Source organism: Saccharibacillus qingshengii (assembly GCF_013185195.1).
Classification (GTDB): Bacteria; Bacillota; Bacilli; order Paenibacillales; family Paenibacillaceae; genus Saccharibacillus; species Saccharibacillus qingshengii.
Window position 1 is genome coordinate 1 of sequence record NZ_JAAZWC010000013.1, and the last position, 56111, is coordinate 56111.

60 protein-coding genes and 1 riboswitch (1 of these 61 running past the window's edge) are annotated in these 56111 nt (G+C 55.6%); of the genes, 48 read left to right on the forward strand and 12 right to left on the reverse strand.

The annotated features are described in order from the left end of the window. Positions 1 to 577: 577 nt before the first annotated feature. A complete protein-coding gene (locus HRQ60_RS12590; RefSeq protein ID WP_172196180.1) occupies positions 578 to 1498 on the forward strand; it encodes a hypothetical protein in 921 nt (306 codons plus the stop codon). A gap of 177 nt (positions 1499 to 1675) precedes the next feature. Beyond that, positions 1676 to 1816, forward strand: a complete 141-nt coding sequence (locus tag HRQ60_RS12595) for a hypothetical protein (protein ID WP_172196181.1) — start codon at positions 1676 to 1678, stop codon at positions 1814 to 1816. A 116-nt stretch (positions 1817 to 1932) separates the two neighbouring features. Here HRQ60_RS12595 and HRQ60_RS12600 read toward each other — a convergent pair whose 3' ends face one another. From HRQ60_RS12600 to HRQ60_RS12640, 9 genes are all read right to left on the reverse strand, one after another. Further along, a complete protein-coding gene (locus HRQ60_RS12600) occupies positions 1933 to 3063 on the reverse strand; it encodes a DNA alkylation repair protein (protein WP_172196182.1) in 1131 nt (376 codons plus the stop codon). A 150-nt stretch (positions 3064 to 3213) separates the two neighbouring features. Next, positions 3214 to 3813, reverse strand: coding sequence for an adenylyl-sulfate kinase (gene cysC, locus HRQ60_RS12605; protein ID WP_172196183.1), 600 nt, complete (start codon positions 3811 to 3813; stop codon positions 3214 to 3216). Next, positions 3810 to 4700, reverse strand: coding sequence for an STM4011 family radical SAM protein (locus HRQ60_RS12610; protein WP_172196184.1), 891 nt, complete (start codon positions 4698 to 4700; stop codon positions 3810 to 3812). Before HRQ60_RS12610 ends, cysC begins: the two co-directional genes overlap by 4 nt. Then, positions 4697 to 6061, reverse strand: coding sequence for an STM4012 family radical SAM protein (locus HRQ60_RS12615; protein ID WP_172196185.1), 1365 nt, complete (start codon positions 6059 to 6061; stop codon positions 4697 to 4699). The genes HRQ60_RS12610 and HRQ60_RS12615 overlap by 4 nt, the downstream gene beginning before the upstream one ends. Before the next feature lie 40 nt (positions 6062 to 6101). Then, positions 6102 to 6929, reverse strand: a complete 828-nt coding sequence (locus HRQ60_RS12620; RefSeq protein WP_172196186.1) for an STM4013/SEN3800 family hydrolase — start codon at positions 6927 to 6929, stop codon at positions 6102 to 6104. A gap of 5 nt (positions 6930 to 6934) precedes the next feature. Then, positions 6935 to 8245 (reverse strand): STM4014 family protein, encoded by a 1311-nt coding sequence (locus tag HRQ60_RS12625; RefSeq protein ID WP_172196187.1) that lies wholly within the window; start codon positions 8243 to 8245, stop codon positions 6935 to 6937. 41 nt (positions 8246 to 8286) lie between these two features. Next, positions 8287 to 9138: an STM4015 family protein gene (locus tag HRQ60_RS12630; protein ID WP_172196188.1), complete on the reverse strand. Its 852-nt coding sequence runs from the start codon at positions 9136 to 9138 to the stop codon at positions 8287 to 8289. A gap of 171 nt (positions 9139 to 9309) precedes the next feature. Continuing rightward, complete coding sequence (locus tag HRQ60_RS12635; protein ID WP_172196189.1) at positions 9310 to 10410, reverse strand: DUF1648 domain-containing protein; 1101 nt, start codon at positions 10408 to 10410, stop codon at positions 9310 to 9312. After that, complete coding sequence (locus tag HRQ60_RS12640; RefSeq protein WP_172196190.1) at positions 10407 to 10814, reverse strand: GntR family transcriptional regulator; 408 nt, start codon at positions 10812 to 10814, stop codon at positions 10407 to 10409. The genes HRQ60_RS12635 and HRQ60_RS12640 overlap by 4 nt, the downstream gene beginning before the upstream one ends. Before the next feature lie 210 nt (positions 10815 to 11024). Here HRQ60_RS12640 and HRQ60_RS12645 point away from each other — a divergent pair, with 210 nt between their 5' ends. The 5 genes from HRQ60_RS12645 (at position 11025) to HRQ60_RS12665 (ending at position 16581) form a co-directional block, all read left to right on the forward strand. Next, entirely contained in the window at positions 11025 to 11237 is a 213-nt protein-coding gene (locus tag HRQ60_RS12645; RefSeq protein ID WP_172196191.1) for a hypothetical protein, read from the forward strand. Between the two features lie 68 nt (positions 11238 to 11305). Beyond that, entirely contained in the window at positions 11306 to 12727 is a 1422-nt protein-coding gene (gene lpdA / locus HRQ60_RS12650; protein ID WP_172196192.1) for a dihydrolipoyl dehydrogenase, read from the forward strand. Positions 12728 to 13082: 355 nt separating this feature from the next. Then, complete coding sequence (locus HRQ60_RS12655; protein WP_172196193.1) at positions 13083 to 14120, forward strand: thiamine pyrophosphate-dependent dehydrogenase E1 component subunit alpha; 1038 nt, start codon at positions 13083 to 13085, stop codon at positions 14118 to 14120. Position 14121: 1 nt separating this feature from the next. Further along, positions 14122 to 15105, forward strand: coding sequence for an alpha-ketoacid dehydrogenase subunit beta (locus tag HRQ60_RS12660; RefSeq protein ID WP_172196194.1), 984 nt, complete (start codon positions 14122 to 14124; stop codon positions 15103 to 15105). Positions 15106 to 15132: 27 nt separating this feature from the next. Further along, positions 15133 to 16581 carry a dihydrolipoamide acetyltransferase family protein gene (locus HRQ60_RS12665; RefSeq protein ID WP_172196195.1) on the forward strand — a complete coding sequence of 483 codons (1449 nt, stop codon included), beginning with the start codon at positions 15133 to 15135 and terminating at the stop codon, positions 16579 to 16581. A 151-nt stretch (positions 16582 to 16732) separates the two neighbouring features. Here HRQ60_RS12665 and prli42 read toward each other — a convergent pair whose 3' ends face one another. Continuing rightward, entirely contained in the window at positions 16733 to 16828 is a 96-nt protein-coding gene (prli42, locus tag HRQ60_RS12670) for a stressosome-associated protein Prli42 (protein WP_172196196.1), read from the reverse strand. A 169-nt stretch (positions 16829 to 16997) separates the two neighbouring features. Between prli42 and HRQ60_RS12675 the strand changes: the two genes are divergently transcribed. The 19 genes from HRQ60_RS12675 (at position 16998) to glpK (ending at position 35150) form a co-directional block, all read left to right on the forward strand. After that, positions 16998 to 18125, forward strand: coding sequence for a M20/M25/M40 family metallo-hydrolase (locus HRQ60_RS12675; protein ID WP_172196197.1), 1128 nt, complete (start codon positions 16998 to 17000; stop codon positions 18123 to 18125). 29 nt (positions 18126 to 18154) lie between these two features. Then, positions 18155 to 18718, forward strand: coding sequence for an NUDIX domain-containing protein (locus tag HRQ60_RS12680; protein WP_172196198.1), 564 nt, complete (start codon positions 18155 to 18157; stop codon positions 18716 to 18718). Between the two features lie 109 nt (positions 18719 to 18827). Then, complete coding sequence (fur, locus tag HRQ60_RS12685; RefSeq protein WP_172196199.1) at positions 18828 to 19283, forward strand: ferric iron uptake transcriptional regulator; 456 nt, start codon at positions 18828 to 18830, stop codon at positions 19281 to 19283. Positions 19284 to 19397: 114 nt separating this feature from the next. Beyond that, complete coding sequence (locus HRQ60_RS12690) at positions 19398 to 19991, forward strand: hypothetical protein (protein WP_172196200.1); 594 nt, start codon at positions 19398 to 19400, stop codon at positions 19989 to 19991. Beyond that, on the forward strand, positions 19988 to 20872 hold the full coding sequence (xerD, locus tag HRQ60_RS12695; protein WP_172196201.1) for a site-specific tyrosine recombinase XerD: 885 nt from the start codon (positions 19988 to 19990) through the stop codon (positions 20870 to 20872). The genes HRQ60_RS12690 and xerD overlap by 4 nt, the downstream gene beginning before the upstream one ends. 54 nt (positions 20873 to 20926) lie before the next feature. Continuing rightward, positions 20927 to 21757, forward strand: coding sequence for a purine-nucleoside phosphorylase (locus tag HRQ60_RS12700; protein WP_172196202.1), 831 nt, complete (start codon positions 20927 to 20929; stop codon positions 21755 to 21757). 152 nt (positions 21758 to 21909) lie between these two features. Next, a complete protein-coding gene (gene lysA / locus HRQ60_RS12705; RefSeq protein WP_172196203.1) occupies positions 21910 to 23244 on the forward strand; it encodes a diaminopimelate decarboxylase in 1335 nt (444 codons plus the stop codon). 168 nt (positions 23245 to 23412) lie between these two features. After that, positions 23413 to 23847 carry a peptidylprolyl isomerase gene (locus HRQ60_RS12710; protein ID WP_172196293.1) on the forward strand — a complete coding sequence of 145 codons (435 nt, stop codon included), beginning with the start codon at positions 23413 to 23415 and terminating at the stop codon, positions 23845 to 23847. Between the two features lie 185 nt (positions 23848 to 24032). Beyond that, a complete protein-coding gene (locus tag HRQ60_RS12715) occupies positions 24033 to 25145 on the forward strand; it encodes a hypothetical protein (RefSeq protein ID WP_172196204.1) in 1113 nt (370 codons plus the stop codon). Between the two features lie 169 nt (positions 25146 to 25314). Beyond that, a complete protein-coding gene (locus HRQ60_RS12720) occupies positions 25315 to 25578 on the forward strand; it encodes a hypothetical protein (RefSeq protein ID WP_172196205.1) in 264 nt (87 codons plus the stop codon). Between the two features lie 126 nt (positions 25579 to 25704). Beyond that, positions 25705 to 25871: riboswitch (FMN riboswitch) on the forward strand. Between the two features lie 410 nt (positions 25872 to 26281). Next, positions 26282 to 26947 carry a riboflavin synthase gene (gene ribE / locus HRQ60_RS12725; RefSeq protein WP_172196206.1) on the forward strand — a complete coding sequence of 222 codons (666 nt, stop codon included), beginning with the start codon at positions 26282 to 26284 and terminating at the stop codon, positions 26945 to 26947. Between the two features lie 53 nt (positions 26948 to 27000). Continuing rightward, positions 27001 to 28305 carry a bifunctional 3,4-dihydroxy-2-butanone-4-phosphate synthase/GTP cyclohydrolase II gene (locus HRQ60_RS12730; RefSeq protein ID WP_172196207.1) on the forward strand — a complete coding sequence of 435 codons (1305 nt, stop codon included), beginning with the start codon at positions 27001 to 27003 and terminating at the stop codon, positions 28303 to 28305. Between the two features lie 112 nt (positions 28306 to 28417). Next, positions 28418 to 28888, forward strand: a complete 471-nt coding sequence (gene ribH, locus HRQ60_RS12735; RefSeq protein WP_172196208.1) for a 6,7-dimethyl-8-ribityllumazine synthase — start codon at positions 28418 to 28420, stop codon at positions 28886 to 28888. Positions 28889 to 28919: 31 nt separating this feature from the next. Next, positions 28920 to 29711, forward strand: a complete 792-nt coding sequence (locus HRQ60_RS12740; RefSeq protein WP_172196209.1) for a segregation and condensation protein A — start codon at positions 28920 to 28922, stop codon at positions 29709 to 29711. Next, on the forward strand, positions 29680 to 30276 hold the full coding sequence (gene scpB, locus HRQ60_RS12745) for an SMC-Scp complex subunit ScpB (RefSeq protein WP_172196210.1): 597 nt from the start codon (positions 29680 to 29682) through the stop codon (positions 30274 to 30276). Before HRQ60_RS12740 ends, scpB begins: the two co-directional genes overlap by 32 nt. Positions 30277 to 30540: 264 nt before the next feature. Then, on the forward strand, positions 30541 to 31290 hold the full coding sequence (locus tag HRQ60_RS12750; protein WP_172196211.1) for a pseudouridine synthase: 750 nt from the start codon (positions 30541 to 30543) through the stop codon (positions 31288 to 31290). 40 nt (positions 31291 to 31330) lie between these two features. After that, positions 31331 to 32047 (forward strand): response regulator, encoded by a 717-nt coding sequence (locus HRQ60_RS12755; protein ID WP_172196212.1) that lies wholly within the window; start codon positions 31331 to 31333, stop codon positions 32045 to 32047. 1 nt (position 32048) lies between these two features. Then, on the forward strand, positions 32049 to 33506 hold the full coding sequence (locus HRQ60_RS12760; RefSeq protein WP_172196213.1) for a HAMP domain-containing sensor histidine kinase: 1458 nt from the start codon (positions 32049 to 32051) through the stop codon (positions 33504 to 33506). 141 nt (positions 33507 to 33647) lie between these two features. Beyond that, the gene (gene glpK / locus HRQ60_RS12765; RefSeq protein WP_172196214.1) at positions 33648 to 35150 is read left to right on the forward strand and encodes a glycerol kinase GlpK; all 1503 of its coding nucleotides are present in this window, start codon (positions 33648 to 33650) and stop codon (positions 35148 to 35150) included. Between the two features lie 135 nt (positions 35151 to 35285). Here the strand turns inward: glpK and serA are convergent, their stop codons facing one another. Continuing rightward, a complete protein-coding gene (gene serA, locus HRQ60_RS12770; RefSeq protein WP_172196215.1) occupies positions 35286 to 36872 on the reverse strand; it encodes a phosphoglycerate dehydrogenase in 1587 nt (528 codons plus the stop codon). Between the two features lie 831 nt (positions 36873 to 37703). Here serA and HRQ60_RS12775 point away from each other — a divergent pair. The 3 genes from HRQ60_RS12775 to HRQ60_RS12785 are packed head-to-tail and all read left to right on the forward strand — an operon-like array spanning position 37704 to position 39567. Then, entirely contained in the window at positions 37704 to 38294 is a 591-nt protein-coding gene (locus HRQ60_RS12775; RefSeq protein WP_172196216.1) for a CPBP family intramembrane glutamic endopeptidase, read from the forward strand. Then, a complete protein-coding gene (locus HRQ60_RS12780; RefSeq protein WP_172196217.1) occupies positions 38291 to 38740 on the forward strand; it encodes a hypothetical protein in 450 nt (149 codons plus the stop codon). Before HRQ60_RS12775 ends, HRQ60_RS12780 begins: the two co-directional genes overlap by 4 nt. After that, the gene (locus HRQ60_RS12785) at positions 38731 to 39567 is read left to right on the forward strand and encodes a metallophosphoesterase (protein WP_172196218.1); all 837 of its coding nucleotides are present in this window, start codon (positions 38731 to 38733) and stop codon (positions 39565 to 39567) included. Before HRQ60_RS12780 ends, HRQ60_RS12785 begins: the two co-directional genes overlap by 10 nt. 108 nt (positions 39568 to 39675) lie before the next feature. Here the strand turns inward: HRQ60_RS12785 and HRQ60_RS12790 are convergent, their stop codons facing one another. Next, positions 39676 to 40662, reverse strand: a complete 987-nt coding sequence (locus HRQ60_RS12790; protein WP_172196219.1) for a polysaccharide deacetylase family protein — start codon at positions 40660 to 40662, stop codon at positions 39676 to 39678. 387 nt (positions 40663 to 41049) lie between these two features. On the opposite strand from HRQ60_RS12790, the gene HRQ60_RS12795 reads away from it, so the two are divergent. The 19 genes from HRQ60_RS12795 to HRQ60_RS12885 form a co-directional block, all read left to right on the forward strand. Continuing rightward, positions 41050 to 41661, forward strand: coding sequence for a genetic competence negative regulator (locus HRQ60_RS12795; RefSeq protein WP_172196220.1), 612 nt, complete (start codon positions 41050 to 41052; stop codon positions 41659 to 41661). 108 nt (positions 41662 to 41769) lie between these two features. Continuing rightward, positions 41770 to 42519: a glutamic-type intramembrane protease PrsW gene (gene prsW, locus HRQ60_RS12800; RefSeq protein ID WP_172196221.1), complete on the forward strand. Its 750-nt coding sequence runs from the start codon at positions 41770 to 41772 to the stop codon at positions 42517 to 42519. A gap of 216 nt (positions 42520 to 42735) precedes the next feature. Beyond that, complete coding sequence (locus HRQ60_RS12805; RefSeq protein WP_172196222.1) at positions 42736 to 43377, forward strand: flagellar brake protein; 642 nt, start codon at positions 42736 to 42738, stop codon at positions 43375 to 43377. A 191-nt stretch (positions 43378 to 43568) separates the two neighbouring features. Further along, complete coding sequence (gene cmk / locus HRQ60_RS12810) at positions 43569 to 44273, forward strand: (d)CMP kinase (protein WP_172196223.1); 705 nt, start codon at positions 43569 to 43571, stop codon at positions 44271 to 44273. An 86-nt stretch (positions 44274 to 44359) separates the two neighbouring features. Beyond that, positions 44360 to 45649: a 30S ribosomal protein S1 gene (gene rpsA / locus HRQ60_RS12815; RefSeq protein ID WP_172196224.1), complete on the forward strand. Its 1290-nt coding sequence runs from the start codon at positions 44360 to 44362 to the stop codon at positions 45647 to 45649. Positions 45650 to 45903: 254 nt separating this feature from the next. Further along, a complete protein-coding gene (gene der, locus HRQ60_RS12820) occupies positions 45904 to 47226 on the forward strand; it encodes a ribosome biogenesis GTPase Der (RefSeq protein ID WP_172196225.1) in 1323 nt (440 codons plus the stop codon). Between the two features lie 303 nt (positions 47227 to 47529). Further along, entirely contained in the window at positions 47530 to 48168 is a 639-nt protein-coding gene (plsY, locus tag HRQ60_RS12825; RefSeq protein WP_172196226.1) for a glycerol-3-phosphate 1-O-acyltransferase PlsY, read from the forward strand. Continuing rightward, positions 48161 to 49201, forward strand: coding sequence for an NAD(P)H-dependent glycerol-3-phosphate dehydrogenase (locus tag HRQ60_RS12830; RefSeq protein ID WP_172196227.1), 1041 nt, complete (start codon positions 48161 to 48163; stop codon positions 49199 to 49201). The genes plsY and HRQ60_RS12830 overlap by 8 nt, the downstream gene beginning before the upstream one ends. Positions 49202 to 49275: 74 nt before the next feature. Continuing rightward, positions 49276 to 49635 carry a 2Fe-2S iron-sulfur cluster-binding protein gene (locus tag HRQ60_RS12835; RefSeq protein ID WP_172196228.1) on the forward strand — a complete coding sequence of 120 codons (360 nt, stop codon included), beginning with the start codon at positions 49276 to 49278 and terminating at the stop codon, positions 49633 to 49635. 235 nt (positions 49636 to 49870) lie between these two features. Beyond that, positions 49871 to 50143: an HU family DNA-binding protein gene (locus tag HRQ60_RS12840; RefSeq protein ID WP_172196229.1), complete on the forward strand. Its 273-nt coding sequence runs from the start codon at positions 49871 to 49873 to the stop codon at positions 50141 to 50143. 188 nt (positions 50144 to 50331) lie between these two features. Next, positions 50332 to 50556 (forward strand): trp RNA-binding attenuation protein MtrB, encoded by a 225-nt coding sequence (gene mtrB / locus HRQ60_RS12845; RefSeq protein WP_172196230.1) that lies wholly within the window; start codon positions 50332 to 50334, stop codon positions 50554 to 50556. Positions 50557 to 50651: 95 nt separating this feature from the next. Next, on the forward strand, positions 50652 to 51437 hold the full coding sequence (locus HRQ60_RS12850) for a heptaprenyl diphosphate synthase component 1 (RefSeq protein WP_172196231.1): 786 nt from the start codon (positions 50652 to 50654) through the stop codon (positions 51435 to 51437). Then, entirely contained in the window at positions 51437 to 52153 is a 717-nt protein-coding gene (locus tag HRQ60_RS12855) for a demethylmenaquinone methyltransferase (protein WP_172196232.1), read from the forward strand. The genes HRQ60_RS12850 and HRQ60_RS12855 overlap by 1 nt, the downstream gene beginning before the upstream one ends. Position 52154: 1 nt before the next feature. Further along, positions 52155 to 53027 carry a UbiA-like polyprenyltransferase gene (locus HRQ60_RS12860; RefSeq protein ID WP_172196233.1) on the forward strand — a complete coding sequence of 291 codons (873 nt, stop codon included), beginning with the start codon at positions 52155 to 52157 and terminating at the stop codon, positions 53025 to 53027. Then, positions 53021 to 53638, forward strand: a complete 618-nt coding sequence (locus HRQ60_RS12865; protein WP_172196234.1) for a UbiX family flavin prenyltransferase — start codon at positions 53021 to 53023, stop codon at positions 53636 to 53638. Before HRQ60_RS12860 ends, HRQ60_RS12865 begins: the two co-directional genes overlap by 7 nt. Continuing rightward, positions 53620 to 54495, forward strand: coding sequence for a menaquinone biosynthetic enzyme MqnA/MqnD family protein (locus tag HRQ60_RS12870; protein ID WP_172196235.1), 876 nt, complete (start codon positions 53620 to 53622; stop codon positions 54493 to 54495). The genes HRQ60_RS12865 and HRQ60_RS12870 overlap by 19 nt, the downstream gene beginning before the upstream one ends. After that, positions 54492 to 55466 (forward strand): polyprenyl synthetase family protein, encoded by a 975-nt coding sequence (locus HRQ60_RS12875; RefSeq protein WP_172196236.1) that lies wholly within the window; start codon positions 54492 to 54494, stop codon positions 55464 to 55466. The genes HRQ60_RS12870 and HRQ60_RS12875 overlap by 4 nt, the downstream gene beginning before the upstream one ends. A 154-nt stretch (positions 55467 to 55620) precedes the next feature. Then, the gene (ndk, locus tag HRQ60_RS12880) at positions 55621 to 56064 is read left to right on the forward strand and encodes a nucleoside-diphosphate kinase (RefSeq protein WP_172196237.1); all 444 of its coding nucleotides are present in this window, start codon (positions 55621 to 55623) and stop codon (positions 56062 to 56064) included. After that, positions 56055 to 56111, forward strand: partial view of a CheR family methyltransferase gene (locus HRQ60_RS12885; RefSeq protein WP_216671575.1) — the beginning only. Its footprint extends 771 nt past the window's final position; 57 of the gene's 828 nt are visible here — the first part of the coding sequence; it begins with the start codon at positions 56055 to 56057; its stop codon lies off the right edge, out of view. The genes ndk and HRQ60_RS12885 overlap by 10 nt, the downstream gene beginning before the upstream one ends.

Below are 56111 nucleotides of genomic sequence, written 5' to 3' on the forward strand. Positions count from 1 at the left end.
CTGCAACATACAGGCAGCAGCTTCTTCACGTGTCCTAACCTTTTTTTCAATGTGTCCTTTACAAGGGGTACAGTTTAGAATGCGGACCACCTTTTTTTTGCGATTTTATGCCAGAATCGGTGCGGAAGCGGCTTACAGCACCCCGAGGACTTTCCCTTTCAGGAAAGCGACGGCCTGCCAGGTAAGCCCGCCTCTCATGTAGACCCAGACTTCGACCGGACCTTTGGCGCTGCTCTGCGCTGCGACTTCGGTCGGTTCGCCCCATGACAGCAGCTAACGCTTCGTCACAACCCTGCTCCAGGCGTTCCGCTCTAAGCATTCGACCCGGCATTCCCGAAATCCTTTTTTACCCTCAAAAAGGATGTAGACATCCTTTATGGGAAAAGCCGGATAAGTTGAAACGCCGACGTCAAAACCGTTACAATGAAAAGAATGCGACGGGAGTCCAAAAAGACAAAATCGGGCCGTAACCACGGCAGATTCGGACGGCGGTTATCGCGTTCCAGGTCGAACGGGATCTCCGCGAACGCGGTCAGGACGGTGCGGCTTACGTTTTGGTAAGGAAGGAGGAATCTCGATGATGCATAAGGATGAACGCTCCAAGCCCGATATGGGAGTGGAGGGGATCGAAGAAACCGTTAATTCCGATTGGCGGCCTTCGTCGCTCACGGAAGCGCCCGAACATGCCGGTTCCGTCCGCGACGAGACGCTTGGCTATATGCACGAATTGATCGAAATCGCACGCGACTACGCGGAAACGGAAGAAGATTTCTATGAGGGTGCGCTGCTTCAGCGAATCGCAAATTCTTTGTCGGCGGCCGTTCTGCTGCGCGAAGGAGGTTTGGTCGTCGAAGCGCCGGTACAAATCCGGGTCGCTTTCGAACATTCGGCACGTCTGTTTCAATACCGGACGGCTCCCGAAACGATCGATCCCGACGCGGCGCAAGAAGTGATGGGCAGCAACTTGGGCGTCATGAAGTACGCTTACGAACAAATTTCGTTCGAGCTGACGGATGTATACGGATTTCTGAACATTTTTACCCATCCGGACCGCGCTTCGCTGGAGTGGACAAGTCGGGTCAGCGCGGACTCGGTCGATCTGGCGGATATGCTGGCCCTTTACGGAGTCGGCGGTATTTTTCTTATTTTTTCCCATACGTATCCCGAAGACGAGCGGCTGGACGAAGAGCGGATGCAGCAGCAGGCGGAGAGGATCGCTTCACGGATTCTCCGGGTCCTGTCGGATTTTGATACGTTAAAAAAGACCGGAGATCCGCATCGGCTGCTCGAAACGTTCCTGCGCGAGAACGGCCGTGTGTTCGGCAAAGACAAATATAATGAACATTTGAAGAAATTTATGCGCTTTGCGTCGGAACATCCGGAAAATACGATGGAACTGTACTTGAAAAGGGAAATGGAATTGGAACAAAGACGCCAGCTTCGGGCCGCAGCCAAGCAAAAAGAGAAAAAAACCCGCCCAAAAAGAAAAAAGAAATAAAAGGATATTATGGAACGACCGCTCAAAACCGATATTTATAAAGGCGGCTCTTCCAAACTTCAGAAACGTATCCGGAACCGCTTCTCCGAAAGCTTAAAAACGGTTTCAGCTTTTGGCGAAAGGTTTAATAATAAAATGGATACGTTATATTAGACTGAAGTAAGGTGAGGAAGAATCATGCAAAATAATCAAATGCTCCCGCAATTTTCCGACGTGCTGGAAGAAGTCAATTTCATCCTGTACGGTTCGAAGTCCGGCAAGCCCGAAGAAGAGAACGGGGCCGAACGCGAAGAACAAGCGGAAATCTCCATGAGATAACGACAATTGTCCTTGATCCGAATTCCATAGATTTCCGTTTGCATACAAAGCCGCCTCCGATTCTCGGGGCGGCTTTGTTCGTGGGTCTCATTCTTTTTCTTTGTCTATCCTTTTGCTTATGAATCGGAAACCGGCGAGGGGGCATGCAGAGTCAGCGAAGTCTGTGCATATTCGGCGCCGTTCACGATCAGCGAGATCCGGTGCACACCGGGATAATGACGGCGGGTTGTCAGATCGGCGAAACGATGTCTGCGAACGATAGAGAACCTTTCTCCTCCGGCAATCGTTTTGTCGCTCAGCCGAAACAGTTTGCGCGAAGTCCGTCCGGAAGCTTTGACGAAGTCGATCGCATATTCAAGCCGGATCCGGTACGGTCCGCCGAGACGCATCTGTCCTTCGATACGGAGTTCGACGCTGCCGCCTACCGCGATCGAATCCGGCGAGACGGAGATCGAGGCCGTTTCGATCAGCGGGACCGCTTCTTCGCTGCCTGCGGCGGTGTAACCGAACAGCGAGAGAACAGCCGGATCGGCTGCGCGCAGCAGGCCCCGACAGCCATGCCGGACGATCCAGTCGGTTCGCGGATCGCTGCCGTACCAGCGCAGAGCCGTTTCTTTGATCCGGTCGGGGTGATCTTTGGCTATATCGTTGAGGTTATTGGCCACGCTCTTGCGAACGTAGAGCGACGGATCGGCTTTGAGCGTCTCCAGCAGTTCAAGGACCGGATCCGGATTGCGTTTGAATACCGGAAGGGCCTGTCCCCAGGGCAGACGCGGCCGGCAGCCTTCGCTGGCCAGACGGCGGACATGCTCGCTGTCGCTGCAAGCCCACAGATGCATGCGCTGAAGCGTCCGCTCCGGTTCCCGCAGCAGGAAGAAGCGGATAGCGAATTCGGACGACGATCTGGAAGTGAACCGTTCCAGGGCATCCAGTGCAAGTTCGAAGTCGTCCTCCGAAGTGCCATACACTTCGACGAAGTCGGGGAAAAAAAGATAGGGGAAACCTGTGCACGCCTCGTCGATGCGATAAAGAATATCCAGGGCTTCCGCAAAAGGCAGCGGCAGAAAACGCCCGAGTACAGACGAGATCCGCCGGATACGCGCTTTCAGTTCAAGAATCTCCCAGCCTTCGCCCATAACCTCGTCGACAAATCGCCGGCTCTCAAAAAGCGGATAGACGGATTGCAGCTGAGCTGCGAAAGTCTGAAGAAAAGTTTCGGTGTATATCAATTTCAAAGGTTCAGCCATCGGATTTCCTCCTTGAGCCGCCCAAGCGCTGCAGCTCCTGATACGAATGATTGCTTTTCCAGCCTAACACGCCCAACCGGACAGCTGAATGTCCGGTTGGGCGTGTTTTGCGGAGATATTCGATTTTAAACCGGACCCCGCAGACCTTTTTTATGGGGTGGACGGGGCGAATATGTGCATCAGCCGGTTCACGTTTGCCTCGAGCGAGGCCCTATCGGTACGAATGGTGAGCTGGGGAGAGAGTGGAGGTTCATAAAGGTCGGAAACGCCTGTAAAAGCGGCGATTTCGCCCCGCCTTGCCTTCGCGTACATCCCTTTGACATCGCGCCGTTCGCATTCTTCGAGCGGACACTCCACATAAATCTCGGCAAATCCCGGAAGCATGCTGCGCGCATAATCGCGCATCTGTGCATAAGGACTGATCATGGAGACCAACGCCGTTACGCCATGCTTGTTCAGCAGTCCCGCCACATAAACGGCCCGGCGTACATTTTCCATCCGGTCTTCGCGGCTGAAGCCCAGGCCTCCGCCGATCTGTCTGCGCAGCTCGTCGCCGTCCAGCACTTCGACAGGAATCCGCCGCTCCATCATAGCTTCCGCGAGCGCGAGCGCAGTAGTCGTTTTGCCGGAACAGGGGAGACCTGTCAGCCAAAGCGTACGTGCCGGCGGCGTTACGTTCGAAGAAATAGGTGATTCCGGAACAAGCTGAGGCTTCAAGGATGCGAGTTGAACGGGATCGGGAAGATTCATCGGACACCTCCTGCATGGATGGAAGGACGCTGATCCGGCAGTCTCCGTCGTTCCAGCAGGCCTTCGCCGTAATAACGGCCGAGATCGAGCTCCGGCATATGCGCATACCCGATATAGCAGCCGCAGGTCTTCATGCCGCAGGGGCGCACCTGGGCCAGTTCTTCGAGCTCGCTGCGGTACAGATGCCCGATCACGCGCCGGTCGCTGTAACAGCGTTTGATGATTCCGGGTCCCTGTACGAAAAATACCGATTCCCCGGTCCGGCAAGCCCTGCCGAGGCTGGCGTAATCCGGGAGGTTAAGCTCGAACAAAGGGTCTACAGCGCGCAGACGCTCTATTTCGCCGTCGGTATAATAATTTTTGCGGTCTTTGAAAGCATTGATCCACAGGTATACTTCTTCCGGAAGTCCGCGCCGCAGCGATTCGATCGATTCGAAAGCGCTGCGTACGCCGACGCTTCCGACGCTGAACGGAATTCCGCGTTGATAGAGATCCAGGCAGCGCTCAAGAAAACGTTCTTCGCTTGTTTCTCCGGGATGATAAGTCGCCCAGAAAGCGGCTGTGGCGGGGTTCAGCCGTTCCGTCCAGTCAAGCTTGGCCGACAAATTCGTTTGAATCGCGACTTTCTCCACATGACCCATATGCGACAATTCGATCATCGCTTCCCGATACCAGCGGTGAACCAGTCCTTCGCCGTACGGATTGAAGAAAATGGATAGGCGGTGTCCCAACGCTTCCTGGGCGGCGGCCCAGTCGACAAAACGCCGAACCTGAATCCGGTCTTTCTCGAGTGTCTCGGCACTGTCGATCGTCTTGCTGAACGGGCAGTAAGGGCACGAATAATTGCAGGACGACAAGGAACCGCGGAAATACAAGGTCGCTCTCATGGCAGCACGAATTCCTGCATCCGCTCGCGTACCGGTTCCGAAATCAACCAGTCGCCGATCGAATCGGAGTAACCGAGCCCTTCCCGTCCCATGCGCAGTACCCCGTCTTCGACCGCGGCCAGACCCGACTGGGTCAGCAGGTTCAACTGCGGGAGCTCCTCGAAAGCTCCGGCTCCAAAACGCTCGGCATATTCGTCAAGGTGGAGTCCTTCGCTGTGCAGAATACCTTTGAGCACAAAGCGCAGACGCTGCTCGGCCCGGTCCAGCTCGAAACCGTAGTCGGCATGGTCGTATCGTTGTGCGGCCACATAATCGGCGATAATACTTTCCGTTGCCCGGCGGCTGACGCCATAACGCGAGGCATAATGCACATTTCGGGTATAGGAACGGGCTCCGCAGCCGAGGCCCATCATGCCTTCTTCCTGACAGCCGTAAGCGATCGGACTTTTGGACGGCGAATGCCCGACCGTACCTTTGCGGGCAAACCGGCGCATGGAGAACTGCTGATAGCCGCGTTCTTCCAAACGTTCGCAGGCCGTAAGATAGAGATCCATACGGGGATCGTCCGTGCCGGCAGCCGGCATGTCGCCCGGTTTGAGAATCGTATGCTCCCGTGTATAAAGCGGATAGATGAAGATTTCGCCCGGCTCGTAATGAAGGGCTTCGTCAAGCGAATACAGCCAGGATTCCCGCGTTTGTCCGGGCAGGCCGTAGATAAGGTCCAGATTGAGCAGGGGGAAATCGAACTTCTGCAGCAGATTCAGCGCCCGCCGGACTTCGCTTGGATTCTGCGGGCGATAGATCGCAGCCGCCTCGGCTTCGATAAAGCTCTGGATGCCCATGCTCACCCGGTCGACGCCGTGTGCCTGAAGCACGCCAAGCCGCTCGGAATCGATCGTTTCGGGCGATGTTTCTACGGAGATCGAAGCTTGGGCCCGATCCAGCCCCATTATGTTTTCGGCGATATCGAACAAACGCTCGAGCTGATCCGGACGCAGCAGGGTCGGTGTTCCGCCGCCGATCGCAAATCGGGCAAAAGGGCGGTTTGCCAGCTCGGCCCACTGCGTTGCCTGACGCTCCAGAGCGTCGACATAACGTTTGTGCACATCTTCCCGTTTGTCCGGCAGCGTGAACAGATTGCAGAATCCGCAGCGCGCTCCGCAAAACGGGATATGCATATACAGGAAGTAACTTTCCGCAGGCTCGTTTTTCCAGAGTTCGGACAGTCGTTTCGGCTGCTCGAACGTACGGTAAGCGGTCTTATGCGGATACGAATATAAATAGGAACGATAAGGAGCGGCGGCCAATTCCTTTTTCCAGGTCTGGACGTGCTCTTTTGGATAGACAGCCGTTTCGGTCATGGGCAATACACTCCTTTCGGGAGGGATTTGGAGAACTGCGTCAAAGCATGAATTCCCGGTACGGGACGGTCCAGACCGTCTCGTGCGCCAAGCGGTGTCCTTCGTATCCGTCTTCGCCGTAGGCGGTTCCGTGATCCGATAAAGCCATGCAGAATGCCGGATTGCTGCGGCGCCGCACCGCATCGAACAGGCGGCCGAGTTCCGCATCGGCATAACGCAGCGCGGCGCGCTGGCTGTCGACGGAATCGCGTTTGGCACCGGGCAGGAAAATATGGTTCGGACCGTGCATCGCGGAGACGTTGACAAACAGGAAGAACCGTTCATCCGTCGGAATCGTATCGAGAATTTTCAGTGCATGATCCACTTGGTGCTTGGTGGACTGCGGATGGGTCACCCCGAAATTCATCCGCCAGAAGCTCCGCTGGAAGTAGCCGGGCAGCACGCGGGCGAGCGGTACTTTTTTGGTGAAAAAGATAACCCCGCCGATACACAGCGTATGGTAGCCTTCGGCGGCCAGTCCGGATACGAGGTCCGGCGTATCGAACAGCCACGTATGCGGATGCGTCTTCATGCCGGTGTTGCGGGAATGGAACAAGCGCACATGGGAAGATTTGTCCGGATCGGCAGGCGTCGGAAGAAATCCGCCAAAGAACGCATGATGCGCCGCATAGGTGAAACTGCCGGGCGAATGCCGTTTCTCCCACGGGCCGCTGCCGCACAGGTTCGGACAGTTTTCCTGCTCGAGCACGGCGGTATCGTAGCGCAGCGTATCGAGCGTAATCATCAGAATATCGTGCGTACCGACGACTTGGTTCATATCGACGGAGTGTTTGACGGGTATTTGCTCACTTGCGGAGCTGAGGTTCATGGTTCCTATCCTCCTTGAATCATTCCGGCGCCGCGCTTCGAGAGGTCGAGCCAGCGGCGCATCTGCCAGGTATACGGATCGTCTCCGTCTACCTGTACGCGGCGCAGCAGATCGCCGAACGGATTGACATCGACGATATAGGGGCAGCCGGTATTGCGGTCGGTCAGCACATCGATGCCTGCCGAAACCGAACCGGGGAACGTCCGCATGGCTGCGAGCGCTTCGCGGGTCGCCGCGGTCAGCGAGCTTTGCGGCAGTCCCGATTGTGCAAGGGAGAGGCGCCGGCTTCGTAGATGCAGATTGGTAATCGGCGTCTCGCCCGCCCGAATCACGGAGTGCCCGGCTTCGCCGAAAGCGACAAGCTGCCTCAAGTCGAGAGGGCTTCCGTCCAGCGAAGCTTTGGGGATCCAGCGTTCGGCATGGACGCCGTGTCCGCACAGATAGCCGATCAGCGTCCGGATTTTCACGGGATCGTCGAGGGTTCGGACCTGCTTCGAATTGTAGAAAATTCCCGGACGCTGAATATAGACTTCGGCATCCAGCGTGGTGGTCGCCCGTTCGGCGCCGGTGCGGGGATTGATCTGATACGCGATCACGCCGGAAGCCGCCGAGCCGAAAGCCAGCTTCAGAAAGACCCGATGCATCCGCCGATTCAGCATGGCTTCCCGCACGGCTTCGTAGCTGCTTAAGGTTTCCGGTTCGGCCAGCAGATCAGGGACGCGTACGCCCGCTTCGGTCAGCCGGCGATGACAAGCCCGTTTATCGAACATGACGGCGATCTCCGCCGGGTCGTTCCAGAACGATGCCGTCGGCCAAGATTCCGCCGCTTCCGAACGTATTCGCGCCAGCAGCCGGCAGAAGCCGCGGAACCACTGCGATGGATGCATCAGCCGTATCGGCCGCTCTTCGAGCGCCAGTGCCTGCCGCTCCGGCATCCGGTACGGATCGCGGCGTTCGCGCAGCGGCAGCAGCTCGTCGCCGTCGTCCTGTTCGGGAGAGCCGAGCGCGATCAGGGCGCGTTCCGCGCCGAAATGTTCGCCCGGAGCATCAAGCCGGATTACCGGCACGGTTCCTGCCGGAAGTCCGGCTTCCCGTGCCGCTTCGCCGAGCGGCACGCCCGAGAGAAGCCGCGCATACGGAACGACGATCGGCTCGGGCAGCCCCGCTGCACGCCGGGCCAGCCGCATGCCTTCGGTGCGTTCGTTTCCGGGGTGGCCGATCAGAATAAGCGGAGCGGTCGAAGGATCGGGAAGAGGGGGATAACCCTCTAGTCGGTCAGAGCGGGCTCCGACCGGGTTCGCATTAGACTCGCTCATTCGGTCAGAGCGGGCTCCGACCGGGTTCGCATTAGACTCGCTCATTCGGTCAGAGCTGGATAACGATATTCCTCGCCGTTGTACTTATCCGTCTCCTCGCGGTCGCTCACGTCGGCCTGCGGCAGTTGTTCGGCGACTTTGCGCGTCATCGCTTCGGACATGAAATGATGGTGCAGATCGAGCGCCTGGAGTCGGCGGATTTTCTCGCTTGCCAGCAGGGCTTCCGCGCCCGTGTCGGTGAGTGTGCCTTCGGACAAGTCCAGCGTTTCGAGCTGGTCCAGAATGTCGGACTGGGCCAGCGCGGCCGCGATCTCGTCTTGAATTTCGCTGTTCTTGAGGCCCAGATAGACCAGATTCGGGAACAGACCCGGCTTAGCGACCGAGAGGATGTATTCAAGGTTCCCGTTGAAGCCGTAATTTTCCACGCCTATGTAGAGTTCGAGTTTGCGTAGGGAAGGCAGTTTGGCCTGTGCGACCGAAGCCAATACTTCCGAGGGAAGGCCTCCGCAGATAATAATCAGTTCTTCCAGCTTGGCATGTTCGACTTGGCCGAGCGCAAGATCGGTACTGCCTTTGACCGTCAGCGACTGCAGATCCGGAAAAGCCGCAAACAGCGGATTCAGGTCGGACTGCATGATCCAGGACACTTCGCATTCTTCGGAGTCCATATCGCCGATAAACAGACTTCTCAGCGCAGGAAAACGGTCTTTCAAGCGAACGAGCGTTTCGACGATAGGTTCCGACGAGTTCTCGTACGTGCCGCCCCAGTCGCCGATCACCAGCTTCGAGAGCTGCGCCGCTTCAGGCGTATTCGCCAATTCCTCCAACTTTTGATCCATTTGCTGCCCCGCTTCATACTCGTCGTATCCGATGCTTAATTTGATTTCCGTCATGCCGATCCCTCCCGCAAATAAGTAATAGAATCTAGAAACAACCTAACATCAGCAGCATCAGGGAGTCAAGTCAAAAATAAGAACTTATGTTCTTATTCGCTTTCTTTCAAAAAGGGACAAACGAGAAAAAGCTGCCCATCCCGCAAAGGGACGGACAGCACAGGGGAAGTGTCAGCTTCCTGCCGTAAAAGCGATCACGATCGCAGCCGCAGGCAGAAACAAGATAGCGGCCAGAATCAACCAGCTTGCCGGCCGCGCAAAGTTGAAGGTCCAGCCGAAACCGATCCTTTTTTCTACCATAATGGCGGGATCCTGCGGGTTGCAGTAAAAAGCTCCGCCGCGCCAATACCGGTCTTCGCCGTGATGCCGGTTGGTTCCCGTATCGTCGAGGCCCCGTTTTTTCAGATAGATGAAGAATGCGGCAAGCATCACCGTGAGCAGCAGCAGAAAAGCGAGCGCGTATCCGATGGGCAGCGTGCCGCGGAAATCGTAGGTGCTGCGAGCTTGAATCCAGCCGAACATCAGCACGACGACCAGGGACAGCGTATACAGCACGTAAGCGTTAGCCCCGCGAAAAAGGGTTTGTTTGCGCAGGGAGCCCCGCGGATCGGCCGGATCGAGATTCTGGCGCGTCCGCCCTACGGAGAAGTGAATACCGGCAAACAGTCCCGTGATCAGAATCTGAAGCAGGTTCAAAGTAAACACGCTCCCCATCGACTTGGCCGCGTAACGGTCCGGCAGGCCTGCGGCGTCGAAATGCATCGGGACAAGATCGGGAATACGGTCCCAGCTCAGTACAGTCAGCAGGGCGCAGAGCGCGATAATCGCCACATGCAGCAGATAAGCCCAAGCGCGGATACCGGCCGGGTTCTTCTGCGTGTCCGTTCCGATATAAGCGGTCCGTTTGGAAGAATCGGGAGCTTTCCAGCCGCGCTGCGCTTTGAGAGCCAGCGCCTGGCGGCGGGAGAAAGCCCAGGCGGCGATCACGGCGGCGGCTTGGAGAACAAGCAGGCAAGACAGCGTCCAGCCTTCCGAGCCGTCCGACAAGCGGTAAGCGGCGAATGACAGCAGGCCGCCAAGCAAAGCGCCGGACAAGCTGATCATCAGAAAGCGTAGGCGGATAGCCCGGAGCTGCGGCAGACTGCGTTCCTGCGGCGGAACGTACACGCCCATCAGCATGGCATTCATCAAGAAAGGCAGGCCAATCAGCGACAGCAGCCAGATCAGGTCGATCACGACCGTAATCCATACGAAAGCGGTTGTGGAATTCATCGGGAAGTGCCTCCTTCGGACGGGGGATTTTGAATACTGCGGTACAAGGTTTGCATTAATTCGGTCAATTCCTGCTCGTTCATGCCGCGAACCAGAGCTTCGGCCGCCAGCGGACGCAGATCCCGGCGCAGACGGGTTTTGAAAGTCTCATCTGCGGTCGGGAGCGGTCCGGGCTGGACGATTACGCCTTTTTTGCGATGGATTTCGAGAAACCCTTCCTGCTTCAGCGACTGGTAAGCTTTGTTGACCGTATGGAGATTGATACCGAGATCGGCTGCCAGCGTGCGGACGGACGGAAGCGCCTGACCCGGAGCGAGCGTGCCCGAAGCGATCCCTTCCACCAACTGGTCGGCCAACTGCTTGTAGATCGGAACCTCGGACTGCAAATCGAGCTCGACGAACATGTGACCCCTCCTTTATTTTTTTGTTATATTTATAGTATAACAGATAGAACGATCCGTCAACAACTTGGAAAAAGAACAAGCAAACCGTGCCCAGGGGCTGCGGAAGAAAAATGCGCAAACTCGTGGTATGCTAGAAAAGACGAGCCGGAAGCCGGGGAATGAAACCTGCCCGCAGGCGGCTTGAAGCGGGAAACGGAAGGATGAACGGTAATGAAGGAACATATGGAGGACGATTCGGAATATTTGAAGCGTCTATGTGAACGCGGTGTACTGGAAGCCGGCGAAACCGAGTGGATCGAAGGTCTGCTGCGAAGGTTGGAAGAATCGGAAGCGCGAAACAACCGTCTGCGCGAAGCTTTGTTAAAAGTGAGCGGGAACAAGCCGAACATGTCGACCAAGCTGCGGGACGCTTTGTACGAATAAGCAGGAATCGGGCGGCACGAACAGTGGCCGTACGGCCAATACGAATATAAATGGAGGGAAAACAGCGAATGACCATTACATGCGATGTCGCCGTACTCGGCGGAGGAACAGGCGGATATGTGGCCGCAATCAGGGCGGCGCAGCTCGGCAAGGACGTTGTTATTATCGAACGCGGGAAACTGGGAGGCACCTGCCTGCACCGGGGCTGTATCCCGACCAAATCGCTGCTGCGCAGCGCGGAAGTCTATGCGCTGCTCAACCAGGCGGAAACCTACGGCATCGAGACGGACGGAGGACGGCTTGTATTTCCGAAAGTCCAGGCGCGCAAGCGCGAGATCGTCGACAAGCTTCATCAGGGCGTCCAGTATCTGATGCGCAAAAACAAAATCCGCGTGATCGAAGGCAGCGGCCGGATCATCGGTCCTTCGATCTTCTCGCCGCGCAGCGGAGCGGTGGCGGTCGAATTTCCGGACGGCGAGATGGAGACGGTCGTATCGGACAATCTGATTATCGCAACCGGTTCCCGTCCGCGCGTCATTCCGGGCCTGGAACCTGACGGCACACTTATTCTCAGCAGCGACGAAGCGGTGGACCTGGACAAACTGCCGGAATCGATTCTGATCGTCGGAGGCGGCGTGATCGGCGTGGAATGGGCATCGATGCTGTGCGACTTCGGCGTCAAGGTCACGCTGATCGAAATGGCCAAACAGATTCTGCCGGGCGAAGACGAAGAAGCGGCAAGGGAACTTGCCCGTCTGCTCGAAAAACGCGGAGTGAAGATCTTGACGGAAGTCGAACTGAAGCCCGATACGTATGTGCCGGGGGACGGCGGGATCTCGATCTCGGCTGCGCACCGCGGAGAAGAAATCACGCTGGAAGCTTCGCAGATGTTCATATCCATCGGACGCGCAGCGAATGTCGAAGGCATCGGTCTGGAAAATACGGATATACGCGTCGCGAACGGCGTGATCGCGGTCAATCCGCATTTCCAAACCGGAGAATCGCATATTTATGCGGTAGGCGACTGTATCGGCGGCCTGCAGTTGGCGCACGCGGCCAGTCATGAAGGGTTGGCCGCGGTCAATCACCTGGCCGGTCAGGAGAGCCATATTTACGATCCGACTTTTGTTCCGCGCTGCGTGTATACGCATCCGCAGATCGGCAGTATCGGCTTGACCGAGGCTCGGGCCCGTGAAATGGGCCGAAGCGTAAAATCGGCGAAAGTGCCGTTCTCCGCGATCGCCAAAGCGCTTATCGAAGGACATTCCGACGGATTCGCGAAAGTGGTTGTCGATACGGAAACGAACGACCTCGTCGGCGTGCAAATCATCGGTCCGCAGGCAACCGAGCTGATTGCCGAAGCCTCGCTTGCAGCCGTGCTGGACGCGACGCCCTGGGAAGTGGGCAGCGCCGTCCATGCGCATCCGACGCTGGCCGAAGCGCTTGGCGAAGCCATGCTCGCGATCGACGGCAACGCGATCAACGTCTGAGTCCAACCGAATAGGGCGGCGGGCCGTGCAGGTATGCACCCGCTGCCGAATGTTCCGCCGTGTCACTCGCTTCGCTCCGGGCTTCCTGCCGGCGTCGAAGCGGGTTTTCGGCGTACCCGGCCGGCCTTTTGCGTGGATGCGGTAAAGCGGCGCTTTTCTTTTTTGCGGGAAAAGGATTATAATAGGTTCGGGTTCGGAATTAGTACCTGGTTTTAAGACGTTGTGTTAGACAGCGAACGAACAGCCTTTCGACTGAAGAGAAATCCGGCCGGACGGGTAAGTATAGACCGGGGAGAATCCCGAAGAAGGCTGAACAGGCCGAGTATCGTTTACGACTTTTAAGGAGGTTCACACCATGAACCAGAAAGCAACAGCCGCACCGAACAAGCTGCACCGCGAGGTGGGTCTGGACGACAGCCGCGCAGTCGATCTGTATAAATGTATGCTGCTCGCCCGGAAATTCGACGAACGCTGCCATCTGCTGCAGCGGGCGGGCAAGATCAACTTCCACGTCTCGGGGATCGGACAGGAAACGGCGCAGGTCGCCGCGGCATTCGCCCTCGATACGGGTAAAGATTACTTCCTGCCGTATTACCGCGATTACGGTTTTATGCTCGGGGTAGGCATGACGACGCGCGAATTGATGCTGTCGGCTTTTGCCAAAGCGGAAGATCCGAACAGCGGAGGACGCCAAATGCCCGGGCATTTCGGCAGCAAACGGCTGCGCGTTCTGACCGGATCGAGTCCGGTTACGACCCAGGTTCCGCACGCGGTAGGCGCGGCGCTGGCTTCCAAAATGCGCGGCGAAGGCGCGGTATCGTTCGTAACGTTCGGCGAAGGTTCGAGCAACCAGGGCGATTTCCACGAAGGCGCGAACTTTGCCGGGGTACAGAAGCTTCCGGTAATTATGATGTGCGAAAATAACCAGTATGCGATCTCGGTGCCGATTGCCAAACAGCTGGCCGGCAAAGTGAGCGACCGTGCGCTCGGCTACGGTTTCCCGGGACTGCGGGTGGACGGCAACGATGCGCTGGAAATGTTCCGCGCGGTCAGCGAAGCGCGGCAGCGCGGCGTAAACGGCGAAGGGCCGACCCTGATCGAAGCGATGATGTACCGTCTGTCGCCGCATTCCACTTCGGATAACGACCTGGCTTACCGTACCCAGGAAGAAGTCGATGACAACTGGAAAAAGGATGGACTTCCGCGCTACAAACAGTACCTGATCGAAGCGGAACTGTGGAGCGAAGAACAGGAAGCGGAATATGTAAAAGAAATCGCCCAGGAATTGAAAGAAGCGACGGAATATGCGGACAAAGCGCCGTATCCGCGTGCGGAAGACACGCTGCTGCACGTCTATGCGGGCGATGGCGACGGACAGGGAGGACTGAACTGATATGCCGATGATGGAATATATCGCCGCGATTCGCCTCGCGATGAAAGAAGAGATGGAGAACGATCCGTCCGTCTTTATTCTTGGCGAAGACGTAGGCGTCAAAGGCGGCGTCTTCACGACGACCAAAGGACTCCAGGAACAGTTCGGCGAAGACCGGGTCATCGATACGCCGCTTGCGGAATCCGCGATTGCCGGCGTTGCGATCGGCGCGGCCATGGTGGGCATGAAGCCGATTGCGGAGATGCAGTATTCGGACTTTATGCTGCCCGCGACCAACCAGATTATCAGCGAAGCGGCCAAAATCCGCTACCGTTCGAATAACGACTGGGACTGCCCGATTGTCGTGCGCGCGCCGATCGGCGGCGGCATCTTCGGCGGTCTGTATCATTCCCAGTGTCCCGAATCGATCTTTTTCGGAACGCCGGGTCTCAAGATCATCGCGCCTTACTCGGCATACGATGCCAAAGGGCTGCTCAAAGCGGCGATCCGCGATCCCGACCCGGTCCTCTTTTTCGAGAACAAAAAGTGCTATAAACTGATCAAGGAAGATGTGCCGGATGACGATTATATCGTTCCGATCGGCAAAGCGAACCTGCTGCGCGAAGGCGACGATATTACCGTAATCAGCTACAGCCTGCCGCTGCATTTCGCGATGCAGGCCGCCGAAGAGTTGGAGCAGGAAGGCATCACCAGCCATATTCTTGACCTGCGTACGATCCAGCCGCTCGACCGCGAAGCGATCATCGAAGCGGTTCGCCGCACGGGCAAAGTGCTGATCGTGCACGAAGACAACAAGACCGGAGGCGTAGGCGCCGAAGTGGCCGCCATCATCGCCGAGGAATGTCTGTACGACCTGGATGCGCCGATCCGCCGTCTGTGCGGTCCGGACACTCCGGCGATGCCGATCAATCCGCCGCAGGAGAAGTTCTTCATGCTCAGCAAAGACAAACTGCTGACCGCCATGAGAGAACTGGCTCTTTACTAGTCCTGTACGAATAGAGGAGTGAATGCAATGAGCACAACAAATTCCGTGCAAAAAAATATCACGATGCCCCAGCTCGCCGAATCGCTTGTGTCCGCGACGATCTCCAAATGGCTGAAGCGTCCGGGCGATACCGTCGATCTGTACGAGCCGATCTGCGAAGTGATTACCGATAAAGTGAACGCCGAGATTCCGTCGACGGAAGAAGGCGTAATGGGCGAACTGCTGGCTGACGAAGGCCAGGAGATCGCCGTAGGCGAGATCATCTGCCGCATCGTAACCGAAGGCGAAGCGTCCGAGGAAGCTTCCGCGCCGGCGCCGTCCGCACCGGCTGCGCAAAGCCCGGCCGTGCGCCCGGCTTCGCCTACGGGTGCTTCCGCCGCGCCGCAGGCCGCGTCCGGCGGCGAAGCGGGCGGCATGCGCGCCCGCTACTCGCCGGCCGTACAGGCGCTGGCCGCGCAGCACGGCCTCGATCCGGCCGTGATTCCCGGCAGCGGCATGGGCGGCCGGGTCACGCGCAAAGACGTGCTCCGGCATCTGGAGCACGGAGGCGCGTCCCAGGCGGCCGCATCGGCCGCTCCCACGGCGCCTTCCGCGCCGCAGCCCGCCGCGGCCTCGTTCGCCGCGCCGCAGCCCGCCGCGGCCTCGTTCGCCGCGCCGCAGCCGCCGATGTTCGCTTCTTCTTCGCTCTCTTCGCAAAACGAAGTGCGGCATTCGGGTCTTCACCTCAGCGAAAATCCGAAGCTGCCGAAGATCGAGATCGAAGAAGGCGGCCGCGGAGCCAACGAGACGTATATCGATATCACACCGATCCGCAACACGATCGCGAGCCGGATGCGCCAGAGCGTAACGGAGATCCCGCACGGCTGGATGATGATCGAAGTCGATATGACCAATCTGGTCAAACTGCGCAACAAACACAAAGACGAGTTCAAACGAAACGAAGGCGTCAACCTGACGTATCCGGCATTCGTGATCAAAGCGGTCGTCAATGCCATCAAAGACTATCCGATCATGAACTCCGTGTGGGCGGTCGACAAGATTATCGTCAAACGGGATATCAATATCTCGCTGGCGGTCGGAACGGAAGATTCGGTGCTGACCCCGGTCATCAAAAAAGCCGACCAAAAAAATATCGCGGGCCTCGCGATGGAGATCGACGATCTGGCGCGCCGTACGCGCGAGCGCACTTTGAAGATCGACGATATGCAGGGGGGGACGTTTACCGTGAACAACACGGGATCGTTCGGTTCCATCTTGTCCCAGCCGATCATCAATTATCCGCAGGCCGCGCAGCTGACGTTCGAATCGATCGTCAAGCGTCCGGTCGTCATCAACGATATGGTCGGCGTCCGGTCGATGGCGAATTTCTGTCTGTCGCTGGATCACCGGATTCTGGACGGACTGATCTGCGGCCGTTTCCTGCAACGGGTCAAAGAAAATCTGGAAAGCTACTCTCCGGATACGAAGCTGTATTAAGACAGGGCCGGCCGGAATCCGTGATTCCGGTTCGGGCCGCCTATTCGCAAAAAGTTTTTCGGTTCAAATAGATAAAAAGAGCTTCGACCTGCCCGGTTTCCCGGGTACGGTCGAAGCTTTTTTTTGTCAATTCAAAAGTTTCTACGTCCGCTTATACTAAAATCTGCAGCAGACCCAGGAATACCGAACCGACCATTGCGATAATCATCAGCCAGATGAAAATTTTGAACCATCTTTTGTTCTGCATGAAGCCGTCAAACCTCTTTTCGTAAATTGATGAGATGAAGACGCCCGCTGCCGCTTTCTCGGCGTCCTTTTTGGATTTTCGCGCAATTCCTTGTAAGATAGAAAAGGGAAAACGGAATAATCCGTTATCAAGTCTATTTTAGCTTATCGGGAAAGCGGAGGGAAGTTTTATGATCGATACACAACGTTTGGTACATGAATTTCTGGAATTGGTACAGATCGATAGCGAGACCCGAAACGAGCGGCTGATTGCCGATGTGCTTGCGAACAAGTTCAAGCTGCACGGTCTGGAAGTCGCGGAAGACGATTCGGCATCCCGTTCGGGTCACGGAGCAGGCAACTTGATCGCGCTGCTGCCGGCGACCGAAGGAACCAATGCGCCAAAGCTGTTCTTTACCTGCCATATGGATACGGTCGTTCCGGGACGAGGCATCAAGCCGGTGATCGGCGAAGACGGCTGGATCCGCAGCTCGGGCGACACGATCCTCGGCGCCGACGACAAAGCCGGCGTAGCCGCGCTGCTGGAACTGATCCGCGTGCTGCGCGAGCAGGAGATTCCCCATGGACAGATTCAGTTCGTTATTACCGCGGGCGAAGAATCCGGACTGATGGGCGCACGGGCGATGGACGCGTCGCTGCTGGATGCCGATCTCGGGTACGCGGTGGATTCCAACGGGGAAGTCGGAGAAATTGCCGTATCGGCGCCGACCCAGGCCAAGATTACGATGGAAGTCCATGGAAAAGCCGCGCATGCGGGCGTCAACCCGGAAGACGGTATCAGCGCGATTCAAGTTGCGGGCAAAGCGATTTCGCGGATGAAGCTCGGCCGGATCGACAAAGATACGACAGCCAATATCGGCAGCTTCTCGGGCAGCGGCGCAACCAATGTCGTCATCGATTATGCCAAGCTTGAAGCCGAAGCGCGCAGCGTCGTACAGGAGAAAGTCGACGCGCAGATCGCTTCGATGAAGGAAGCGCTCGAATCCGCCTGCGCGGAATTCGGTGCCCGTCCCGTATTCGAGAGCCGAATCGTGTATCCCGCGTTCAGCCATACCGACGACTCCGAAGTGGTTCGGCTGGCCCAAAAAGCGGCCGCGCAGCTTGGACTCAGCGGTCGGACGTTCCAGTCCGGCGGCGGCAGCGACGCCAATGTGTTCAACGGTTTCGGCGTACCGACGGTGAATCTGTCGGTCGGCTACGAAGATATCCATACGACTTCGGAGAAGATCAAAGTCGAAGATCTGGGCAAACTGGCCGGGTTTATCGTCGAAATCGTGCGTCAATCGGTACGTTCTTAACATTCAAAGTACGGGAGGCGGAAACGAATATGGAACCGGGCAAAGAAAAACTGTGGGAAACGACGGTCGGCAGCGAGCCGATTTTTGACGGGAAAATTATCAAGGTGCAGATCGATACGGTGGAGCTGTCCGACGGTACCCAGGCCAAACGCGAGATCGTAAAGCATCCGGGCGCTGTGGCGGTACTTGCGATCAAAGACGGCAAACTGCTTGTTGTCGAGCAGTTCCGTCAGCCGCTTGGCCGTACGGAAATCGAGATCCCGGCAGGGAAGCTTGAGCCGGGCGAAGAACCGCGGGAAGCGGCCGCACGGGAGCTTGAAGAAGAAACGGGTTATCGCGCGCCCGAGCTGCTGCATCTGTCTTCCTTTTATACATCGCCGGGCTTTGCGGATGAGATTATCCATTTCTATGCCGCAGAGAACCTGACCGAAGGCACGCTGCATCCCGACGAAGACGAATTCCTCGAACTGACGGAAATTACGCTGGATGAGGCTTTCGAGCATATCCGCGCCGGCCGGATCAGCGACGCCAAAACGCTCATGGCCGTATACGCGTGGCAGATCCGTACGCTGACGGGAAACTGGCCGATTTGAGTACCTGAAATGTTTGACTTTAAACCCTGGTAACTTCTATAATAGGGAACGTGAGTTTGACTGGAGAACGGCCGGCAAGAACGGGCATGCTCCGAGGGGGAGGAGAAGCATGGAAGCGCGGATCGACAATATCAAACAGCAGCTGCAGTCCAAGGGTTACAAATTGACGCCCCAGCGGGAAGCCACCGTTCGCGTTTTGCTGGAAAACGAAGAAGACCATCTGAGCGCGGAAGATGTGTTCATGCTGGTCAAGGAAAAGGCTCCGGAGATCGGTCTTGCGACCGTCTACCGTACGCTGGAACTGCTCAGCGAAATGCATGTGGTGGAAAAGCTTAACTTCGGCGACGGGGTGTCCCGTTACGACCTTCGGGGCGAGTCGAACAAGCACCACCATCACCATTTGATCTGCGTGCAGTGCGGCAGTATGGACGAGATTCGCGAAGACTGGCTGCTGCCGCTCGAGGAGCGTCTGGAGAAGGAATACCATTTTACCGTATTGGATCACAGACTCGACTTTCAGGGAATCTGTCACCGCTGCAGAGCGAAGGAAGACGACAACGCGTAAGCGGCGAAGCAGGACGGAATTCTTTCTTTTTCTATGGCGTACAGGCAGTTAAATTGCCCGTGCGTCATAGCCCGGCTCCGGCGGATCGAAAGCGATCCTTCCGGAGCTTTTTTGATGGGTGGGAATAACGTTTTTGTACCGGCAAGTTTCCCGATTCTCCGCCTGAGGCTTCGAATACGGAAATTTGCCTTTTTGCCCGGCAAGTTTCCTCATTCTTGCCTGAGGCTTCGAATACGGAAATTTGCCTTTTTGCCCGGCAAGTTTCCTCATTCTCGCCTGTGGCTTCGAATACGGAAATTTGCCTTTTTACCCGGCAAGTTTCCTCATTCTCGCCTGTGGCTTCGAATACGGAAATTTGCCTTTTTGGCCGGCAAGTTCCCTCATTCTCGCCTGCGGCTGCGAATACGGAAATTTGCCTTTTTGGCCGGCAAGTTCCCTCATTCTCGCCTGCGGCTGCGAACACGGAAATTTGCCTTTTTGCCCGGCAAGTTCCCTCATTCTCGCCTGTGGCTTCGAATACGGAAATTTGCCTTTTTTGGCCCGGCAAGTTCCCTCATTCTCGCCTGTGGCTTCGAATACGGAAATTTGCCTTTAAAGAAGGAGTTTGGGAGGGGTTGTGGAATCTTTAGTCAAACGGGATTCGGCGGCCCGCCCGAACGGGCAGTAAGCGGCTTTCCTGAGGAAAGTTGGGAGGGGGTCCACCAGTGAATACGCATTTAGACGCGTTTATCACCTATATGTCGGATGAAAAAGGGCGTACCGCAAGTACGCTCGAATCGTATCGGCGCGATCTGGTCCAATTTCTCGAGTTTGTGGACGGAAGAGGATTGACCGCTGTGGACGAAATCCGCAAATCGCATATCGCCGCGTATCTGAACGAGATGAAGCGTTCGGGCAAGGCGTCCTCCACGGTCATTCGCGCTTCGGTCTCAATCCGTTCCTTTTTCCATTATCTGATCCGGCGTTCGCTGATTATTCAGGACCCGTCCATGGATCTGGAAACGCCGAAACCGGAGAAAAAACTGCCGATCGTGCTGTCGGTAACCGAAGTGGAGCGTCTGCTCGGTGAGGCGGATCCTTCGAACGCGCAGGGCGCAAGAGACAAAGCCATGCTCGAAGTGCTGTATGCGACAGGAATCCGGGTCTCCGAATTGATTGCACTCAATCTGGGCGATATCGATCTGGAACTGAAATTTCTGCGCTGCGGGGCGGCCGGCAAAGAACGGATCGTACCGATCGGCCGAATGACGGCGGAAGCGGTAACGGCTTATCTGGGATCGATGCGCGACCAGCTCGTCAAGCGGACAGAAGAACAGGCGTTGTTCCTGAATCAGCTTGGCACAAGACTGACGCGGCAGGGGTTCTGGAAAATCATCAAAAAGTACGCCGCCGCCGCGCAGATCGAAACGGATATTACGCCGCACACGCTGCGCCATTCGTTTGCCGCGCATCTGCTGGAGAACGGAGCCGATCTGCGTTCGGTCCAGGAGATGCTCGGACATTCGGACATTTCGACCACGCAGATCTATACGCACGTAATGAAACGCAACATGAAAGAAGTCTACGAGCTGCACCATCCCCGTGCTTAACACGCAGGCGGAAGATGGAGCAGCCCGATATTATCCAAACGGAGTGTGCATCCCATGACAACATCGACAACAAACGCAGCCAGCATTCAGGAAGCGGCGGATTATATCCGTTCCCAAACGCAGCTTCAACCCGAAATCGGATTGATTCTTGGTTCGGGTCTCGGCATTTTGGCGAATCTGATCGAAAATCCCGTCTCGATTCCTTATGAAAAAATTCCGCATTTCCCGGTATCGACGGTCGAAGGCCACGAAGGAGAACTGCTGATCGGCACGATTCAGGGGCGCCCGGTCGTCTTAATGAAAGGCCGTTTCCATATGTATGAAGGGTATGGTCCGGAAGTGACGGCGTTCCCTGTTCGCGTCATGAAGAACCTCGGCGTCTCCGGTCTGCTCGTCACCAATGCGGCCGGCGGCGTGAATACGTCGTTTACGCCGGGCGACCTCATGCTGCTGTCGGACCATCTCAACCTGACCGGCAAAAGTCCGCTGATCGGACCGAACGACTCCGCGCTTGGCGTGCGTTTCCCGGATATGTCCGAAGCGTACAGCCGCAGACTGCGCACCGTGGCAAAAGAAGCGGCGGCCGAGCAGAACTTTACGTTCAAAGAAGGCGTATACGCCGGTCTGCTCGGTCCTTCCTACGAGACGCCGGCCGAGATCCGGATGCTGCGTACCCTCGGCGCGGATGCGGTCGGCATGTCGACGGTATCGGAGACGATCGTGGCGCGCCACGCGGGTCTCGAAGTGCTGGGCATTTCCTGTATCACGAACATGGCCGCCGGTATTTTGGATCAGCCGCTGTCGCATGACGAAGTCATGGAAACGGCCGATTTGGTCAAAGAAAAATTCCTCGGACTGGTGCTGGCTATCATTCCGAAGATGTAACGTTGTCCGTCAAGTGACAAAAACACAAATCTCCTGCGCTTTAGTCCATTCAGCGCGTATTCGAGGGTCTGCTATACTGGGTACAAATCCCGGGGCAGGCCCTCTTTGTGCAAGCTGGAGCGGCCGGGCCGGAACCCATCGGAGGAATTCACATGTATCTGCACGGAACCAGCAAGATCAATGCCGCAGGGCATTTGGAAATCGGAGGCTGCGACGTCGTCGAATTGAAACAGACGTACGGCACGCCCCTGTATATCATGGATGAGGAACTGATCCGCCGCCGCGCCCGCGAATACCGCCAGGCGTTCGAAGCATCCGGCCTGACGTTCCAAGTCGCTTATGCAAGCAAAGCGTTCAGTACGCTTGCGATGTGCCGCATTGCGGACGAAGAAGGTCTGTCGCTCGACGTCGTATCGGACGGCGAACTGTACACGGCGCTTCAAGCCGGTTTCCCGGCTCACCGCATCCACTTCCACGGCAACAACAAGACGCCAGACGAGATCGAAATGGCGCTGGACGCCAAAATCGGCTGCTTCGTAGCGGACAATTTCGTCGAACTGCAGATGCTGCAGGCGATCGCGGCGGGCCGCGGCGAGACCGTGAACGTTCTGCTGCGTGTAACGCCGGGCGTTGAAGCGCACACGCACGAATATATTTCGACCGGACAGACGGATTCGAAATTCGGTTTTGATATCCAGAACGGAACAGCGACCGAAGCGGTCCGCACGGCGGCGGAGCTTCCGAACCTGGAACTGCTCGGTGTGCATTCCCATATCGGTTCGCAGATTTTCGAGACGGACGGATTCGAGATGGCGGTCGAGCGCGTTGCCGGGTTTGCCCGCAGCGTCAAAGAGCAGTTGAACGTCGAATTTAAAGTCGTCAATCTCGGCGGTGGCTTCGGTATTCGCTATACGGAAGGTGATACGCCGCTTGCCGTGGCCGAATATGTCCAAGCGATCACCGACGGCGTGAAAAAGCACTTCGAAGGCATTGCCGCGCAGCTGCCCGAAATTTGGGTCGAACCGGGCCGCAGTATCGTCGGGGATGCGGGTACGACGCTGTACACGGTAGGCACGAGCAAAGACATTCCGGGCGTACGCAAATATGTCGCCGTAGACGGCGGCATGACCGACAACCCGCGTCCGGCACTGTACGAATCCAAGTACGAAGCGATGCTGGCGAACCGTGCCGGTGACGGTAACGAAGAGACGGTCTCGATCGCCGGCAAATGCTGCGAGAGCGGCGATATGCTGATCTGGGACGTCGAGCTACCGAAGCCGAATACGGGCGATCTGTTGGCCGTAGCCTGCACCGGCGCGTATAACTATGCCATGGCGAGCAATTACAACCGGATCCGTCGTCCGGCCGTCGTCTTCGTCAAGAACGGCGCAAGCGACCTCGTCGTGCGCCGCGAGAGCCTGGATAATATCACGGGCAACGACGTCATTCCGGCGCGTCTGGCCAAGCAGGGTGTACAGGTAAAATAAATCGGAACTGTAATAGTGGGAAGGGACAGCTTGTGCTGTTCCTTTTTGCTGGGTTTTGCTTTGTTCGCTTTTTTCGGGTACACTGGTTAAGGTTGCCGAGGCGCCCTTCGAGGCGGAGTTCGGCCGAATCATACAGATATTCACAGAAAACCAAGGGAGATGACTATGATGAAAAAAGGATATATCGAGCTTGAAAACGGCGGCAACGTCGAAATCGAATTTTTGCCGGAAGAAGCACCGAACACGGTAGCAAACTTCGAGAAATTGGCAAACTCCGGTTTCTATAACGGCCTGTCTTTCCACCGCGTTATTCCGGGCTTTGTCGCGCAAGGCGGATGCCCGAACGGCACCGGCACAGGCGGCCCGGGCTGGCAGATCGACTGCGAGACTTCGACAAACACGACTAAGCATGCCAAAGGCATTCTGTCGATGGCACACGCGGGCAAGAACACGGGCGGAAGCCAGTTCTTCGTATGCTACGGTCCTCAGCCGCACCTCGACGGCGTTCATACCGTTTTCGGTAAAGTGATCAAAGGCATGGAATTGATCGATGCCGTTAAACCTGGCGACAAAATGAAAGAAGTCAAAGTGGTAACGGAATAGTAAATGAACCCACCCAACAGCGATCGGAGGCTTAGGCCCTCTGATCGCTGTTTTTTGTCGTTTACAATGAAGCCCGCACTACGATAGATCACTGATTTCAAAAATAAAGAATTTATACAAAATATGTAGTATAGTTACTTAGGTCAAAACTCATTATAAATAGAAATAGGGGTTGAATGGAGTTCATGTCAAACGCAAAATCAAAAGGTTTCCTGCTTTTTATTTCGATGCTTGTGTTCCTTTTTGCTTGGAATGCGAAGAGCTATGCATCCAACAACGCATTGGAAGCATCAAAGTATCCGCAAGAAGTAGCCGTATTCGTAAACAACAAAGTAAGTATCGTTACGCCGAAAGCCTATTGGGCAGATAATGACAAAGTTTACGTGCCCATCAAACAAATCACCAAAATGAAAGGTGTCACTCTTTCGACGAATAACGGAATCACCGTCAAATCTTCCAACGGTTCGTTCAAATTGGATAGATCGAATTCGATCGTTTACAAAAATGCGACATACGTTACTTTTGAAAAGTTCCTAAAAATAACGGGGTATTCAGGACGATTTGAATGGCGTGGGTCTTCTATATTTCTCTGGAGCGATTACGCAAATTATGAGGCGACCGTTAAAAAAATAAACGCTTTAAAACCATTGCCGGCCATGATGTATAACTTTATGGGAAGCAAGGTATACCTGTACGAAGGCGATCGCATCGGATGGGTCTCAGGGATAAAGAAAACAGGTTATGGCAGCACGGAGTTTTTGATTCAAATGCAAGACGGAAGCATGGTTGTAGAAGATGTGTTTGACGAAAGTCCGAACGCTTTTTGCGAGTATGCGGATTACCAGGAATTTATGAGCAAGGGCTTTATCAACGACTATGTTTGGGCTAATAAAAACGTATTACCCGAGTCGAACCCTTTATACAATTTAGAAAAGATAAAAATCCTGAGCGTGAAAGTGAAAAACAAAGAAGTTAACTTTACGGTAAAAAGAGCCAGTGGAAAAACGGGATCTTTTAAACTCCCAATTCAATCGTATTTAAACGGAACAGTGTTTAACAATTTTTATACGAACGATCCCAAAAAAGCGTACCCGTCCTGGAAAGCTAAAGCGTGGGAATTGATTGCGGAACAAAGTATATCCAAAGGCATGACCAAAGATATGGTGTTGATGTCGTGGGGTTCTCCAGACGATACCAGCAGTTACAGCGGTACGTACATCTCGACCGATACCTGGACTTACGGAGATACATATTTGTATTTCACGAATGGCATTCTTGATTCTTGGATGGATCTTTAATATAAAAAAAGGCATTCCCGCATTTTTGCGGAAGTGCCCTTTTTTGAATAATGTTTTTCCAATAAAAAGCCGCTTTCTCTCAAAATTAACCGTTTTCGCCGAGCATGGTGTATAGTGAAAGCACTTGAATTTTCGCTGCCGCGATCAATAATCGAAAAGGAGTTTTGATATGCACCGGTTTTTCCAAATCGGCTACGCCGTATTCTTCGTTCTTGTTCTGCTGATGCTGTTGGTTCTGCCTTGGCCGAACGGCACCGCCATGTATCCGTTTATGATTCTCGTGATCTGCGCGTGGGGATTCTGGTATTCGGGGAAAAAGTACAAACGGAGAGCCGATCCCAAATCGCTTCCGAATACGCGGCCTTATGCCGGATCGAAGCCTCAAGTCAAGTCCAATACCAAATCCAAACCGAATTCCAAATCCAGACGTTAGGTTGCCGCTCCCGTAAGAGCGGGCCTGCCGTTTTGTACAAGAAGCACCCCGCCGTTGCATTTCTTTTCCCGCCATGCTACCATCATAACCAATACCGTATTCCGGTCACTTGCCGGGTACACACATATACTCTTTCGGGGCGGGGTGCAATTCCCCACCGGCGGTGACGGCACGCGATTCTTCGGAATCGCCGGCCGAAGTCCGTGACCCGAGCCGTTTCCTATGCGAGACGGCCGGTTGACCCGGTGCAATTCCGGGACCGACAGTTACAGTCTGGATGGGAGAAAGAGAAAACGAACCGTCGTGTTTGCCTTGCATGCGGTTGGAAGTGGTCGGCTGTGCCGGTCGTCTTCGAACATGGCATGCGTATGTGGCATCTGATATTCATCGCAGTCAAAACTGCGGGTCCAAGCTTTTTGCGAAGCGGCTCGTTTGTTTTTTCACAGGTGAAGATCGGTTTCCTTATACTTGGATTCAGGCAGATGCATCCGGCAGGCCGGTGCTGTTTGGCATACCTGTTGGCTGCGTTCCGGAGTTCCGGCAAAGACGCACCTTTTCGCTTTTTAATCCCAAGCCCCGTTTTCGGATCAACATCCGAGTACGGGGCTTTTTTGCATGTGCAGCTTGGACATGTACCGAATAGAGCATACCGGAACGGTAGGCATCTTCAGAAATAGACCAAGAAAGCAAGGAGGCGGCTCTCATGTTTACCGGCTTGATCGAAGAAGTAGGCAGCCTGCGGCGAGCCGAACGCCGCGGAGAAGCGATGGTGCTGACCCTCGGGGCCCAAAAAGTGCTGGAGCATGTGGCGATCGGGGACAGTATCGCCGTGAACGGCGTATGTCTGACCGTCACCGGCTACGAACGCGATTCGTTTACCGTCGACGTGATGCCGCAGACGTACCGCAGCAGCAATCTGAGCACGCTCGGCAGCGGCAGTCCGGTCAATCTGGAGCGGGCGCTGGCGGCAAACGGGCGCTTCGGCGGACATATCGTGCAGGGCCATGTCGACGGAACCGCTTCGATCGTCTCGGTCGAGCAGGATCAGAATGCCGTCGTGTTCACGTTGAAGGCGGACGATCCGCATCTGATGCGCTATGTGATCGGCAAAGGTTCGATCGCGATCGACGGGATCAGCCTGACCGTGACGCACGCGGAGAACAGCCATTTCGGCGTATCGATTATCCCACATACGCTGGGAGAGACCGCGCTGAGCCGGAAAAAGGCAGGCAGTTCCGTCAACGTCGAATGCGATATTTTGGGCAAGTATGTTGAACATCTGCTGGGTTTCGGGCAAAAAGACGGAGCGGGAGCGAAGACGTTCTCCGCAATCGACGAAAGCTTTCTGTCGCGCCACGGATTCGCCTGAACAGAGCGGCGAATCCCAAGCAGAGCGAAGCCGGAAATCAAGGAGGAAATGAAATGGACGAACGATTTGTATTTGACAAGATCGACGATGCGCTGACGGACCTCATATCCGGCAAAATCGTGCTGGTCGTCGACGACGAAGACCGCGAGAACGAAGGCGATTTTATTGCGCTGGCCGACCGTGTTACGCCCGAAGTCATCAATTTCATGATTACGGAAGGCCGTGGGCTGGTCTGCCTGCCGATCACGAGAGAACGGGCAGCGCTGCTGGAGCTTGCACCGATGACCACGCGCAACACCGACTTTCACGGAACGGCGTTTACGGTGTCCGTCGATCATGTGGAGACGACGACCGGCATTTCGGCACATGAGCGCGCGGTAACGGCCCGGGCGATTACGCGTCTGGAGACCCGGGCGGACGACTTCCGTCGTCCCGGCCACATGTTCCCCCTGATCGCCAAAGACGGAGGGGTGCTGCGCCGGGCCGGCCACACGGAAGCGGCGGTCGATCTGGCGCGTCTGAGCGGGGCCGAGCCGGCCGGCGTAATCTGCGAGGTCATCAAGGAAGACGGCACGATGGCGCGTCTGCCCGACCTGATCGAACTCGCCCGCAAATGGAACATGAAGCTGATCAGCATCAAAGACCTGATCCAGTACCGCAGCGAACGCGAACAGTTGGTCCGGCGCGAAGTGGAAGTCCGGATGCCCACGGATTACGGCGAGTTCCGGGTAGTGGCCTACAGCAACAAGGTCGACGACAAAGAACATCTGGCGCTGGTCAAAGGAACGATCGATCCGCAGTCGCCGGTTCTGGTGCGGGTGCACTCCGAATGTCTGACCGGCGACGTGTTCCATTCGCACCGCTGCGACTGCGGGCCCCAGTTCGAAGCGGCGATGCGGCGGATCGAAACGGAAGGCTCCGGCGTGCTGCTGTACATGCGCCAGGAAGGCCGGGGCATCGGGCTGATCAACAAGCTGAAAGCCTATAAGCTGCAGGAAGAAGGCATGGATACGGTCGATGCGAATCTTGCGCTCGGGTTTGCCGCCGATCTGAGGGAATACGGCATCGGAGCCCAGATTCTCGCCGATCTCGGGGTGCGGCAGATCCGTTTGTTGACCAATAACCCGCGCAAAATCAAAGGACTGCAGGGACACGGGCTGGAAGTTGTCGAACGGGTCCCGATCCAGATGGCGGAGAATGCCGACAATACCGGATACCTGCATACCAAACAGAACAAACTTGGACATCTGCTGAGCTTCGGAACGCCGCTGCCGGGTGAACAAATACGGACGGAAGAACTTGAGCCGCTGGAGCAGAACGAGCCGCCGATCACGCCGCGGAACGGGTCAGGGCTGTAAAGGCCGAAGAAGAAGCAGCATGACGGCTGTATGATTCATGAGGAAATTTGTAAAACGAAGGCTACAAACCGGTCAATCTGGTATACAATAGACAAAGGATGGTTGATGACAAATGGCAAATGTATACGAAGGACACTTGGTATCGCAGGGATATAAATTCGGGATCGTCGTCGGCAGATTCAACGAGTTCATCACGTCGAAGCTGCTGTCGGGCGCGCTCGATGCTTTGAAGCGCCACGGTGCGGAAGACGACGATGTGGATGTCGCCTGGGTTCCGGGCGCGTTCGAGATTCCGCTTATCGCGCAGAAAATGGCGGAGAGCGGCAGATACGATGCCGTGATTACGCTTGGAACGGTAATTCGCGGTTCGACGACGCATTACGATTATGTCTGCAACGAAGTGGCGAAGGGCGTATCCGCAATCAATCTGAAAACGGGCGTTCCGACAATCTTCGGCCTCGTCACCACCGAAAATATCGAACAGGCGATCGAGCGTGCGGGAACCAAAGCCGGTAACAAAGGCTGGGATTCGGCGCTTGCGGCGCTTGAAATGGCCAGCCTGAGCCGTCAATTCAAAGGCTGACCGTTCGCAATACGGGCGGAGGGGAAACGGCTTGACTGTATTATACAAACTAGAAGCGTTCGAAGGTCCGCTCGACCTGCTGCTGCACCTGATCGACAAGTCGGAGATCGATATCCAGCAGATTTCCATCAGCACGATCACGGAACAGTACCTGCAGTATCTGCGCACGATGCAGGAACTCGAGCTGGAAGTAACGAGCGAATTCCTCGTGATGGCGGCGACGCTGCTCGCGATCAAGAGCAAACTGCTGCTGCCCAAACCTCCGGTCATGGATATGGACGAGTACGATTTCTACGAAGAGGAAGAACCCGATCCGAGGGAAGACCTGATTCGCAGGCTGACCGAGTATCGGAAGTATAAGAGCATTGCGGGTCTGCTGCACGAGAAAGAGCACGAGCGAGGCCGCATCTATATCCGCGAGCCGGACGATCTGGCACCGTTTCTGCCCGAAGAAGACGACAATCCGCTGGAAGGTCTGCATATGTCCGATCTGGTATCGGCTCTGCAGCGCGCTCTTCTGCGGGCAGATCGCAAGCCTGTTGTCGCCCGGATCCGCCGCGACGAAATTTCTGTCCGGGACCGGATGCGGGAGCTGGAAGATGCGCTTCGCGGTGCGGGTGCCGGAGGCAGAATCCTGTTTTCGAGCGTACTGAACGAACGGATGTACAGACAGGAGATCGTCGTGACGTTCCTCGCCGTACTCGAACTGATGAAGATGAAGCAGGTGAGCTGCTATCAGGATCGGCTGTTCGACGACATCGTAATGGAGTGGAGAGGGGAAACGGCGTCAAATGGATTTGCAGACGTTGAAGTCGATTATTGAAGGCCTCCTGTTTTTGGCGGGAGATGAAGGTGTGACCGTGCGGCAGATTGCCGAGATTACGGAGAGCAAACCGGGCGAAGCCCAAAAAGCGGTGGAAAGCCTGCAGCGCGATCTGCGCAAATCGGGACGCGGTGTACGGGTGACGAAGCTTGCGGGCGCGTACCATCTGGCTACGCTGCCGGAACATTCGGAGTATTTCGAACGGCTGGCGTATTCGCCGTCGCGGGCAACCCTGTCGCAGGCTGCGCTTGAGACGCTGGCGATTGTGGCTTACCGGCAGCCGATTACACGCATCGAGATTGAAGAGATCCGCGGAGTCAAGTCCGAACGGGCGATTCATACGCTCACGAACAAGAGCCTGATCGTCGAGACGGGCCGTGCCGAAGCGATCGGACGTCCGATTCTGTACGGGACGACCAAAGCTTTTCTTGATCATTTTGGGCTGGGCGGTCTGGAAGAGCTGCCGGACGCTTCGGCGTTTGAAGCTCTGATCGTTTCCGAAGAAGAAGAGCCGCTGCTGTTCGGTTCTGCGGCTTCTCCGGCGCCGGGCGAACAAGACGAATAGGGCGAGAGCACCGTTCGGATGACCGCGGGGCCGCTTGTGGAGCGGTTCTCCAGCTTCCGGACGGCGGCTCGGGTTTTCGTTCAGGGCTTTTCCCGGATGGGAAGAGCCCTGTTTTTCGTTCAAGGCGTCGGATGCGGAGCGGCAGGTACGGACTTGGCATCGGAGCGTGCACAAAAGATGGCGGAAGCGTGAAAACAGAGCGCGGTTGCGCTTGTGATTTTACGTGTCTATAGGTATGATGAAAGGTGAGGTGACTGGATGACTATGGAACGATTACAGAAAATTTTGGCCCAGGCAGGTGTGGCTTCGAGACGGAAATGCGAGGAGCTCATTCTGGCGGGCAAGGTCGAAGTGAACGGCGAAGTCGTAACGACGCTGGGAACAAAGGCCGACCCGAACGCGGACGAGATTACCGTCAGCGGCCGGGCGATCAAAGCACAGCAGAAGCTGTACCTGATGTTCAACAAGCCCAAGGGCGTTATTACGAGTGCGACCGATCCCGAAGGACGCAAGGTCGTAACCGATTACATCAAAGGCATCAAAGAACGCGTCTACCCGGTAGGGCGTTTGGATTACGATTCGGAAGGCCTGCTGCTGCTGACCAACGACGGCGATTTGGCCCAGAAGCTTACGCACCCGAGCCATCACGTCCCGAAGACCTATCTGGCGACAGTAGAAGGTATTCCGCACGGCGATTCGCTCGAGAAACTGAGACGGGGCATCCAGCTTGAAGACGGCATGACCGCTCCGGCCCAACTTGAATATTACGATGTGGATCAGCAGAAGAAACAAGCGACGATCCGGATCACCATCTATGAAGGCAAAAACCGCCAGGTTCGGCGGATGTTCGACGCGATCTCGCATCCGGTCAAACGGCTTAAGCGGATCTCGATGGGCAATTTGTATTTGCAAAACCTGAAGCGCGGCCTGCATCGTCCGCTGACGGCGAGCGAAATCAATGAGCTGAAGCAGCTTTCGGAAATTACGCATGAGAGAGAAACGCCGGATAAGTAAGTTCTCCGCGCCATATCGTTGACGAAAGGATTGTTGCATCGTGGCTGATCAAAAAGAGCGAATTCTCGTAGTGGACGACGAAGAACGGATCCGGCGTTTGCTCCGTATGTATTTGGAAAAAGAAGGCTATGAGATCGAAGAAGCGGAGGACGGCGAGAGCGCTCTGCAAAAAGCGACGGAAGGCGATTACACGCTGGTCATTCTCGACGTGATGCTGCCCGGCATCGATGGGGTGGAAGTCTGCGCGCGTCTGCGCCAGGTCAAGTCGACGCCCGTTCTGATGCTGACCGCCAAAGGCGAAGAAGTCAACCGGGTGCAGGGCTTCGAAGTGGGAGCGGACGATTATGTCGTCAAACCGTTCAGCCCGCGCGAAGTGATCTATCGGGTCAAAGCGATTCTTCGCCGTTCTTCGGCGACCGCTTATCTGACCAAGGAGAGCGGAACGAGCAACAATATCGTATTCCCGCACCTGACGATCGAACACGATGCGCACCGCGTCCTGGCCGGAGGGCACGAAGTCAGCCTGACGCCAAAAGAATACGAACTGCTGCATTATTTGGCGACTTCCCCGGACAAGGTATTTTCCCGCGAAGAACTGCTGAAAGACGTATGGAACTACGAATTTTTCGGAGATCTGCGTACGGTGGACACCCATGTGAAGCGTCTGCGCGAGAAGCTCAACAAAGTGTCGCCCGATTCCGCTTCGATGATTACGACCGTATGGGGCGTCGGCTACAAACTCGAGGTCCCGAAGTAAGATGACGGTGTGGAAAGAACGGGTCGGCAAATTGTGGCAGACGCTGGTCGGCAAGCTCTGGCTGACGATTATCGGGCTCGTGGCCTGCGTGCTGCTGACGTTGGGTTTTTTCCTGCTCCCTTATGTCGATATCGCTTTTGCCAATTCGGCGGCCGTCAAGCGGATGCTCATCTATGTGGGGATCATCGGCTTTTCCATGACGACCGTCTTTGCGCTGTTTTTGCTCAAAAAAATCACCCAGCCGATGCGGCAGCTGATCGACGCCGCGGATTCCGTGCGGCAGGGCGATTACGGCACACGCGTCCATCTGGAAGGGCAGGACGAGATCGGCGAGCTGGCCAGTACCTTCAACCTCATGGCGGCCAGACTCGAAGAAAATATCCGGGATCTGAATATTGAAAAAGAACAGCTGGCCGGCGTACTGCGCAGTATGAGCGATGCGATGATCACGTTCGACCGCGAAGGCGCCGTACAGCTTACCAACCCGGGCGGAGAACGTCTGCTGGAGGACTGGAAGGAAATCAGCTGGATGGAAAAGGAACCCGGCGAATCGCCCGATTCCCGTCCCCTGATTCCCGAACCGCTGTATCCGCTGTTCGAAGAAGTTCGCAGAACGCTCGAAGACCGGAGTGCCAATGTGCTGGTCCGTCAGAGCGTATGGGAAGTCAATATGGCCCCGCTTTTTCTGGATAATGAAGTGCGCGGAGCGGTCGCCGTGCTGCGCAATGTGACCGATGCCGTCAACATGGAGAAAATGCGCAAAGATTTCGTCGCGAACGTCTCGCACGAGATCCGTACGCCTCTGTCCATGATGCAGGGATACAGCGAGGCGCTGCTCGACGGATTTGCCGCTTCGCCCGAGGAACAGAGCGAACTGCTCCATGTTATACACGACGAGTCGCTGCGAATGGGACGGCTGGTCAAAGACCTGCTGGATCTGGCGCGCATGGAAGCCGGACATACCGATATTGCACGGTCCCGCGTCGATATCGGGGAGCTGGTCGAACGCGTCTATCGCAAATTCGCGGTGCGGGCCAAAGACGGCGAATTGGATTTCCGACTGGAACGCGACGAAGGATCGCTTGTCTTGGATCAGGCCGATGAAGACCGTCTGGAACAGGTCGTCACCAATCTGCTGGACAACGCGTTCCGCCATACGCCGGCCGGACGCCGTGTGACCATTGCGGTCAAGCCTACGATTGCGGAACAAGAAACGCTGACGATCTATGTGTCCGACGAAGGTCTCGGTATTCCCGCCGAAGATGTGCCTTATATTTTCGACCGGTTTTACAAAGCGGACAAAGCGCGGACACGCGCGGTATCCAGCGGAACAGGGCTGGGTCTGGCGATTGTCAAAAATATCGTCGATGCGCACGGCGGCCGGATCCAGGTGGAAAGCGTGCTTGGAGAAGGAACCAAATTCCGGGTCATTCTGCCGAAGAACGGCCGAGCCGTGTAAGATTCACCTGCAGGATCTCCTGCGGCAAACGGCTTGAATACGAACATGCCGGAGCATTCCGGCATGTTTTATTTTGATTATTTTGTCCAAATGAAAGGATAACGCTTTCTTCCCGGAAGCGAATGAAAAGGAGGAGCCAGCATGAGCGGCACCTATATTCTGGCGTTGGATCAGGGAACAACCAGTTCCCGTGCCATCGTCTTCGACAAAGATGCGCGTCCGATCGCTTCGGGGCAGCGGCTTTTCACCCAGTATTTCCCTATTCCTGGCCGGGTCGAGCACGATCCGGAAGAGATTTGGAGCAGTCAGTTGGAAGCGGCGCGCGAAGCGATCTCCGTGTCCGGCATCGATCCGCAGCAGTTGGCTGCGATCGGAATCACCAATCAGCGGGAAACGACGCTGGTCTGGGACCGGGCGACCGGGCGGCCGATCGGGCCGGCTCTTGTCTGGCAGGATCGTAGAACGGCTCCGCTGTGCGAGGAACTGAAGAAGCGAGGACTCGAAGATTATATTCGGCAAACGACGGGTCTGGTAGTGGATGCCTATTTCTCCGCAACAAAGATTGCCTGGATGCTGGAACATATTCCGGGGGCACGGCAACGGGCCGAAGCCGGAGAGCTGCTGGCCGGCACGGTCGATACCTGGCTGATCTGGAAGCTGACAGGCGGGAAATCGCATGTCACCGATGTGACCAACGCTTCGCGGACCATGCTGTTCGACATCGGCCGGCTGGTTTGGGATGAGCGTCTGCTGCGGGAACTCGATATTCCGGTGTCGATGCTGCCGAACGTGCTGATGTCCGGCGCCCATTTCGGCGTGACCGATCCCCAATGGTTCGACGGAGCCGAAATTCCGATTGCTTCCGTACTCGGCGACCAGCAGGCCGCTTTATTCGGCCATGCCTGTGTCGAAGCCGGACATGCCAAAAATACGTACGGTACGGGATGCTTTATCCTGCTCAATACGGGCAGCGAACGCGTCGAGTCGACTCACGGACTGCTGTCCACTATCGCCTGGGGATGGAAAGACGAGCTGCATTACGCGCTGGAAGGCAGCGTGTTCGTTGCCGGTGCGGCCGTGGAATGGCTGCGTGACGGATTGAATCTGATCGAAGACGCTTCCGAATCGGAGCGCTTGGCCGCAAGCGTGGAAGATTCGGGAGGCGTTGTGATTGTACCGGCATTTACCGGTCTGGGGGCTCCCCAGTGGGATATGTATGCGAGGGGAGCGGTATTCGGTTTGACCCGCGGAACACAGCCGGGACATATCGTACGGGCCACGTTGGAATCCCTTGCGTTTCAGACCCGCGATGTGACCCAGGCGATGGAGAAAGATTCCGGTATTCCGCTGCGCGAGCTGCGGGTCGACGGAGGAGCTGTCCGCAACAGCATCCTGATGCAGTTTCAGGCCGATATCCTCGGCCTTGATGTGGTCCGCACCGAGCAGACGGAAACCACCGCTTTGGGAGCGGCGATGCTTGCCGGACTGCAGTGCGGCATATGGGACCGCAGTCAATTCCGTTCATTCAATCCGCCGGGAGCCCATTTCCGCCCCCGGATGGATGCGGAGCAGCGGGAGAAGAAGTACCGCCGCTGGGGAAATGCGATCGAACGTACCCGCGGTTGGGAACAGCCGGAAGAATAATACCGGGCAAGGCGTAATCAAATCGATAGGAAAAAGGGGAAGCACCCGGACGGGTACTTCCCCTTTTTCTTTTTCGTATTCCATGCGGATTGCAATCCTGAATCTAGCCAATCACTGATCCGATGATTCGTCGAATTACAGGGTGATTTCCTGCGCCGAATTGATCGCTTCCAGCGCGACCAGCTCGGTCAATACGATTTTTGGAACTTCTTTGTCCACGCTGAGCAGCATGACCGCTTCGCCGCCTACGACTTTACGGCCGACCTGCATCGTTGCGATATTGACCTGATTGCGTCCCAGCAGCGTGCCGACGTTGCCGATGATTCCCGGCTGGTCGTTGTGCGAGATCAGAATCTGGTGGTTGTCCGGCGCCGAATCGATCGGGAATTCGTTGACCTGCACGATCCGCTCGCCGTACCCGTACAGCAGTGTACCGGCTACGGAGCGCTGGGTTTCGTTTTGTTCGATCAGCGTTACCGTAATCAGGTTCGTGAAGCCTTTGGTGGCCGACGAGCTGCTGACTTGAACGTTCAGATCGCGGATTTTGGTCAGATGCAGGGAGTTTACGATATTAACCTCGCTGCCCAGATGGCGGGAAAGCACGCCTTTGACGATATAACGGGTCAGCGGCTGCGTATCGACTTCCGACAATTCGCCCGCGTAATCGATCCGGATCTCTTTGACTGCCGCACCCGTCAATTGGGAAGCGAAGCTGCCGAGCTTCTCGCCGAGAGCGAAGTACGGCTGCAGCTTGTTCATGACGCTGCTGGCCACCGGAGGCATGTTGACCGCATTCTTGAACGGCTCGTCGCGCAGAATATGAAGAACCTGCTCGGATACGTCGATCGCGACGTTCTCCTGGGCTTCCACCGTCGAGGCGCCCAAGTGGGGAGTGACGATGACTTTCGGATTGTTCAGGAACGGGTGATCGGGAGCGGGGGGCTCGACTTCGAACACGTCGAATGCCGCTCCGGCTACCGTTCCGTTATCGAGCGCTACCACGAGCGCCGCTTCGTCGACTACGCCGCCGCGGGCACAGTTGATGATCCGCATGCCTTTTTTCATCACGGCGAACTGATCGGTGGAGATCATATGCTTGGTTTCCGGCGTCAGCGGAGTATGGACCGTGATAAAGTCGGCGTTCTTGACGATATCGTCGACACTCGACAGTTTGACTCCGATTTTCTCCGCGCGTTCTTCGGTCAGGAATGGATCGTACCCGAGAATATCCATACCGAACGCTTTGGCGCGTTTGGCCACTTCGCTGCCGATCCGGCCCATGCCGAGTACGCCGAGTTTTTTGTTGCGCAGTTCGACGCCCAGGAACTTGCGATCCCATTCGCCGCTGATCGTTTTGGCATAAGCCTGCGGAATATGGCGTGCCAGGGCCATCATCATGGCAAAAGCGTGCTCGCATGTTGTGATCGTGTTGCCGTCCGGTGCATTGATTACGATGATGCCGCGTCCGGTGGCGGCAGGAAGGTCGATGTTATCGACGCCTACGCCGGCCCGGCCAACCACTTTGAGGCGGGAGCCCGCATTCATGATCGCCGCGGTCACTTTGGTTTGGCTGCGCACGAGGAGTGCGTCGTATTCGCCGATAATTTCGATCAGTTCGTCTTCGGATAATCCTGTTTTCTTGTCCACCTGTACATCTGCCGCTTCCACCAGCTGTTGAATCCCCAGATCGCTGATCGGGTCGGATACCAATACTTTAAACATCGTCTTATTTCCTCCCTTATTCGGTGCGCTATACGCTGCAAGTCAAATATGTTCCAGAACGGCGCCGCAGCTGCAGGCCGTCCGAAAAACCGATGATGCGGTCGGACTGATGAATTGCGATGCTGCAATGACGGAAAGACGCGTTGCTGTGGCAGAGGACGGACCTGAACGGAATCGGAGGCTCGCCAAACATTGCCGCAAAAAAAGACTCCTATCCTCATACCGCTCGCGCGGTAGAAGGGACGAGAGTCTCGCGGTGCCACCCTAATTCGCCGAACCCTTGCGGGCCTCGGCCTTAGCGGGTCGGAAAAACCGACCCTTCACGGTAACGGCGTGACACCGGCTGTGCCTACTCCGCGCAAAGCGGATCGGACAGACGCTCGGGAGTGCTCGGGAAGGGGATGCACAACCGGTTTGCACCAACCACCGGCTCTCTGTATATGCACCCTCCAATCGTTCTCCTTCAAAGCGTTTTGCTCAAGTTGAATTTTTCATACTTTAACACAAGGTGACAAGAAGTGTCAACGACTAAAATAAATTCGGGTTTCATAAATGAATAAACCTAAATTTCGCTTTGCTATTGAAGAAAGACTGCTTATTTCCGATCATTCTAACAAGGTGAGAGAAAAGGCGTCCGTCTTTTTTGAAGAGACATAAACCGGCATCGCTCAGAAGAAAAATAGCGGGATGCAGTCGATTGGGCGGGTGAAACTTGATTAAAACCGGGCTTTTCGTTATCATTTGATTATAATTAAGCTTTCTAAATTGTAGCGGCTGTGGGGGATGCATGCCGGGCAACCGATCGAAATTCTCCCCGAAGGAAACGAAACCATGACAAACAACAAGAAAAACAAAAATCGGCGCGGTGCCGTAAGGCTTACCGATGGAATGCTTCTCGCCAATCTCTACCTGACCCAGGGGCTCACGCTGCTGGTCGGAACCGTATGGATCCTGCTGCAGGGCCGCAATCCGCTGCATCTGCTGGAACTGCCGGCCGGTCCGGAATTTTTATATTGGGGATTCGGCTTTGCGGCGATTATGTTTTTCGTTGATTTTCTGATGACCGTCTGGGGCCGTGAAGAAGATCTGGACGATGGCGGAATCAATGCGATGCTGTTTCGCAGCCGTCCTCTTTGGCATATTTTTGTGATTGCGGCAATGGTTTCGATCTGCGAAGAACTGCTGTTCCGCGGAGCGATTCAGTATCATCTGGGTCCTTACTGGACCAGTATTCTGTTCGCGCTGATTCATATTCGATATTTGAAACATTGGCTGCCGACCGCGTGGGTGTTCGCCAGCAGTTACGGCCTCGGCTGGATCTATCTGCAGTCGGGCACACTGTGGGCCCCGATTGTCTGCCATTTCTTGATCGACTTCATTTCGGGCATCATGATCAAACGGAGGGAACAGAAGGAACAATGAGCGAACGTTTAAGCCGTATGGATCGGCATCCGAGCAACAGGAAGAAGCGCCGCAAGCGCCAGACGTTCAAGCAGGAGTGGCAGGATAACCAAATGAAGCTGTCGGATACGACGGTGATGAGACTTTCCATTCCCGAGAACCGTGAAGCTCTGCCCGTCCTCCCGGAGGAAGCGGTATCCGCAGTTCCGTTCGCAGATAACGCTTCTACCGTGGGACGATCTAGAAAAGAGCGAATCGCTTATGCGGAGCCCGAAATCGTACCCGACAAGCAGGAAGAAGAAGATCCGGATTCCGAACTTCCGCCGCGCAGCGTTTTGTACCCGTCCAGTCGGATCAGGCTGACCAAATGGTTTTACGAAACCCTGGTCCTTCTGTTCTTGATCCTGCTCGGGACACTGCTGTGGTGGGGAACCCAGGCGACAGGAGTGAAATGGCCATGGCAATAAAGTTGGGTTGGAAACAGGCGCTCGCCGCCGCGGCAGGTGCCGCGGCCGGTCTGGGCGTGCATATGGTAAAAGAAGCAATGGCTTTTCGGGTGCTGCACGAAGACGTGCACGTTCCCGGGCTGCCGCAAGCTTTCGACGGCTACCGGATCTATTTTATCTCGGATATCCACCGGAGAGCGCTTCCGGAGAACGAAATCGCCGCCCTGCAGGGGAAAGCGGATATCGTATGGATCGGGGGGGACCTGACCGACCGGGGCGTACCCGAAGAACGCACCTGTGCGAATATGCGGATGCTGCGTACACTGGGGCCGTCCTATGCGGTATACGGGAACCATGATTATGAAGCCTACATGCCGAATATGGAGAAGCTGGACCGTCTGCTCGAAGAATGCGGCGTCAAGCCGCTCGGCAGCAAGAATGTGCCGCTTCATCGCGGCGGCAGTACGATCTGGCTGGCCGGAATCGACGATCTCGGACCGGCGGGGTTATGGAGAGGCGATCCGCGTATTCGCCGCGAAGACTGCGTGCTGGTGCTGATGCATGATCCCAAATGGATTGTGGCGCTGCGCCGCACCTCGGCCAACTACGCATTCGCCGGGCATACCCACGGGGGGCAAATCAGTCTACCGGTAGTCGGTCCGGCTGCGTCCAAGCCTTTTTACAAAACGTATCTGGACGGAACGCACTTTATCGAAGCCGAAGACGGAGGGACGACCGGACTGCGCATCAGTCGGGGAATCGGGACCAGTCATTTTCCGCTGCGGCTCGGTTCGCCCGCCGAAACGCATCTGCTCACGCTGCGCAGTGCGCCGGCGCTTGCAAAGTAGCCGCCCGAAGACTGCCAAACGGGTTTTGTCCCAAAACAAAGACCGCTCCCCTCGGGGAAGCGGTCTTTGTTTTGGGCGGCGAAGCGAAAAGCTTGGCCGCATAAGGACTTAAGGCTGTTTAATGGTGTCGATACTGCGCGGATCAACGAAACTGTAGCCTTTTTTCTCAAGCCGGGTCAGCAGGTCATCGAGCGCTTCGACCGTCCAAGGCAGTTCGTGCATCAGGATATTGCTTCCCGCATGCAGCTGATCGAACACATTGTCGATCACGGCCTGCGGATCCTTCTTGTTGACCCAATCCAGTGAACCGACGGACCAGGTCATATACAGCAGGCCGTTCTCGGCCGCCACCTGATGGGCGTAATCATTGCCGGCCGCATTGGGCGGACGGAAAAATTCCGGCTTCTCGCCGATCGTTTTCTCGACGATGGTCTGGACGTCTTCGATTTGTTTCTTGATTTCTTCATTGCTCTGTTCGTTCAAGTAAATATGATCGTAACTGTGATTGCCTACAATTCCGCCGCGTTCTTGGATCAGCTTAAGCAGTTCCGGATGTTCTTTGACCCGGTAGCCGTTGACGAAGAAAATGGCTTTGGCCTTATGCTTGTCGAGCGTATCGAACATGCTGTTCAGCATCGCGGCTTCTTTCGGGCCATCGTCGAAAGTCAGCAGAACGACTTTTTTGGGAGCCTTGCTACCTTCGTTCGGTACGATGTCGTAGTTGGCGTTCATATGGTACTCGACCGGGACTTCTTCCGCGGCCGCCGCCTGTGCAGCGTCCGATCCGTCCTTTTTGTCTGCTGCCGTTTTCGGATCCGCTGCCGGGTCGTCGGCCTTTTGCGTTCCCGCATCCGCAGTGTCGCCTGCGGTTTCCGATGCGGCTTCTTCGGTTTTCGGAGCGTCCGTGCCTTGCTCTTCGGCTGCCGGAGCCGTACTGTCCGCCGGAGCGGTCTCATCCGTCTGTTTGCTGGCCGGGTTCGAGGCTTCCGCCGTCTGCGGCTTGGCATCCTTCGTTCCCGCTTCTTCGGCGGTGTTCCCGCAGGCGCCGAGCACAAGGCCGGCGGCCAACCAGAACAGGGCCGTTTTTTTCCACATCTGTGACTCATCTCGCTTTCTTCCATACATTTGTGCCTTTATGTAACGATTAAAGCTTAGCATAATCGACTCCGCATTTGCGGCACATAACGGGATTGTAACCTTTTCATTTCGACCTGAAACCTTTCATACCATCGCAGATCCAAGCGTGCATTTGAAAGAAAGAAGTGATAACATTAATATGTGGTTATATAATATAAAACACACCACATTCGGCGTGTCTTCAAAAGGATGCGTCGTCCCCAATCGGCCGTCGGCCTCGTTTCCTACGTTGCAGAACGGGCAGCCGGACCGATTCGGAACGAAATTCGCAACAAAGACCCTGATTTGAAGACACGCCTTGGGATGCCTTTGCTAAAAAACTGACTCCAAAAGGAGGGTCCTGTCGTGAAAATTGAACGATTAAGCCCCGATAAAATCCGTATTTTTCTGACTTCCGACGATCTGAACGAACGCGGAATTCAGCGGGAAGATATGTGGCAGGAGATTCCGAGGGTCCATGATTTGTTTACCGAAATGATGGACCAAGCCTACACCGAACTCGGTTTCGACGCGACTGGCCCTCTGGCCGTAGAAGTGTTTGCGCTTCCGGCGCAAGGGATGATTGTCGTCGTGACGAAAGGCAAATACGATCCACTCCATTCGGATACGGGAGACGAAGAAATGCCGGATGAAGTTTATGAAATGGAAGTGACCATGGAGGCAAGCGATACGATCGTTTACTCTTTCCAAGATATCGAGCCCCTGATCGAAGCGGCGCACGTGCTGCAGGATCGGGTACCCGAAGCCGGTTCGCTTTACCATTATAATAACGCTTGGTTCCTGCACTTTTCGGCAGAGGATCTCGAAGATTCGCAGCACGATTCCCTCGTCGCTGTGCTTGCCGAGTTCGGTACTTCTTCGACGATCACTACCTCTGTACTCCAGGAATACGGCAAGACCGTCATGGCCGACCGGGCGATTGCCCAGATCTGCATGCATTTCGACCGTCGGGCCTGATGTCCGTGGGAAACGCAGCCGTCCCGACCGTTCGGGGCGGCCGTTTTCGTTTGAGCACCCGGAAGGAGCCGGGATTTTCGCCGTAAGCGGGCGAGGAAGGGGGACACGATGCTCTTTTTGACCGTCCTGGTCGCGGCCATTACGCCGGGCATAGCCCTGCTGTTCTATTTTTATTTAAAAGATAAATACGATGCCGAACCGCTGCATATGGTCATGCGCATGTTTCTGCTCGGTTTTTTGGTGGTTCTGCCGATTACGATTGTCCAACAAGGGCTGCTGCGGGGCTTCGGCGACAATCCGTACCTGTTTGCGTTTGGAATCTCTTCCGCCGTGGAAGAACTTTTCAAATGGTATGTCCTGTTCCAATTCATCTACAACCATACGGAATTCGACGAACCGTATGACGGAATTCTGTATGCGGTCGCCGTATCGCTCGGATTTGCCACGCTCGAGAACGTTCTATATGCCTTCACGCTCAAAGCTTCGTTCGGGTCGCTGCTGCTGCGAGGACTGCTGCCCGTATCCGGCCATGCGATGTTCGGCGTAGTGATGGGCTATTATATGGGACGGGCCAAATTCGCGCCTCCGTCGCAACGAAGAAAGTTCCTGGTCCTGTCTTTGCTGATGCCGCTGATCTGGCACGGGTTCTACGACCTTATTCTAAACTTGTCGGGTCATTACTGGTTGTGGTACATCGTTCCGTTCATGGTATTGATGTGGTACGGCGGCATGGACAAAGTGGTCAAAGCGAACAACCGCTCTCCGTTCCGTTTTCTGAAAAAAGAAGAACCGCTGGGCGGCGCATCTTCCGATGCCCCCGCCAAAACGGCCGCCTTGTCGAAAAAAAAAGAAGCCTAGGATCTTGATTCCAAAGAACCGGTTCGCTTGATTGGAGCGGCGGTGCGGAATCGGGATTCCGGGCTTTCTTTGCGTTTTTTTCAGGCGTTTGGGCTTACGTGAATATTCTTCCATGCTATACTGGGAAAGGCGATGGGCCCGAGCGGAATCCGGATAGGAAGCCAGCAGAAGCGGGCAGGCGCCGAGTACCAGTATAATGAAGGCGGGCGATCAAAAATGTATCCGAAAACCAACGACATGCTGTTTATGCAGCCCGTATCCATGGAAGCGACACCCGAAAACGAACACCGATCGAGAATTTCCGAAATCGAGGAAAATTCGCTGCTGACCGAGCTTCCGATCCGCGGCGGCCGGATGAGCCGTCTTCGCCTGGGCGAAGAACTTTCGGTTTATCATATGACGGAAGACGGAGTGAAGTATTATTTCACGGCGCATGTGCTCGGGTATCAGGACGACTCGATTCCTCTTATGCGAATCAGCAAGCCGATGCCGGAAGATATTTCGAAAGTGCAGCGGCGCCATTATCTGCGGGTTCCCGCGCAGGTGGAGATCGCCGTACAGGCACCGGACTTTCATTTTACCGCCATGACGTCCGATTTGAGCGGGGGAGGACTGTCTTTTACCGACACGCTCGATCATTCGATCCAGATGAATCAGCAGGTGGACGGCTGGATTATTCTGGCTTACAAAAGCGGGAATGTCGACCATGTTTCGTTCGGCGGGGAAGTGACGCGCGTGAAAGAACCGGGGACGGGACGCAACACCATCAGCGTACGTTTTACGCGGATGGTCGATACGGAACGTCAGAAAGTCATCCGCTACTGCTTCGAACGCCAGCTGGATTTCCGGAACCGCTGAACGGTTCGAACACCGGCGGCGTTCGTAGTTCACAGGTGGGGGCGTTTTTTGTTTTCATGCGTACACGTTTTGCAAATTAAAGATCCTTATGCTATAATTTTATTGTCGCAGGCACAGCCTGCTTTTTTATTGATTGAGAAGCCTGCCCGACAGAAACATGGCGGGCGGCGGTTTCGAGGAGGAGTGTCCCCTTGTCCAGCTTGAGCGGGGAACGGGAGTTCAGAATCAACATCGCGATCGACGGGCCTGCGGGAGCAGGCAAAAGTACGGTCGCACGCAAAGTAGCCAGACAGCTATCCTACGTTTATGTGGATACCGGTGCGATGTATCGGGCCGTAACTTGGGATATGCTTAACCAGGCGATCGATGCGGATAACGAAACAGCGGTTCTTGAACGCATGGCAGCCCTTGAAGTCGAGCTGGTACCCGGAGAAGACGGTCAGCGAGTACGGCTTTCCGGGGTCGACGTGACGGACGAGATACGTTCGCTTGCGGTCAGCCGGACGGTTTCCCGATATGCGCAAATCGAGGGGCTGCGTGCGAAGTTATCTTCTGCACAGCGGCAAATGGCTTTACGCAAAGGCGTCGTCATGGATGGACGCGATATCGGAACGACCGTGCTGCCCGATGCCGAGGTGAAGATTTTTATGACCGCCACGGTAGAAGAACGCGCTCGCCGAAGATTCCGGGAACTTCCGCAGTCGGGCGAGACTATTACGCTGGAACAGCTGGAACGCGAGATTGCGGAACGGGATAATCTTGACCGCAGCCGCGAGGTGTCGCCGCTTGTATGTGCGGATGACGCCACGGTGCTCGATACGACGCATATGACCATCGACGAGGTGGCCGATGCGATCGCGCACCTGGCCGAACGTGAAATTGCCCAACTGGGTTAAAGCAGCGTCGGCCGAAGCAGTATTGTTTTGAACTCTGCGCACGCGGGTTTAAATATGAGGGTTTTGAATCGAGGAGGGTATTTAACATGTCGGAAGAGACAAGAAATCAAAATGAAGAAGCAGTAAACCAGGAAGTAAACGAAGAAACGGCTACGCAGGATCAGCTGGAACAGGTTGTCAGCGTCAAAAAAGGCGACACCGTTACCGGTACAATCGTGAAATTGGACGATGACCAAGCGTACGTCAGCATCGGTTATAAATACGACGGCGTAATCGCGACAAGCGAGCTTGAAGAAGGCGCTGAAATCGGCCAAGAAGTCGTTGCCAAAGTTGTCAGCCTGAACGACAACAAAGAGCAAATGGTTCTGTCGAAAAAAGCGATCCAAGGCGCAAAAGCATGGGAAGAACTCGACGCGAAATTCGCGAGCAAAGAGATCTTCGAAGTTAAAATCACGGACGTCGTAAAAGGCGGAATCGTGACGGACGTAAGCGGCGTTCGCGCTTTCATCCCGGCTTCGATGGTTGAGCGTCATTTCGTCGAAGACTTCAGCGACTACAAAGGCCGCACGATCCGTGTTCGCGTCAAAGAACTTGACCGCGAAAACAACAAAGTTATTCTGTCCGCAAAAGACGTTCTTGAACAAGAATTCGAAGCCAATAAGCACAAAGTGATGGCTGAACTTCAAGAAGGTCAAGTCATCGAAGGCAAAGTTCAGCGTTTGACGCAGTTCGGCGCATTCGTAGACGTAGGCGGCGTTGACGGTCTGGTGCACGTTTCCGAAATGGCTTGGCATCATGTCGACAAACCATCGGACGCGGTATCCGAGGGCGAAACAGTTAAGGTTAAAGTTCTCAAAGTTGATCCGGAAAAAGGCAAAATCAGCCTGAGCATCAAAGCGGCGACTCCGGGTCCTTGGGAAACGGCTTCCGAGAAGTTCAGCCAAGGCGAAATCATCAGCGGCGAAGTTAAACGTCTCGTGCCTTTCGGCGCATTCGTTGAAATCGCTCCTGGCGTAGAAGGCCTGGTTCACATCTCGCAAATCTCCCACAAGCATATCGGTACGCCTCAGGAAGTTCTGGAAGAAGGACAAACGGTTCAAGTGAAAGTTCTGGACGTAAACCCTTCCGAAAAACGCATCAGCCTGAGCATCAAAGAAACCGAAGAAGCGCCTGCTGGCGAAGCTCGTTCGGAAAGACCGGAGAGATCCGACAGACCGGAACGATCGGGATCGAGCAGAGGCCGCGATAAAGGCCCACGCGTTGAGAAAATCGACAACCCTAACGTTTCGTTGAGCAACCAAGGAATGAACGTTTCGCTGGGCGAACGTTTCGACCTGGCTGCACTCAAAGAAAAATTGGGTCAATCGGAAGAATAATCGTACCCGAAGCATAGCTACGAGCAAACGGCGGACCCGCTGCGGGTTCGCCGTTTCTGCAATATCGGGATGAAGCGGCTGTGAAATAGGCTGTGTTCTTCGACTGCAACCACAAACGGGATTCGGTCAAAAGACTGGATCGCGTTTTATATGCCGACGGGAAACGGGGGCCGATCCAAGATGGAACGGTTTGTCCGTTTCTTGTCGCGTAAAGGGATTTTTTTCAGCTGAAGCTGACAGAGAGGAATGATCAAATGGCAAGAGCGGTAGTCGCGATCGTAGGACGCCCGAACGTGGGCAAATCGACGATCTTTAATCGTATCATCGGCGACAGACTGTCTATCGTCGAAGATAAACCGGGCGTCACGCGCGACCGGATCTATGGAGTCGGCGAATGGAACGGCAGATCTTTCAGTATTATCGATACCGGAGGGATTGAGCTCAATGACGAGCAGATCCTCAAATCGATCAAAGCGCAGGCGGAACTGGCAATCGAAGAAGCAGACGTGATTGTCCTGATGTGCGACGCGAAAGCGGGCTTGACCCAGTCGGATTCGGAAGTGGCGGAAATGCTGTATCGCTCCAAGAAACCGATTATTCTGGCAGTCAACAAGGTCGACAATATGACGCGCATGGACGACACTTACGAATTCTACAATTTGGGTCTTGGAGATCCGATTGGAGTTTCGGGTGCCCACGGCAGCGGCGTCGGCGATCTGTTGGATGTAATTGTGGAGAAACTGCCGGATACGGAAGACGACGCGTATGAAGATGACGTGATTCGGGTCGCTCTGATCGGACGTCCGAATGTCGGCAAATCTTCGTTGGTCAATGCTCTGCTTGGCGAGCAGCGCGTAATTGTCAGCGATGTGGCGGGAACGACGCGGGACGCGATCGATACCGAATTCGAGCGTGACGGTCAGCGGTACGTGCTGATCGATACCGCTGGCATGCGCAAACGCGGCAAAGTGTACGAGAACCTGGAAAAGTACAGCGTGATGCGTGCCATGCGGGCGATCGAACGCGCCGATGTGGTAGCCGTGGTAATCAACGGCGAAGAAGGCATCATCGAGCAGGATAAACATATTGCCGGTTACGCGCTGGAAGCCGGCAAAGCTTCGGTATTTGTGGTCAACAAATGGGATGCTGTAGAAAAAGACGACAAAACGATGCAGCATTTCGAAAAAAGTATCCGCGATCATTTCCTGTTCATGACCTATGCGCCGGTCGTTTTCTTGTCGGCTCTGACCGGACAGCGGGTTCAGAAACTGCTTCCTGCCGTAAATCTGGTAGCCGAGCAGCATTCCCGCCGGATTCCGACGGGTCTCTTGAACGATGTGATCTCCGATGCGGTAGCCATCAATCCGCCGCCGACCGACAAAGGACGCCGTATGCGTATCAACTATGCGACGCAGGTTGCGGTCAAGCCTCCGACGATCGTCGTATTCGTCAATGCGCCGGAACTGATGCACTTCTCTTACGAGCGCTACCTGGAAAACAAGATTCGGGCGGCTTTCGACTTCGAAGGAACGCCGATCCGTATCTTTACCAGACGCAAATCCGAAGATAAAGATTAACTAGTACCTTGACCGAATCAAATCTGAGGTTTGCGTTCATCGGAAACACGCACGGTTCAAGCGGGTTTTCGAGGGGCGTAACCTAACATCGTTATCGGTCAAGGTACGAATACCTTGTCAACACTAAAGGTAAGGTTACGCTCCCCTGAGATTTCGTACTTGAAGCGTGTACGAAGTCTCCGACGGAATCGCACCTAAAGCGTGCGCGTTTCAGGAAAACGTAAACCTCTGACTAAGAGTTGAAAAGGTACTAGTAAGAGAACGTACCGTATACAAGTTCCGTTGCGCGAAGGAGAGCGAATCATGATATTATCGATAATCGCGATCGCGGCCGCCTATCTGCTCGGCTCGGTCAGTTTCAGCGTACTATTTGCCAAGTTGTTGAAAGGGATCGATATCCGCAACCACGGAAGCGGCAATGCCGGGGCGACCAATACGCTTCGGGTATTGGGCAAAGGGCCGGCTATTCTTGTTCTTGTGCTCGATATCTGCAAAGGTATTCTTGCCGTATGGCTGGGCCGCTGGCTTGCACCGGACATGGAATGGGCGCCGGCTCTTGCCGGACTGGCTGCGGTAATCGGGCATAACTGGCCGCTTTATTTCCATTTCAAAGGCGGCAAAGGGATTGCGACAACGATCGGCATGCTGGCAACCATTTGTTTCCTGCCTGCTTTGTCCGCCGGTATTATAGGCATTCTGGCGATCGTTTTTACCCGCTACGTGTCTCTGGGCTCACTGCTGTTTGTCACGCTGACACCGGTATTTCTTCTTGTTTACGATGCGGCAGGCTGGCATGACTACGGAACCGCCGTATTGGTGGTCAGTGTGGTCATCTGGGCGCTTGCCGTCTGGCGGCACCGGGGCAACCTGGTAAAGCTGAAAAACGGAACAGAGAACAAGCTGGGCTCGAAGTCCGGCGGGAAGGAGCACAGCCTTGGCTAAAAAAGTGTGCGTATTGGTAGCGGGGAGCTGGGGGACGGCCCTGGCGATGGTACTGGCCGACAACGGCCATGATGTTCGGCTGTGGGCACGCAGCGAAGAGCATGTCAGAGAAATCAACGAACAGCGGGAAAACTCGCGTTTTCTGCCCGGGGTTGCTATCCCGACAGGAATCCGGGCTACCGCCGATATGGCAGAAGCGCTTCATGAGGCGGAAGCCGTTGTTATTGCGGCTCCTTCCAAAGCGATGCGGGAAGTGGCCCGTGCTCTCAAACCTTACTGGAATGAGAAGATGCTCTGTGTACATGCAACCAAAGGCATGGAAACCGGGACGCTGAAACGGATGTCCACGGTCATTTCGGAAGAACTGGGCTGCGAGGAATCGCATATCGGCGTAATTTGCGGTCCGAGCCATGCCGAAGAAGTGGCACGCCGGCTTCCGACCACGATCGTGGTCGCTTCCGCCAACGAAGAAGCGGCGCAGCGTGCGCAGAATCTGCTGATGAATGCGTATTTCCGCGTATATACCAACCGCGACGTGCTGGGAGCCGAACTTGCGGGAGCGCTCAAAAACATCATTGCGCTCGGAGCCGGGATGTCGGACGGTTTGCAGAACGGCGACAACGCCAAAGCGGCTTTGTTGACGCGCGGGTTGGCGGAGATTACAAGAATCGGCACGGAAATGGGAGCCAATCCCCTGACGTTCTCGGGACTTGCGGGAGTAGGCGATCTTGTCGTAACCGCAACCAGCAAGCACAGCCGGAATTGGCGGGCGGGATACATGCTGGGCCAGGGCAAACCTCTCCAGGAAGTGCTGGACTCTATGGGAATGGTAGTCGAAGGAATTCGGACGACGGAAGCGGCGCACTTTATTTCGCAGAAATATAAGGTACAGATGCCGATTGCCGAGCAGCTGTACCGCGTTCTGTTTGACGGCCTCGATCCGAAGACTGCTGTCGAAGCTTTGATGGGCCGCGGCCCCAAAACCGAAATGGAAATGATCTCCCAGGAAACCTGGGAGCAGTGGCATACCTGATCCAAAGAGTTGAACGATACAAATCGGCCGGCGCCTCCTATACGGGAAGCGCCTTTTCGAGAGGAGGCGTCAACATGTCGACAGAGCGATATACCGTATCGTTTACCCCGGAAGGCAAAAGTGCCCGGGTGCGTTCGGGGACGTCCCTGCTTGCGGCAGCCCGTACGGCCGGTGTGCATATTCCGGTTCGCTGTGAAGGCAAGATGGGTTGTCTGATGTGCAAAGTGACGCTCGAACCCGGAAGCGGCGGCGTTCTGCCGCCCGCCGAAGGGGAACGCCGAAAACTGGGGACAGCCTTGGATAACGGGGTTCGCCTGGCCTGCCAAGCCAAAGTGTGCGGGGATATTTCGGTTGAGACACCGGAAGATCCGCTCAAGCGTGCGGTCCGCCTGCAGTTGGAAAAACAGCGGGAAGAAGATGACTTTTGGCGGTGAGCGGACAACGCCTGCTTGGTTAAATGTCGCCTGGGGTTTACGAAACGCTTGAAATTATAAGGCCGGTGTATTACTATATGGATGTTGCCTACAGAACGCAAGTTCTGGCAGTTTGAGAATTCCGGCCTTACGCCGCTCGGCGGTTTGTGATCAGGCTTATCGGAAAGACCAAATACGCCTTTTCGGCGGGCACTCGGACGAGTGCCGGGTATGACTGTAACAGGAGGTGAAACGCATGAACAAATCTGATCTGATCAGCCACGTAGCAGAAGCTTCGGAGCTTGGCAAGAAAGAAGCAACCAAAGCGGTTGACTCTGTTTTCGAAGCCATTGCTTCCGCTCTGCAAAACGGCGAGAAAGTACAACTCGTCGGATTCGGAAACTTCGAGATTCGCGAACGTTCCGCCCGTAAAGGACGCAACCCGCAAACCGGCGAAGAGATCGAAATCCCGGCAAGCAAGATTCCTGCTTTCAAACCGGGCAAAGCCCTGAAAGACGGAATTAAATAAAATCTACATAATCCCCAGGGATTGAAGATTTTGTATCGCCCGGCCCAGGTTGGGCGATCGGGAAGAAGCCGTGAATAACCATTCACGGCTTTTTTCTTTTTCATCCCGGCTGGGCGGTTGACAATACAGGCCGGCATTTGCCATCATAAATAGACTGTATCAAAGAACGAAAAAAAGGGGGAACAATTGTGGAACATTCGGAAAAAGCGGATTATATCGTCATCAAAGCCCATGAGAACGGTGTGCATGTGATCGGATTGACGCGCGGCCAAGATACCCGGTTTCATCATACGGAGAAGCTGGACAAAGGCGAAGTACTGATCGCGCAGTTTACCGATCACACGTCGGCGATCAAGGTTCGCGGCAGAGCTACGGTATTCACCAAACACGGAAATATCGAAACGGAAACCTGAGTGTTTGCGTTAGTCGTTTGAAAAAGCGTATGTTATAATAGAAAAGATTGTGACAAAAATAGCGTTGAACGTTGTAAAAAGTCGGAGGCTATGAGATGAAACCCTACTGCGTACCGGAAAAAACCGAAAAATACACCGGGTATGACATGATCCGGAAGCATACGGACGTTCCGGCGCTGCCGGATGCGCGGCTTCGCCTGCTGCATACTTTCCTCGAAGCTTCCGACTTGGCCGCAAAAAGCGAAGTCTACGGCACCGTAACCGCGCTGCTTCAGAACGGACTCGATATTCACGACCGTGTCGAGCCGGGAGACGACAGCGAAGAAGAAGAAGCGATGCGCTCGCGGCAGCTCAAAGTGCTGGCGGGCGATTACTACAGCAGCCGCTTTTACCAACTGCTGGCCGCTGCCGGAGAAATCGGCATGATCGCCGAATTGAGCCGGGCTATTGCAGACGTCAATCGCAGCAAAATGGAGCTTTACCTGCGTATTCAAAGCGGGCAGGCACCGGAACTTCGCGAATATCTGGACGAGGCGGCCGCGATCAAGGCACGCCTGTTTGAGGGCTTCGATGTGCTGCTTGACGGTCCTCTGCTGCCGTATTGGCAGACCCTTCTGCCTATCGTCGGTCTGTGCGAAGCAGTGGTAGACGAACTTGCGGCAGCCGAACCGGGCAGCGCAGGATCGACGTTCCGAAGAGACGTCGAAGTCCAGGGCACAAGGGAGTCTCGCGAGACGCTGGCTGTCCTGCTGCTGGAGTTCACGGAACGTTTGGACTCGGAAATCAAAGCGCTGCCGGGCGAAGTGAACCGCGAAGCGCTGCTTCCTCTTGCCGCACGGTTTCGTAATGCGGCCGAAATAAAAGGCGAGGTGAACGGATAATGGCGGATTCGCCGAAACCCAAAGAAGAGTTCGTCCATGACGTTTTTCAGCAAATTGCGCCGAAATACGATCGGATGAACAATATTATCAGCTTCAACCGCCACAAGTCCTGGCGTAAATTCGCCATGCGCAAAATGGCCATGTCGGAAGGCCAAAGCGCGATCGACTTGTGCTGCGGTACCTGCGACTGGACCATCAGCCTGGCCGAGACAAGCAAAAGCGGGGCGATTACCGGGCTGGACTTCAGCGCTGCCATGCTTGATGTAGGACGTACCAAATTGGCCCGCATGCCCCACGGCAGTCAAATCTCGCTGATCCAGGGCAATGCGATGCAGCTGCCTTTCGCCGACAATTCGTTCGATTACGCAACGATCGGCTTCGGTCTGCGAAATGTGCCGGATCTGGTGCAGGTGCTGAAGGAAATGCAGCGTGTCGTCAAGCCCGGAGGCATGGTGGTCTGTCTGGAAGTATCCAAACCTACTGCACAGCCGTTCAAAGGCATGTATTATTTTTACTTCGATCGGGTACTTCCGTTATTCGGAAAAGTGTTCGCCAAAAGCTACGAGCAGTACAAATGGCTGCCCGAGTCGTTGAAGCCGTTTCCCGGCCGCAAAGAACTGGCGAACATTTTCCGCGAGGTTGGCCTGCAGCAGGTGGAAGATTATCCGCTGACCGGCGGAGTAGCCGCGCTGCATATCGGAATTAAGGAGAAATAGAATGTTCGGGAAAATCCGTGTTTTTTTGGAAATGATTAAGATTGAACATACTTTGTTTGCACTCCCTTTTGCGTTTATGGGGATGCTGCTTGGCTCCGTGGTCATTAACGGACATCTGCCTTCCTGGGCACAGGCGGGCTGGATTCTGCTGGCGATGATCGGAGCCAGAAGCGCGGCGATGGGGCTGAACCGCCTGATCGACCGTTATATCGATGCCAAGAATCCGCGTACGGAAAAGCGCGCGATTCCGGCCGGACTGTTGAAGACGAGCGAAGTGATTATTTTCGTTGTCGTATTCCTGGGCTTGTTCCTGTGGGCGACGTTCGAATTGTCCCGTTTCGCTTTGACATTGTTCCCGGTCGCTCTCGTGCTGATCGTCGCTTACTCGTATACGAAGCGCTTCACATGGCTCTGCCATCTGGTGCTGGGCGCCACGATCGCACTTGCCCCGCTGGGCGGATGGGCGGCGGTAACCGATAGCTTCAGCTGGTCGTCGCTTGTCTTTTATATCGCGATCGCTTTTTGGACAGCCGGCTTCGATGTGATCTATGCCTGCGACGATATCGACTTCGACCGCCGCGAAGGCATCTACTCTATTCCGAGTCGTTTCGGTCTGGAAAAAGCATTAAAGATTGCGCAGGGATTCCACGCGGTAACAGCCGCGGGGCTCATTCTTCTGGCCGTGATCTCTCCGCTCGGCTGGTGGTACGTGGCGGGCGTCGTGATCGCCTGCTCGATTCTGTTCTATCAGCACCGCATTGTGAAACCGAATGACCTCAGCCGTGTACAGACCGCTTTTTTCACGATGAACAGCTGGCTTAGCAGTATCGTTTTCGTGTTCACTCTGATCGATTTGGTGGTGAAATTTTGGTAAACGAACTCGCAGGCGCCGGCAGGCACTGGGTACTCGGCATCACCGGGGCCAGCGGCAGCGTGTACGGCATCCGATTGGCGGAAGAACTGCTGGATAACGGTTTTTCGGTGCATCTGGTCGTTTCGAATGCCGGCTGGCGCGTCTTAAAGGAAGAAATGGATTTCGACGCGTCCAAACGCGAAGAAGAGTTGGAGCGCCGTTTGGGCGGTCGTCCGGGCCGATTGATCTATCATCCGGTAGCGGATATCGGGGCGTCGATCGCCAGCGGTTCTTTTCGGGCCGAGGGAATGATCGTCGCCCCGTGTTCGATGGGAACCCTCTCTTCGATTGCGCACGGAACGTCGGACAATCTGATGACGCGCGCGGCCGACGTGATGATCAAGGAAGATCGCCCGCTTGTGCTTGTACCCAGAGAAACGCCGCTGCATGCGATCCATTTGGAGAATATGCTGAAACTGTCCCGCTTGGGCGTCAAAATGGTTCCGGCCATGCCCGCCTTTTACCATCGTCCCCGGACGCTGGAAGAAGTCGTGGACTTTCTGGTCGGCAAAGTGCTGGACAGTGTTGGAATCGGACATAACTTGTTTAAAAGATGGGGGGAGGAAACGTGAAGGAGAGCGATACGCTGCGTCTGGGACGCATCCTCTACACCAACGTTTGGCCGGTCTATCACTACTTCGATCCTTCCGCGCTCGGTTTTCCGGCTGAGAGCCGGACGGAACTGCCGGCTGCCTTGAATCGTCTGCTGCTGGAAGGAGAGCTGGATATGAGTCCGGTTTCCTCGTTTGCTTACGCGATGGCGGCGGACCGTTTCCTGCTGCTCCCGGATTTGTCGGTGAGCGCGGACGGACCGGTCCGGTCGATTCTCTGCTTTTCCAAAAAACCGTTTGCCGAAGCGGTTCAGGGCCGGATCGCATTGACCAATACGTCGGCGACTTCCGTTAATCTGCTGAAGATTATTGCGGAAAAAGCATACGGCGCAAAACCCGAGTACGTCACCTGCGAACCCCATCTCGAAGAGATGCTGGAACATGCGGATGCGGCGCTGTTGATCGGCGATCATGCTATCCGGGCCGACTGGGCGAATACGGAGTATACGGTGACCGACCTCGGCGCGGAATGGAAAAGCTGGACGGGTCTCAGTATGACCTTTGCGGTCTGGGCAGTTTCGAAGCAGGCGGCGGACCGTTACCCGGACCGGATCGGCGAACTGGCCGCGGCTTTGGCCGCAAGCAAGAACAGAAGTCTCAAAGATCTGACGCCGGTTGCGGCAAAAGCGCAGGCCGAGCTGGGCGGCGATCTTCGCTACTGGCAGGGGTACTTTGAGAATCTTCGTTACGACTTGACTCCGGAGCGCTTGGACGGACTGGATCTTTACTTCCGCCATGCCCGGGAGATGGGGCTTCTGCCGCAGGAAGCGCAAATTCAAATTTGGACCGACAAAACGCGGATATGGGTGAACGAATGAAACGAATGGAGATCTTCGGAACGTTAAAAAAAGATATGGACGCCGTCGAACGTTCGCTCTATGCCTGCATTGAAGTCGAAAGTGAAGCACTGGGCGAAGCGGCGATGCATCTGCTGAAAGCCGGCGGCAAACGCCTGCGTCCGGCTTTTGTACTGCTGGGCGGCAAATTCGGCACGTACGAGCTCGAACGGCTGCAGCTTATTGCCGTGCCGCTGGAACTGATTCATATGGCGTCGCTGGTCCATGACGATGTGATTGACAACGCGCAGACGCGGCGGGGCCAGCTGACCGTCAAAGCCAAATGGGATAACCGGATCGCCATGTACACGGGTGATTACATTTATGCCAAGGCGCTGGAAATGGTCGCAGGGCTGGAAGATCCGCGGATTCACCGGATATTGGCCAAAGCGATGGTTGAAATGTCGATCGGCGAGATGGAGCAAATCCGCGACTTTTTCAATTCAAACCAAAGTATTCGCCGTTATCTGCTGCGCATCCGCCGCAAAACGGCGCTGTTGATCGCCGTCAGCTGCCAGCTCGGCGCACTGGCCGCCGGAGCTTCGGAGAAAGAAGCGCGCGAACTGTACAACTACGGGTACAATGTAGGGATGGCGTTCCAGATTCGCGACGATCTGCTGGATCTGTGCGGAACGGAGAAGCAGATCGGCAAACCGCCGGGCAGCGATATCCGCCAAGGCAATATCACGATTCCGGTGCTGTACGCGCTGCAGGAAGAACAGCTGCGCGCTCCGCTGCTGGAGGAAATCGGCCGTATCCACACGGCAAACGGCCATACGGACGTGACCGCCGCCGTAACAATGATCCGCAGCAGCGGAGGAATCGCGCGCGCGGAAGAACTGGCCGACCGGTATACGCAAAAAGCGCTGGACGCGCTGGGCCGTCTGCCCGATATCCGGGCACGCCGCCATCTGCGCGATATCGCGAATTTTGTGTCCAGACGAACCTATTGAACGCCGGGCAAATACTGCGGCAAAGAGGGGAGATTCCAAGGAAGCTCCCTTTTTTCGCAAAATCATGCAGGATTATTGCATTAACTCGTTTAACTCTATAAAAAGCAAGCGTCTCAGCCGATAATAAATCATATGCCGAAAGTGGGAGATTGCGATGGAACGCACTTTTATGATGGTTAAGCCCGATGGAGTACAACGTGGACTGGTCGGACGGATCGTCAGCCGATTCGAAGACAAAGGATTCAAGCTGGTTGCGGGGAAATTCATGCAGATCTCGGAAGAACAAGCCAAGCGTCATTATGCCGAGCACGAAGGCAAACCGTTTTTCGGAGATCTGGTGGAATTCATTACGTCCGGTCCGGTATTCGCAATGGTATGGGAAGGCGACGATGTCATCGCGCTGTCCCGGATCCTGATGGGCAAGACCAAAGTCACGGAAGCGCTGCCCGGGACGATTCGAGGGGATTTTGCGGCACACACGCCGTTTAACCTGATTCACGGATCGGACGGAACGGAAAGCGCCAAACGGGAAATCGCCAACTTTTTCACTGAAGCGGAACAGCATGATTATGACAAGGCGGTGGCGCGATGGATCTGATCAGAAGCGGCGCGGGGCGCGAAGAAGTATCTGCCCCGGGAAGCGAC

What these genes read in the sequence shown, in the direction of transcription:
- plsY (WP_172196226.1), top strand. Translation starts at nt 47,530, where the DNA reads ATGATATTATCGATAATCGCGATCGCGGCCGCCTATCTGCTCGGCTCG.
- der (WP_172196225.1), top strand. Translation starts at nt 45,904, where the DNA reads ATGGCAAGAGCGGTAGTCGCGATCGTAGGACGCCCGAACGTGGGCAAA.
- HRQ60_RS12610 (WP_172196184.1), bottom strand. Translation starts at nt 4,700, where the DNA reads ATGAGAGCGACCTTGTATTTCCGCGGTTCCTTGTCGTCCTGCAATTAT.
- HRQ60_RS12645 (WP_172196191.1), top strand. Translation starts at nt 11,025, where the DNA reads ATGAAGGAACATATGGAGGACGATTCGGAATATTTGAAGCGTCTATGT.
- HRQ60_RS12660 (WP_172196194.1), top strand. Translation starts at nt 14,122, where the DNA reads ATGCCGATGATGGAATATATCGCCGCGATTCGCCTCGCGATGAAAGAA.
- HRQ60_RS12870 (WP_172196235.1), top strand. Translation starts at nt 53,620, where the DNA reads ATGGGGGGAGGAAACGTGAAGGAGAGCGATACGCTGCGTCTGGGACGC.
- HRQ60_RS12625 (WP_172196187.1), bottom strand. Translation starts at nt 8,245, where the DNA reads ATGAGCGAGTCTAATGCGAACCCGGTCGGAGCCCGCTCTGACCGACTA.
- HRQ60_RS12655 (WP_172196193.1), top strand. Translation starts at nt 13,083, where the DNA reads ATGAACCAGAAAGCAACAGCCGCACCGAACAAGCTGCACCGCGAGGTG.
- HRQ60_RS12760 (WP_172196213.1), top strand. Translation starts at nt 32,049, where the DNA reads ATGACGGTGTGGAAAGAACGGGTCGGCAAATTGTGGCAGACGCTGGTC.
- HRQ60_RS12620 (WP_172196186.1), bottom strand. Translation starts at nt 6,929, where the DNA reads ATGAACCTCAGCTCCGCAAGTGAGCAAATACCCGTCAAACACTCCGTC.
- HRQ60_RS12595 (WP_172196181.1), top strand. Translation starts at nt 1,676, where the DNA reads ATGCAAAATAATCAAATGCTCCCGCAATTTTCCGACGTGCTGGAAGAA.
- HRQ60_RS12720 (WP_172196205.1), top strand. Translation starts at nt 25,315, where the DNA reads ATGCACCGGTTTTTCCAAATCGGCTACGCCGTATTCTTCGTTCTTGTT.
- lpdA (WP_172196192.1), top strand. Translation starts at nt 11,306, where the DNA reads ATGACCATTACATGCGATGTCGCCGTACTCGGCGGAGGAACAGGCGGA.
- HRQ60_RS12875 (WP_172196236.1), top strand. Translation starts at nt 54,492, where the DNA reads ATGAAACGAATGGAGATCTTCGGAACGTTAAAAAAAGATATGGACGCC.
- HRQ60_RS12680 (WP_172196198.1), top strand. Translation starts at nt 18,155, where the DNA reads ATGGAACCGGGCAAAGAAAAACTGTGGGAAACGACGGTCGGCAGCGAG.
- HRQ60_RS12635 (WP_172196189.1), bottom strand. Translation starts at nt 10,410, where the DNA reads ATGAATTCCACAACCGCTTTCGTATGGATTACGGTCGTGATCGACCTG.
- HRQ60_RS12850 (WP_172196231.1), top strand. Translation starts at nt 50,652, where the DNA reads ATGAAACCCTACTGCGTACCGGAAAAAACCGAAAAATACACCGGGTAT.
- glpK (WP_172196214.1), top strand. Translation starts at nt 33,648, where the DNA reads ATGAGCGGCACCTATATTCTGGCGTTGGATCAGGGAACAACCAGTTCC.
- prli42 (WP_172196196.1), bottom strand. Translation starts at nt 16,828, where the DNA reads ATGCAGAACAAAAGATGGTTCAAAATTTTCATCTGGCTGATGATTATC.
- HRQ60_RS12600 (WP_172196182.1), bottom strand. Translation starts at nt 3,063, where the DNA reads ATGGCTGAACCTTTGAAATTGATATACACCGAAACTTTTCTTCAGACT.
- HRQ60_RS12860 (WP_172196233.1), top strand. Translation starts at nt 52,155, where the DNA reads ATGTTCGGGAAAATCCGTGTTTTTTTGGAAATGATTAAGATTGAACAT.
- HRQ60_RS12855 (WP_172196232.1), top strand. Translation starts at nt 51,437, where the DNA reads ATGGCGGATTCGCCGAAACCCAAAGAAGAGTTCGTCCATGACGTTTTT.
- HRQ60_RS12615 (WP_172196185.1), bottom strand. Translation starts at nt 6,061, where the DNA reads ATGACCGAAACGGCTGTCTATCCAAAAGAGCACGTCCAGACCTGGAAA.
- HRQ60_RS12775 (WP_172196216.1), top strand. Translation starts at nt 37,704, where the DNA reads ATGACAAACAACAAGAAAAACAAAAATCGGCGCGGTGCCGTAAGGCTT.
- scpB (WP_172196210.1), top strand. Translation starts at nt 29,680, where the DNA reads ATGGATTTGCAGACGTTGAAGTCGATTATTGAAGGCCTCCTGTTTTTG.
- HRQ60_RS12640 (WP_172196190.1), bottom strand. Translation starts at nt 10,814, where the DNA reads ATGTTCGTCGAGCTCGATTTGCAGTCCGAGGTTCCGATCTACAAGCAG.
- HRQ60_RS12835 (WP_172196228.1), top strand. Translation starts at nt 49,276, where the DNA reads ATGTCGACAGAGCGATATACCGTATCGTTTACCCCGGAAGGCAAAAGT.
- cysC (WP_172196183.1), bottom strand. Translation starts at nt 3,813, where the DNA reads ATGAATCTTCCCGATCCCGTTCAACTCGCATCCTTGAAGCCTCAGCTT.
- HRQ60_RS12790 (WP_172196219.1), bottom strand. Translation starts at nt 40,662, where the DNA reads ATGTGGAAAAAAACGGCCCTGTTCTGGTTGGCCGCCGGCCTTGTGCTC.
- lysA (WP_172196203.1), top strand. Translation starts at nt 21,910, where the DNA reads ATGTATCTGCACGGAACCAGCAAGATCAATGCCGCAGGGCATTTGGAA.
- ndk (WP_172196237.1), top strand. Translation starts at nt 55,621, where the DNA reads ATGGAACGCACTTTTATGATGGTTAAGCCCGATGGAGTACAACGTGGA.
- HRQ60_RS12630 (WP_172196188.1), bottom strand. Translation starts at nt 9,138, where the DNA reads ATGACGGAAATCAAATTAAGCATCGGATACGACGAGTATGAAGCGGGG.
- serA (WP_172196215.1), bottom strand. Translation starts at nt 36,872, where the DNA reads ATGTTTAAAGTATTGGTATCCGACCCGATCAGCGATCTGGGGATTCAA.
- HRQ60_RS12805 (WP_172196222.1), top strand. Translation starts at nt 42,736, where the DNA reads ATGTATCCGAAAACCAACGACATGCTGTTTATGCAGCCCGTATCCATG.
- HRQ60_RS12730 (WP_172196207.1), top strand. Translation starts at nt 27,001, where the DNA reads ATGGACGAACGATTTGTATTTGACAAGATCGACGATGCGCTGACGGAC.
- HRQ60_RS12780 (WP_172196217.1), top strand. Translation starts at nt 38,291, where the DNA reads ATGAGCGAACGTTTAAGCCGTATGGATCGGCATCCGAGCAACAGGAAG.
- HRQ60_RS12715 (WP_172196204.1), top strand. Translation starts at nt 24,033, where the DNA reads ATGTCAAACGCAAAATCAAAAGGTTTCCTGCTTTTTATTTCGATGCTT.
- ribE (WP_172196206.1), top strand. Translation starts at nt 26,282, where the DNA reads ATGTTTACCGGCTTGATCGAAGAAGTAGGCAGCCTGCGGCGAGCCGAA.
- HRQ60_RS12700 (WP_172196202.1), top strand. Translation starts at nt 20,927, where the DNA reads ATGACAACATCGACAACAAACGCAGCCAGCATTCAGGAAGCGGCGGAT.
- rpsA (WP_172196224.1), top strand. Translation starts at nt 44,360, where the DNA reads ATGTCGGAAGAGACAAGAAATCAAAATGAAGAAGCAGTAAACCAGGAA.
- prsW (WP_172196221.1), top strand. Translation starts at nt 41,770, where the DNA reads ATGCTCTTTTTGACCGTCCTGGTCGCGGCCATTACGCCGGGCATAGCC.
- HRQ60_RS12750 (WP_172196211.1), top strand. Translation starts at nt 30,541, where the DNA reads ATGGAACGATTACAGAAAATTTTGGCCCAGGCAGGTGTGGCTTCGAGA.
- fur (WP_172196199.1), top strand. Translation starts at nt 18,828, where the DNA reads ATGGAAGCGCGGATCGACAATATCAAACAGCAGCTGCAGTCCAAGGGT.
- ribH (WP_172196208.1), top strand. Translation starts at nt 28,418, where the DNA reads ATGGCAAATGTATACGAAGGACACTTGGTATCGCAGGGATATAAATTC.
- HRQ60_RS12690 (WP_172196200.1), top strand. Translation starts at nt 19,398, where the DNA reads ATGGGTGGGAATAACGTTTTTGTACCGGCAAGTTTCCCGATTCTCCGC.
- HRQ60_RS12665 (WP_172196195.1), top strand. Translation starts at nt 15,133, where the DNA reads ATGAGCACAACAAATTCCGTGCAAAAAAATATCACGATGCCCCAGCTC.
- HRQ60_RS12675 (WP_172196197.1), top strand. Translation starts at nt 16,998, where the DNA reads ATGATCGATACACAACGTTTGGTACATGAATTTCTGGAATTGGTACAG.
- HRQ60_RS12785 (WP_172196218.1), top strand. Translation starts at nt 38,731, where the DNA reads ATGGCAATAAAGTTGGGTTGGAAACAGGCGCTCGCCGCCGCGGCAGGT.
- HRQ60_RS12590 (WP_172196180.1), top strand. Translation starts at nt 578, where the DNA reads ATGATGCATAAGGATGAACGCTCCAAGCCCGATATGGGAGTGGAGGGG.
- HRQ60_RS12840 (WP_172196229.1), top strand. Translation starts at nt 49,871, where the DNA reads ATGAACAAATCTGATCTGATCAGCCACGTAGCAGAAGCTTCGGAGCTT.
- HRQ60_RS12710 (WP_172196293.1), top strand. Translation starts at nt 23,413, where the DNA reads ATGAAAAAAGGATATATCGAGCTTGAAAACGGCGGCAACGTCGAAATC.